The 45327-nt window shown below is 36.6% G+C and carries 55 protein-coding genes and 3 pseudogenes (1 of these 58 running past the window's edge); 14 read left to right on the forward strand and 44 right to left on the reverse strand.

What is annotated here, in order from left to right; translation table 11 throughout:
- From CMCT_RS08945 to CMCT_RS09000, 12 genes are all read right to left on the reverse strand, one after another.
- Positions 1-164: the 5' end (the start) of a hypothetical protein gene (locus CMCT_RS08945; RefSeq protein WP_176325117.1), read on the reverse strand. Its footprint begins 646 nt before the window's first position; the window shows 164 of its 810 coding nt (coding positions 1-164); its start codon is at positions 162-164; its stop codon lies beyond the left edge, outside the window.
- Positions 165-182: 18 nt separating this feature from the next.
- On the reverse strand, positions 183-503 hold the full coding sequence (locus tag CMCT_RS08950; protein ID WP_034970648.1) for a hypothetical protein: 321 nt from the start codon (positions 501-503) through the stop codon (positions 183-185).
- A 39-nt stretch (positions 504-542) separates the two neighbouring features.
- The gene (locus tag CMCT_RS08955) at positions 543-872 is read right to left on the reverse strand and encodes a hypothetical protein (protein WP_034970646.1); all 330 of its coding nucleotides are present in this window, start codon (positions 870-872) and stop codon (positions 543-545) included.
- Positions 869-1018: a hypothetical protein gene (locus CMCT_RS08960; protein ID WP_217903840.1), complete on the reverse strand. Its 150-nt coding sequence runs from the start codon at positions 1016-1018 to the stop codon at positions 869-871. Before CMCT_RS08960 ends, CMCT_RS08955 begins: the two co-directional genes overlap by 4 nt.
- A complete protein-coding gene (locus CMCT_RS08965; RefSeq protein ID WP_169753597.1) occupies positions 1000-1320 on the reverse strand; it encodes a hypothetical protein in 321 nt (106 codons plus the stop codon). Before CMCT_RS08965 ends, CMCT_RS08960 begins: the two co-directional genes overlap by 19 nt.
- Positions 1317-5633, reverse strand: a complete 4317-nt coding sequence (locus CMCT_RS08970) for a two-partner secretion domain-containing protein (protein ID WP_176325119.1) — start codon at positions 5631-5633, stop codon at positions 1317-1319. The genes CMCT_RS08965 and CMCT_RS08970 overlap by 4 nt, the downstream gene beginning before the upstream one ends.
- Before the next feature lie 10 nt (positions 5634-5643).
- The gene (locus CMCT_RS08975) at positions 5644-7314 is read right to left on the reverse strand and encodes a ShlB/FhaC/HecB family hemolysin secretion/activation protein (protein ID WP_051654951.1); all 1671 of its coding nucleotides are present in this window, start codon (positions 7312-7314) and stop codon (positions 5644-5646) included.
- Between the two features lie 107 nt (positions 7315-7421).
- Positions 7422-8180 carry a DUF4198 domain-containing protein gene (locus CMCT_RS08980; RefSeq protein ID WP_034970497.1) on the reverse strand — a complete coding sequence of 253 codons (759 nt, stop codon included), beginning with the start codon at positions 8178-8180 and terminating at the stop codon, positions 7422-7424.
- A 59-nt stretch (positions 8181-8239) separates the two neighbouring features.
- Positions 8240-8452 carry a hypothetical protein gene (locus CMCT_RS08985; protein WP_034970499.1) on the reverse strand — a complete coding sequence of 71 codons (213 nt, stop codon included), beginning with the start codon at positions 8450-8452 and terminating at the stop codon, positions 8240-8242.
- A 2-nt stretch (positions 8453-8454) separates the two neighbouring features.
- Positions 8455-9141 carry a purine nucleoside phosphorylase YfiH/LACC1 family protein gene (locus CMCT_RS08990; protein ID WP_169753388.1) on the reverse strand — a complete coding sequence of 229 codons (687 nt, stop codon included), beginning with the start codon at positions 9139-9141 and terminating at the stop codon, positions 8455-8457.
- Entirely contained in the window at positions 9105-9713 is a 609-nt protein-coding gene (ribE, locus tag CMCT_RS08995; RefSeq protein ID WP_034970502.1) for a riboflavin synthase, read from the reverse strand. The genes CMCT_RS08990 and ribE overlap by 37 nt, the downstream gene beginning before the upstream one ends.
- Before the next feature lie 92 nt (positions 9714-9805).
- Positions 9806-10261, reverse strand: coding sequence for a DUF411 domain-containing protein (locus CMCT_RS09000; RefSeq protein WP_034970503.1), 456 nt, complete (start codon positions 10259-10261; stop codon positions 9806-9808).
- A 105-nt stretch (positions 10262-10366) separates the two neighbouring features.
- Between CMCT_RS09000 and CMCT_RS09005 the strand changes: the two genes are divergently transcribed.
- Together CMCT_RS09005 and CMCT_RS09485 are read left to right on the forward strand one after the other, a co-directional pair.
- Positions 10367-11173, forward strand: a complete 807-nt coding sequence (locus tag CMCT_RS09005) for a M48 family metallopeptidase (RefSeq protein ID WP_034970506.1) — start codon at positions 10367-10369, stop codon at positions 11171-11173.
- A 175-nt stretch (positions 11174-11348) separates the two neighbouring features.
- Positions 11349-11927 (forward strand): prepilin-type N-terminal cleavage/methylation domain-containing protein, encoded by a 579-nt coding sequence (locus tag CMCT_RS09485; RefSeq protein WP_082198682.1) that lies wholly within the window; start codon positions 11349-11351, stop codon positions 11925-11927.
- 25 nt (positions 11928-11952) lie between these two features.
- Here CMCT_RS09485 and CMCT_RS09015 read toward each other — a convergent pair whose 3' ends face one another.
- The gene (locus tag CMCT_RS09015) at positions 11953-12747 is read right to left on the reverse strand and encodes an undecaprenyl-diphosphate phosphatase (protein ID WP_034970508.1); all 795 of its coding nucleotides are present in this window, start codon (positions 12745-12747) and stop codon (positions 11953-11955) included.
- A 180-nt stretch (positions 12748-12927) separates the two neighbouring features.
- Between CMCT_RS09015 and CMCT_RS09020 the strand changes: the two genes are divergently transcribed.
- From CMCT_RS09020 to CMCT_RS09040, 5 genes are all read left to right on the forward strand, one after another.
- Complete coding sequence (locus CMCT_RS09020) at positions 12928-13176, forward strand: hypothetical protein (RefSeq protein WP_169753385.1); 249 nt, start codon at positions 12928-12930, stop codon at positions 13174-13176.
- 176 nt (positions 13177-13352) lie between these two features.
- The gene (locus CMCT_RS09025; RefSeq protein ID WP_034970512.1) at positions 13353-13553 is read left to right on the forward strand and encodes a DNA methyltransferase; all 201 of its coding nucleotides are present in this window, start codon (positions 13353-13355) and stop codon (positions 13551-13553) included.
- A 15-nt stretch (positions 13554-13568) separates the two neighbouring features.
- Complete coding sequence (locus CMCT_RS09380) at positions 13569-13931, forward strand: Eco57I restriction-modification methylase domain-containing protein (RefSeq protein ID WP_425321206.1); 363 nt, start codon at positions 13569-13571, stop codon at positions 13929-13931.
- A 216-nt stretch (positions 13932-14147) separates the two neighbouring features.
- Positions 14148-14384 carry a hypothetical protein gene (locus CMCT_RS09035; RefSeq protein WP_176324944.1) on the forward strand — a complete coding sequence of 79 codons (237 nt, stop codon included), beginning with the start codon at positions 14148-14150 and terminating at the stop codon, positions 14382-14384.
- Between the two features lie 152 nt (positions 14385-14536).
- Positions 14537-14770 carry a hypothetical protein gene (locus CMCT_RS09040; RefSeq protein WP_034970519.1) on the forward strand — a complete coding sequence of 78 codons (234 nt, stop codon included), beginning with the start codon at positions 14537-14539 and terminating at the stop codon, positions 14768-14770.
- Between the two features lie 32 nt (positions 14771-14802).
- On the opposite strand, the gene CMCT_RS09635 is transcribed toward CMCT_RS09040, so the two are convergent.
- From CMCT_RS09635 to CMCT_RS09075, 7 genes and pseudogenes are all read right to left on the reverse strand, one after another.
- Complete coding sequence (locus CMCT_RS09635) at positions 14803-15726, reverse strand: methyl-accepting chemotaxis protein (RefSeq protein WP_425321207.1); 924 nt, start codon at positions 15724-15726, stop codon at positions 14803-14805.
- 297 nt (positions 15727-16023) lie between these two features.
- Positions 16024-16794, reverse strand: a pseudogene (locus CMCT_RS09640) (cache domain-containing protein); the annotation flags it as partial.
- Positions 16795-17063: 269 nt separating this feature from the next.
- Positions 17064-19019 carry a transketolase gene (tkt, locus tag CMCT_RS09055; RefSeq protein WP_034970483.1) on the reverse strand — a complete coding sequence of 652 codons (1956 nt, stop codon included), beginning with the start codon at positions 19017-19019 and terminating at the stop codon, positions 17064-17066.
- An 86-nt stretch (positions 19020-19105) separates the two neighbouring features.
- The gene (locus CMCT_RS09060) at positions 19106-19954 is read right to left on the reverse strand and encodes a polyprenyl synthetase family protein (RefSeq protein WP_034970481.1); all 849 of its coding nucleotides are present in this window, start codon (positions 19952-19954) and stop codon (positions 19106-19108) included.
- On the reverse strand, positions 19951-21078 hold the full coding sequence (locus tag CMCT_RS09065) for a DUF7488 domain-containing protein (RefSeq protein WP_034970478.1): 1128 nt from the start codon (positions 21076-21078) through the stop codon (positions 19951-19953). The genes CMCT_RS09060 and CMCT_RS09065 overlap by 4 nt, the downstream gene beginning before the upstream one ends.
- 12 nt (positions 21079-21090) lie before the next feature.
- Positions 21091-21411 (reverse strand): YbaB/EbfC family nucleoid-associated protein, encoded by a 321-nt coding sequence (locus CMCT_RS09070; protein WP_034970476.1) that lies wholly within the window; start codon positions 21409-21411, stop codon positions 21091-21093.
- A gap of 35 nt (positions 21412-21446) precedes the next feature.
- A complete protein-coding gene (locus CMCT_RS09075; protein ID WP_051654950.1) occupies positions 21447-24554 on the reverse strand; it encodes a S8 family serine peptidase in 3108 nt (1035 codons plus the stop codon).
- A gap of 132 nt (positions 24555-24686) precedes the next feature.
- Between CMCT_RS09075 and infA the strand changes: the two genes are divergently transcribed.
- The 7 genes from infA to rplQ all read left to right on the forward strand — a co-directional run bounded on the left by infA (position 24687) and on the right by rplQ (position 28149).
- The gene (gene infA / locus CMCT_RS09080) at positions 24687-24905 is read left to right on the forward strand and encodes a translation initiation factor IF-1 (RefSeq protein ID WP_005869854.1); all 219 of its coding nucleotides are present in this window, start codon (positions 24687-24689) and stop codon (positions 24903-24905) included.
- A 296-nt stretch (positions 24906-25201) separates the two neighbouring features.
- Positions 25202-25315, forward strand: coding sequence for a 50S ribosomal protein L36 (rpmJ, locus tag CMCT_RS09085; RefSeq protein WP_034970474.1), 114 nt, complete (start codon positions 25202-25204; stop codon positions 25313-25315).
- 3 nt (positions 25316-25318) lie between these two features.
- Positions 25319-25687: a 30S ribosomal protein S13 gene (rpsM, locus tag CMCT_RS09090; protein ID WP_034970471.1), complete on the forward strand. Its 369-nt coding sequence runs from the start codon at positions 25319-25321 to the stop codon at positions 25685-25687.
- Between the two features lie 13 nt (positions 25688-25700).
- Positions 25701-26093 (forward strand): 30S ribosomal protein S11, encoded by a 393-nt coding sequence (rpsK, locus tag CMCT_RS09095; protein ID WP_034970470.1) that lies wholly within the window; start codon positions 25701-25703, stop codon positions 26091-26093.
- A 26-nt stretch (positions 26094-26119) separates the two neighbouring features.
- Positions 26120-26746: a 30S ribosomal protein S4 gene (rpsD, locus tag CMCT_RS09100; RefSeq protein WP_169753375.1), complete on the forward strand. Its 627-nt coding sequence runs from the start codon at positions 26120-26122 to the stop codon at positions 26744-26746.
- A 14-nt stretch (positions 26747-26760) separates the two neighbouring features.
- Positions 26761-27777 carry a DNA-directed RNA polymerase subunit alpha gene (locus tag CMCT_RS09105; protein WP_034970465.1) on the forward strand — a complete coding sequence of 339 codons (1017 nt, stop codon included), beginning with the start codon at positions 26761-26763 and terminating at the stop codon, positions 27775-27777.
- A 15-nt stretch (positions 27778-27792) separates the two neighbouring features.
- Positions 27793-28149 (forward strand): 50S ribosomal protein L17, encoded by a 357-nt coding sequence (gene rplQ, locus CMCT_RS09110; RefSeq protein ID WP_034970464.1) that lies wholly within the window; start codon positions 27793-27795, stop codon positions 28147-28149.
- 37 nt (positions 28150-28186) lie between these two features.
- Here rplQ and CMCT_RS09115 read toward each other — a convergent pair whose 3' ends face one another.
- The 24 genes and pseudogenes from CMCT_RS09115 to ruvC form a co-directional block, all read right to left on the reverse strand.
- Positions 28187-28636, reverse strand: a complete 450-nt coding sequence (locus tag CMCT_RS09115) for a formate/nitrite transporter family protein (RefSeq protein WP_082198681.1) — start codon at positions 28634-28636, stop codon at positions 28187-28189.
- Positions 28635-28721, reverse strand: a pseudogene (locus CMCT_RS09500) (4Fe-4S binding protein); the annotation flags it as partial. The pseudogene CMCT_RS09500 and the gene CMCT_RS09115, both read right to left, overlap by 2 nt.
- A gap of 243 nt (positions 28722-28964) precedes the next feature.
- Positions 28965-31016, reverse strand: coding sequence for an MMPL family transporter (locus CMCT_RS09125; protein WP_034970461.1), 2052 nt, complete (start codon positions 31014-31016; stop codon positions 28965-28967).
- The gene (locus tag CMCT_RS09130; protein ID WP_034970459.1) at positions 31013-31528 is read right to left on the reverse strand and encodes a LolA family protein; all 516 of its coding nucleotides are present in this window, start codon (positions 31526-31528) and stop codon (positions 31013-31015) included. Before CMCT_RS09130 ends, CMCT_RS09125 begins: the two co-directional genes overlap by 4 nt.
- Entirely contained in the window at positions 31518-31925 is a 408-nt protein-coding gene (locus CMCT_RS09135; RefSeq protein WP_034970457.1) for an acyl-CoA thioesterase, read from the reverse strand. Before CMCT_RS09135 ends, CMCT_RS09130 begins: the two co-directional genes overlap by 11 nt.
- Entirely contained in the window at positions 31922-32812 is an 891-nt protein-coding gene (locus CMCT_RS09140) for a lysophospholipid acyltransferase family protein (protein ID WP_051654949.1), read from the reverse strand. Before CMCT_RS09140 ends, CMCT_RS09135 begins: the two co-directional genes overlap by 4 nt.
- The gene (locus tag CMCT_RS09145; protein ID WP_051654948.1) at positions 32805-33515 is read right to left on the reverse strand and encodes a glycosyltransferase family 2 protein; all 711 of its coding nucleotides are present in this window, start codon (positions 33513-33515) and stop codon (positions 32805-32807) included. The genes CMCT_RS09140 and CMCT_RS09145 overlap by 8 nt, the downstream gene beginning before the upstream one ends.
- Complete coding sequence (locus tag CMCT_RS09150) at positions 33503-35002, reverse strand: AMP-binding protein (protein WP_051654947.1); 1500 nt, start codon at positions 35000-35002, stop codon at positions 33503-33505. Before CMCT_RS09150 ends, CMCT_RS09145 begins: the two co-directional genes overlap by 13 nt.
- Positions 34999-35502: a COG4648 family protein gene (locus CMCT_RS09155; protein ID WP_217903841.1), complete on the reverse strand. Its 504-nt coding sequence runs from the start codon at positions 35500-35502 to the stop codon at positions 34999-35001. Before CMCT_RS09155 ends, CMCT_RS09150 begins: the two co-directional genes overlap by 4 nt.
- Positions 35492-35740, reverse strand: a complete 249-nt coding sequence (locus CMCT_RS09160; protein WP_034970451.1) for an acyl carrier protein — start codon at positions 35738-35740, stop codon at positions 35492-35494. The genes CMCT_RS09155 and CMCT_RS09160 overlap by 11 nt, the downstream gene beginning before the upstream one ends.
- On the reverse strand, positions 35727-35984 hold the full coding sequence (locus CMCT_RS09165; RefSeq protein WP_034970449.1) for a phosphopantetheine-binding protein: 258 nt from the start codon (positions 35982-35984) through the stop codon (positions 35727-35729). The genes CMCT_RS09160 and CMCT_RS09165 overlap by 14 nt, the downstream gene beginning before the upstream one ends.
- Positions 35981-36715, reverse strand: a complete 735-nt coding sequence (locus CMCT_RS09170; protein ID WP_176325122.1) for a lysophospholipid acyltransferase family protein — start codon at positions 36713-36715, stop codon at positions 35981-35983. Before CMCT_RS09170 ends, CMCT_RS09165 begins: the two co-directional genes overlap by 4 nt.
- Positions 36703-37320, reverse strand: a complete 618-nt coding sequence (locus CMCT_RS09175) for a beta-ketoacyl synthase chain length factor (protein ID WP_051654946.1) — start codon at positions 37318-37320, stop codon at positions 36703-36705. The genes CMCT_RS09170 and CMCT_RS09175 overlap by 13 nt, the downstream gene beginning before the upstream one ends.
- A complete protein-coding gene (locus CMCT_RS09180; protein WP_034970447.1) occupies positions 37317-37766 on the reverse strand; it encodes a hypothetical protein in 450 nt (149 codons plus the stop codon). The genes CMCT_RS09175 and CMCT_RS09180 overlap by 4 nt, the downstream gene beginning before the upstream one ends.
- 9 nt (positions 37767-37775) lie before the next feature.
- Positions 37776-38201 carry an ankyrin repeat domain-containing protein gene (locus CMCT_RS09185; RefSeq protein WP_034970445.1) on the reverse strand — a complete coding sequence of 142 codons (426 nt, stop codon included), beginning with the start codon at positions 38199-38201 and terminating at the stop codon, positions 37776-37778.
- Positions 38202-38211: 10 nt separating this feature from the next.
- Positions 38212-39423 (reverse strand): beta-ketoacyl-ACP synthase, encoded by a 1212-nt coding sequence (locus CMCT_RS09190; RefSeq protein WP_169753366.1) that lies wholly within the window; start codon positions 39421-39423, stop codon positions 38212-38214.
- On the reverse strand, positions 39417-40136 hold the full coding sequence (gene fabG / locus CMCT_RS09195) for a 3-oxoacyl-ACP reductase FabG (RefSeq protein ID WP_034970443.1): 720 nt from the start codon (positions 40134-40136) through the stop codon (positions 39417-39419). Before fabG ends, CMCT_RS09190 begins: the two co-directional genes overlap by 7 nt.
- Complete coding sequence (locus CMCT_RS09200) at positions 40126-40554, reverse strand: hotdog family protein (protein ID WP_051654945.1); 429 nt, start codon at positions 40552-40554, stop codon at positions 40126-40128. Before CMCT_RS09200 ends, fabG begins: the two co-directional genes overlap by 11 nt.
- A complete protein-coding gene (locus CMCT_RS09205) occupies positions 40544-41674 on the reverse strand; it encodes a beta-ketoacyl synthase N-terminal-like domain-containing protein (RefSeq protein WP_034970439.1) in 1131 nt (376 codons plus the stop codon). The genes CMCT_RS09200 and CMCT_RS09205 overlap by 11 nt, the downstream gene beginning before the upstream one ends.
- Positions 41664-42023 carry a hypothetical protein gene (locus CMCT_RS09210; protein ID WP_034970436.1) on the reverse strand — a complete coding sequence of 120 codons (360 nt, stop codon included), beginning with the start codon at positions 42021-42023 and terminating at the stop codon, positions 41664-41666. The genes CMCT_RS09205 and CMCT_RS09210 overlap by 11 nt, the downstream gene beginning before the upstream one ends.
- The gene (locus CMCT_RS09215) at positions 42023-42511 is read right to left on the reverse strand and encodes a 4'-phosphopantetheinyl transferase family protein (protein WP_051654944.1); all 489 of its coding nucleotides are present in this window, start codon (positions 42509-42511) and stop codon (positions 42023-42025) included. Before CMCT_RS09215 ends, CMCT_RS09210 begins: the two co-directional genes overlap by 1 nt.
- Positions 42512-42563: 52 nt before the next feature.
- On the reverse strand, positions 42564-43757 hold the full coding sequence (locus tag CMCT_RS09645; protein WP_418656695.1) for a methyl-accepting chemotaxis protein: 1194 nt from the start codon (positions 43755-43757) through the stop codon (positions 42564-42566).
- 24 nt (positions 43758-43781) lie between these two features.
- A pseudogene (locus tag CMCT_RS09650) lies at positions 43782-44630 on the reverse strand (PDC sensor domain-containing protein); the annotation flags it as partial.
- A 95-nt stretch (positions 44631-44725) separates the two neighbouring features.
- Positions 44726-45196 carry a crossover junction endodeoxyribonuclease RuvC gene (gene ruvC / locus CMCT_RS09230; RefSeq protein ID WP_034970204.1) on the reverse strand — a complete coding sequence of 157 codons (471 nt, stop codon included), beginning with the start codon at positions 45194-45196 and terminating at the stop codon, positions 44726-44728.
- Positions 45197-45327: the final 131 nt, after the last annotated feature.

A 45327-nucleotide genomic window follows, 5' to 3' on the forward strand; every position in this document is an offset into this window, starting at 1 on the left:
ATATTTTCTGTTAAGGCATTTGTTCCAAATGCAAAATTTGCATATGATAGCACACCTGCACTTATAGTATTTGTAGCTAACAAGCCTAGGTCTATGTTTGGTTTGTTACCTGTTATGACTGATGATATTAGTGCTGTTGATGTTTGCTGTGTTGGTTGTATCATAAATCTTAAACAAATTTCTTAGTGTGGCAATGACACATTTGGTCTTGACTGGCATTTTTCTTTACCTGAAAGTATAATCCATTCTTGCACAACTTCTTGTTTTTTATCCCTATTTGTTAAAAAGCCAAAATGACATCCAGCAGGACGTTCAAATTTGTATATGTATCTATTCTCATCATAAATTTCTCTTTTATAATAAAACATCCAAGGAATATCGGAAGTATTTAAAAACTTATCTTGATTTTTTTTGAAATTTTCATAATTATTTGACTGCATTAACAGGCAACCATTCAATCCCACTAAAACCGCTAAAAATAAAAAAATATTTATTTTTTTCATTTTATATCTCCTTTATACTGATGATTATTCTATTGTTTTTTACATCCAAGTTCCAACCCCTGGCGTTTCCTTACAATATTCTGCTCCTGACAATATAATCCACCCTATAACTCTTTCAAAGTCATCGTTTCTATTCGTTAAATAACCATAAACACACCTTGAGTCCTCTGCTTCAAATTTATATATATATCGGTTCTCATCATAAATTTCTCTACGACTACTATTAAATTTTGGAATTTTATAATTATTCCAAGGTAATAATTCACCATCTCTTCTAGATTTAAAATTTTCATAAGTAGCCGTTTTAAAATAACATCCACTTAATGCAAAAGCACATAATATCATAAGAGCAACATTTTCTTTTTTCACTCAATACTCCTTTTACTTATAGTTTTTTCTCTCATCTGTTTATTATCTCTCTTTAAATCCTTATAAATTCCAATACTTGTCATATTATCTTGTATGAATGGTGCTATTGCAAATGGTGTGGCTGGGATTAAAAACAACAAGCCCATTTTTGTCTATCTTTACAAAATTCTTTCCCTGATAGTATAATCCACTCCTGAACAACTTCCGGCTTATCGTCTCTGTTGGTTAAAAAGCCAACAACACATCCTTCTTTATTCCAATTTATTTTATAAATAAACCTATTTTCATCATAAATTTCCCTATTTTTCCACTTATGCACAATTGGAGAATTTATTTTTGCATTTAGATTCATATTTTTTGCAAAAACCTCATAACTTGGAGCACCTATGTAACAACCACTTAATCCAATTACAATCATTAAAAACGATACAATACTTCCAAATTTCATTTAAACTGCCTTTCGTATGATTTATTTATCGCATTTTCTCTCATCTGTTTATTATCTCTCTTTAAATCCTTATAAATTCCAATACTTGCCATATTATCTTGTATGAATGGTGCTATTGCAAATGGTGCAGAAGGTATTAAAAGCAATCCGCTTGCAATATCTATAAGAGTATTATTATTTTGTAGATATGTTTTTAATCCGATATTCTCATAATTCCAACTAGATAAAAAATCGTGTGGTCCTGCAAAGTATTCATTTACATAATCTGTAAAAGAACCTTTGCTATAACTACTACCAAATATAAGTCTTTCTCCTGTTTGAGAGCCACCAAATGGGGCGATTATTTCCTTGTTTATTAATTTGCCATTACTATAAGTTTGTTCATAATGACTTCCAGCCAGCTTAACTTCATCACCTCTAACGCCCTTACTTCGTGTGTTTTCAGGGACGAATTCTTTATTTTTCCCAGCATAATCATAATTATCCTTAACATACTTTCTCATCTGTAATGCACTATCACTTAGTATTGAAGTAATCGCTCCCATTGTAAATCCATCTTTAAAGCTTTCTCCTTTTATCTGTGATGTTATACCTTGACCTACTCCGTTTATAGTAGCGTTTTTAGCATAGTCTGATATATTCATATTTTCTGTTAAGGCATTTGTTCCAAATGCAAAATTTGCATATGATAGCACACCTGCACTTATAGTATTTGTAGCTAACAAGCCTAGGTCTATGTTTGGTTTGTTACCTGTTATGACTGATGATATTAGTGCTGTTGATGTTTGGGTTATCACAGCCGATGTCATAGCCGATACAGCAGTAGCACTAGCAGTGCTGCTAGCTAGACCTATACCTCCTGCAAAGGCAGCTCCTGCTCCTGCTGTTAGGTATGTAATTATAGCTGTTATAATAAGTGAGCCTATACCACTAAGAGTAGTTGTTTTATTCTCCCACTCTTTTGAGTTTAGAGTAGCTTTTATTTGATTTATGGTCTTTTCATCTATTGGGGTTGTTTGGTTTGAGGTAAGCTCTTTTATTATATTGTCTTTAAATTCTTGCGAATTTAGAGTTTGATTTATATTGTTTGCTAGATTTGTATCAAGCTTATCGGTTATATCTTTACCATTTAGTATAAACTTATCTTTTATCTTTATAACAGCTGGGATTTCTATCTCTTTTATCTTGCCTTTATCTGTTATGGTAGCTGTTAAAATTCCTGAGCCTTGTTTAAACTCTGTCTTTATATTTGTTTGCTTATCTGAGATTAGGTTTAGGATTTGGGTGTTTATGCTTGCTGTGTTGGCTTGTATGGTTGAGGCTAAGATATTTATGGTGTTTGCGTTTAAATTTATTTGATTAGAATTTAGATTTGAGCCTTGTTTGTTTGTAACTTGGTCTGTTTTGTTTAGAGAGGATTTTGAGATACCCCCAAAGCTTGATTTAGATGTTTGTGTTGTTTCTTGGGTTAGGTATGTAGCAGGAGTTAGATTAATATTATCTGCACTTATGTTTATCTCGTTTTGTGCTAATAAATTTGAACCTTGTATGGTTGTGTCTTGGTTTGAGGTTAGATTTATGTTTTTAGCGTTTAGGTTTGAGCTAATTACTTGCTCTTTTATGGTTTGTGTGGTTGTCTGCTTTTTAGATAAAAAGCCTTTGCTTGTTATTTTACTTGTTAAATCTATGGTGTCGTTTGTGGAGGTTATTAATAGGTTGTTGTTTGAGTTTAGGTTTATATTATCACTTGCGTTTAGGTTTGTGCTTACTAGTGTAATATCATTTGCTTTTAAATTTATGTTGTTTGCGTTTAGGCTTGAGATTTGATTGGTGGTTATAATGCCTTTAAAGGTTGTATCTTTACCGCTTATATTAAAGCTCTCTTTGGCTTGATTGGTTTTTATATTTAGGTCGTTTCTAGCTTGTAGGTTTATATTGTTTTTAGCACTTAAATTTGCTCCACTTATGTTTAGATTGTTATTAGCATTTATGTTTATATCTTTTTTAGCTATTAATTCTGACATAGCGCCTAGTGTGGTATTGGTAAAATTCCTACTGCTATAAGAGTTTGTTGTTTGGTCTATAAATATATCATTTGCGTTTAGGTTTATGTTTGAGGCAGTTATAGCTGATGATGTTAGGCTGATATTTTTATCTGCGTTTAGGTTTACACTGCTGTTTGCTATTAGTAGGCTATCTTTGTTTATAATGTTATTTGCATTAATGGCTATATCATTAGCTATTAATGCTCCATTATTAAACACATTTGCATCTGCGTCAATCTTAATATCATTTTTAGCTATTATTAGTGAGCTTTTATCTATTTGTGAATATGTTTTTTTATTTAATCTATCATTTAAAAGAGAGTTTGCGTTTTTATATAGGTTATCAAACTTATTTAGCATAAAAGGCATATTTGCACCGCTTGTGCTATATAGATAGCCAGTATCTATTGGGGTAAATTTTATATAAGGTATGTGGTTTGGTTTAAATAGTGGTATGTTTATGCTTTGGTTTGTTTTACTATTTATATCACCATTATTTAAATTTATCACACTTGCATAAAAGCCATTGTTTGCAGCTAGTATTGCTGGGTAGCCATCTTCTTGGTAAGTATAGTTCTTATGGGCACTATTGCCGCCTTTGGTAACCCATTTTTTTGTTCCCAGAACTTTATTTTTCCATTCTTCTTTTTCCCACTCATATTTTAAGCTAGAGCTTACCACTCTTTGAAGGTCTTTGCCTATATTATGCACATTAGCATTTATTATTTTAATATCATTATCTGCATAAATTTGACTTTTATCGTTTGTGATAGTGCCAACATTAAAGTTTATATCATTAGCAGAGTAAATTTTAGAAGGGATAAAATTTGCTAGACTATCAGGAGTTATAAATTCTTTGGTGATTGAATAATAAAGCGTTCTAGTCTTTTCATTATCTTCTGCATGCCTGGTTGTGATTATGATAGAATTTGAAGCTTCGTCTAGTCTGATATTGTTATAAGGGTGCGAACTAGTGCCGTGTAGATAGCTCTTTTTATGTAAATTTAGAGCATAAGCTACGCTATCTTGTGAAACTACTGCGTTATAAAGCTCTAAATTTAGTTCATTATCACTGTAAGCTTTACCCTCAAGCTGCCACTTGTTTATGATCTCATCTTTTATCTTTTTTATATCTACGCTTAGACTAAATGCCTTATCGCCACAACATCCAAGATTAAGAGTGGAGCTAAAATTTTGCCTAGCTATTTCAAGCTTGCTTAGTGAGTAGTTGTTTAGATTGTCTGCTTTTATAAATATATCATTAGCTAAGATATTTGATGATGCGTTGTTTATTTGGTTTGCAAATAGATTAATGGTGTCTACTGATATTATATTTGAGCTATTTGTGTTTGTTATCTCATTTGCATTTAAGCTTATATCTTCTTTGCTAATGATATTTGCTTTATCTTTGTTTATGATGGCTTGGTTTGAGTGTATATTAGTTTGCTTATCTGAGACTATGGTGTTTGAGTTTATAATATCCCCATTAGCATTTATCTTTATGTTTGTAGCTAGGATTATGCCTTTGTTATTTACACCTACTCCGTCATTAGTGGCTATTAGGTTTATCTTATTAGCATACATTCCACCAAGAGATGAGCTATCTATGGCTATTATGTTTTTATCATTGTTTGCATCTGCTTTTAAAGATAGATTGTTTGCGTGTATGTTTGAGGCTATGTTTATGGTGTTTGCTATTATGTTAGTGTAGTTAGAGCTATCATTTAGTCCTTTATCTATTATATTTATAGTGCCATTTTTATTTAGATATGAGCTATCTAAATTTTTAGCTATGCTATAAGCATTGTTTATATTTACATTTGAGGTGGTAAAGGTAGATGAGTTTGCATTTATTATATTTAAGCCATTTATGTTTATACCACTTGGATTAGCTATTAATAGATCAGCTCTCTTACCTGCTATTTCTAAATTTCCTTTTAAAAGTGATGGGTCGTTTGAATTTACTTGATTTACTATTAAATTAGCAGAGCCAGAGTTTAAAAAGGGATTAGCATTAACAAACCCAGCTATGTTTGTTTTATCTCCATTTACTGAGTTGTTTAATACTGTGCCAGTGTTTGGAGTGTTAAATTTAATATACTCATTCATAGATATACCATTCTTAGGTGTGGTTATATTTACTATTAGAGTTTCGTTTGTGGCTTTTAGGATAATAGGCTGGTTAGATTTAGGGGCGTTTGGGTCTGGGGTTATGGGGTTAGCTAGGGTTTGGATGATGGTTAGGATTACTAAGAGGTGGTGTTTCATTGGTTAGCCTTTAAATTTGATAACTTAGTGTGAAATTTATGGCTTTGGATTTGGTGGTAAAAAACTCTGGCTTTTTTAGCGGCTTAAAAGCAAGCAAATCATAGCTAAACGAGCCAACCTTACCACGAATGCCAACACCAGTGCCAATTAGTTTATTATCGCTTTTAAATTCCGATGCCACGCTATAAACAGCCCCTAAGTCAAGAGCGGTGTAGATTTCATTAAGCCCATAATAGCGATACGCAAGGGTGTTACGCAGATAAAAGCCCTTTTGTCCGCTTAAACTCATCTGTCCGTCAAATCCACGCACAGAGTAGATACCGCCGATACTTATGCGGTCTTGTAAGGTAAGTGGGGTTTTATTATACTGGGCGTAAAAGTTCATATCGTATGAGAAATTTTCATAATTTGTTTTAAAATTTACATCAACCAGCCATATTTTCATCCTGCTTGTGCCTTCGCCCAAATTTTGCTCTGGTGCGCTGATGGCGTCCAGCATACCAGTGCCTCTTTTGTAGGTTAGCTTGGCATTAAGCGATGAGTTTAGAAAATACCTTTCAAGTTTTGTGCCTACCTCGTAGCTAGAAGTTTTTCGGCGTTGGTTAGTAAGCTCAAAGTCCTCAATATAATTTTTGCTCTTACGATGAAAAAAGGCAAAAAATGGCGTTAATTTTGTCTTATCATCTCGGTATATTAGATAGCTAAAATTTAGGCGATCGCTATCGCTTGTGCCGCTATATTTATATAGATTATAAGCACCAGCTACAACTTGATGATAGCTGTAATGCGAGTGCGTGTAGTCAATAGCTAACGCACCAAACGGCACTTTAAAATTCGCATAAAAGTTATTTGAGCCACCATTTTTACTCTCGTCATTTAGCTTTGTTTTCTCTTTTTTAAAAACCGCTCCGCCGTAGTTTAGAGTGTAAATTTCATTAAAACCAAGCAAATTTAACGCACTTAGCCCAAACGAGCCTTGATATTTGCCAGTTGGTTTGCTACCAAAATTATCAAGCCCAAAGTAAGCTGTTATTGGCACTTTGCGTTGCTGTCTTGTGATAAGAATGTCGCTGCTATTTGGCTTAGCACTGGGCGAGAGTGAAATTTGAGTGTTACCAAAAGTAGCATTTTGGATATTTTCAAGTGCGGTTTCAACATCTCTTATGTTTAACGCTTTTTGATGATCAATCTCACCAAACGCACTAAACAGCGAGGCTCTGTTACGCTTTGTGTCTTCATTATTTATAGTGATTTTATCTATTTTGCCGAGGTTTAAGTCAAGGACGATTTTGCGAGATTTTAAATTTAGATTTTGTGGGATGACGCTACTAGTTATGTAACCAGCCCCTATAATTTCATTATTTACTGCTTTTATAATGGCATTTATACTTTGTTCTCCAAGGCAAACTCCGCTTTTAAATTTTAGCTTTTTTAGGACTTTGTCTAGGTTGATTTTTACTTGGCTGTTTAAAATAATCTCATCTATCTCAAAGCAAGGATTTTCGTTTAAAACGAGCGATATATCGCTATCTTGATTTAATGATTGCAAATTTATGTTTGATGAGGGGATGTTTGATTGTGATTTATTAAGCCTATCTTGTTCATTTTTAAACTCTCTTTGTTCTATGTTTGCGTATAAAAACGCAAAACTAAATACCAAAAAAGAGAGAATTTTAAACATAAAGTAACCTTAAAGTAAATAAAACAGTGGCGATTATACAAAACGGCTCATAAAAATATGCTGAAAATGAATGTTTGTAAATTTAGGCTAGAAAATCTAGCCTAAATTTATTTTATAGCGAATTTAAAAGTGCTTTCATACACGTTTTCATCGCATATTTTCTTATTTTCATAAGGCGTTTTATATAAAACACTCACAGCGTATTCACCCGCTTTAAAAAGCTTGATATTTATGCGTCCATTTTTATCCGTCTTGCCCCAAAATCCCCTTTGCTCGCTATCGTGAGTATTCTCAAGATACGGCGAAATCACGCCTACATCAACACCGGCTAAAGGTTTGCCCTTAAATAGCACCTGAACGCCAAAAAACTCATCCACCGCAAAATCAGCTGGATTTGATAATGGTACTATCTCAAGCGTCTGCCCGATTGGCTTTGTAACATCGATCTCATTAGCGTTTTCTACGTTTAATACCGCCTTTGCACTCATTTTAGCTAGCTCACAATACTTAATCTTTTTGCCATTTTTGCGGTCAGTGTGCATATGCCATTTACCCTCACTATCCTCACTCCAAAAGGTTGGCTTATACTCTCCAGCTACGATGTATGAGCCTTTTTCTAGCTTTTTGCCCTCAAAATTGTAATTTTGTCCAGATTGGTTTAGTTCAATCTTTTTACCATCTCTTAAAAGATAAGGCTTATCAAATAAGCCAACCCTCTTTTCAGATATGACCTCAACACCTGGAAACTCGTGTCCATAACCTATTTGCACGTTAAGCATCTCATTATTTTGGGCATTTAACCAAAAATCGTGTGCATTTAAAGAGCAGATAATGCCACCTAAAAGTAGAATTTTACTTGCCTTCATATTCTCTCCTATTTTGAAAATAAAAATCAAATAGTAGCAGAATTTTATTTAAATGCAACTTAGCTGCTTAGCTGAACGCTCTCTTCTATCTTTATAAGAGTTGTAAAAATATTAGCGATACTAGCTCTTTGTTCTTTGCTAAGCTCGTATTTTATGCTAAAAAGCGAATTTAGCACGGCTTCATTTGCAAGGCTATCAACGCCAAATTTTTTGGCATTTTCAACCACTTTTAACACACTTATATCTTTTACTCTGAAATTTTCGTAACCCAAAACTAGCCCCTTAAAGCTATCACACCGGCAAATCTGCCGGTATTTTTCTCTCGTCTATACGAGTAAAATCTCTCATCACAATGAGAACATCGCTTATCAAAGTGAAATTTTGTAACACCAAGCGACTCAAACTCATCTTTTAACGCCAAATTTATATCAAAATTTAGTCCATTTTTATATTTATTAAACTCGCCCAAATCCAAAGCTCCTATTTCGTAACAACTACCTTTGATATTTACTCCCGCAAATGCCTCAATATCGCTACTTTGTGAGCCAAACTCGCTTTGCATTAAAGCTATGGTTTTTGTTACGATTTTACTTACTACACCGGCACGACCAGCGTGGATAGCAGATATTACGCCACTTTTTCTATCATAAAGCAAAATCGGCGAACAATCAGCAACCATAACGCAAATTCCAATACCCCTTAAAGCCGTTATAGCTGCGTCACACTCGCCAAGTTCATCGTCTTTATTCTTTAAAATTTTAACGATACTTGAGTGGGTTTGAGTCATAAATTTAAGCTCATCTAGCCCTAAAAAATCGCACAAATTTTTGCGATTTTGCTCCACATTTTTTACTTCATCTCCCACGTGAAGTGCTAAATTTCCAGCCTCTTTTGTGCTAAATCCAGCTAAAATTTCACTCCCATTTAATACAAACTCAAAAATTTCTCTGCCATCTCCCAAGTAAGCTCCTTTTTAAACCCAAGCTGTCTAGCAACATAACGTGCCAAAAGATCGCTCTCGATATTTACGCGTCTGCCGATTTTAAATTCGCAAAAAAGACTCTCTCTTAGCGTAATAGGAATAATCGTAAGCCTTATGCCATCACTTAAAACCTCATTTATCGTAAGGCTAACGCCCTCGACGCAAACACTGCCCTTATTTGCCATTAGTGGCATAATCTCACTTGGCAATTTTATATAAAAATCTGTGCCATTTTCACGTTTTGAAATTTTATAAATTTCACCAATAGCGTCAATATGCCCCTGAACCAAATGCCCATCAACTCTCTCATCAAGCCTCATTGCTGGTTCTATATGCACTCTATCTTTTAAATTTTCAACCGCGATATGAGTTCTGCTTTCAAAACTAAGCTCAACGCTAAAGCCGTCATCAAAAAGCTCTATTACGCTAAGACAAGCACCATTTACTGCTATGCTGTCGCCTAGTTTTGGGCGAAATTTTGCCTTTAAACGCAAAACATTTTGCGAGTAGCTAACAACACTTGCTATCTCTCTAATAAGTCCATTAAACATCTTATCTCTTTGTAGTTTTTAGCAATTATATAAAAATTTTGAAATTTTTGGATTAAAAAAGAAGTGCGGGCTATCTAAACCCGCAAAATGAGCTATTTTATCTTTTTGCTGCCTATGTAAGTTGCAAAAACTTCGGCACTGCCGTCGTGTTTAAATATCACAACATCGTATTGCTCAGGCACGTTTCCTTGCTCCATACCAGGACTTTCTAGTGGCATACCTGGCGTGCTTATACCGATAACACCCTCTGGTTTAAGCGCTAAAAGACGCTTGACCTCATCCGCTGGAACGTGTCCTTCTACAACGTATCCGCCAACTAAAGCAGTATGACAACTAGCTAGCTCTAACGGCACTTTGTTTTTGGCTTTTACCTCTATAGTGGCATCTGTTAGATATTCTTTTGTGCTAAAGCCATTTGCACGCATATGTTCTTCCCATTTTGAGCAGCAACCACAAGTAGGAGATTTATAAACCTCTACAAGCTCTGAAGCAAAATTTGCACTTGCAAATAGACACAAAATACCTAATGCCAAACTCGTTTTTTTCATACTTTTCCCCTTGTATAAAATTTATATAATGATATCTGATACATTTAAACATAAATTTAATAAAATTTTGTGATAAAATCACGAAAATTAGCATAAGGATTTGCGATGAAATTAACAAAAATTTTAGCCATTATATTTGTGGGGATATTTTTCATAGGGTGTTTTGCTAGTACCACAAAAGCTGGTTTAGTGGGCGTAGATAGTCGTCAGCTTCTTTTGGTATCGGCTGAAAGCATGAACGAAAGTGCAAGATTATCGTATGCTAAAACAATAGGCAGTGCAAAATCAAAAAGCACACTAAATACCGATCCTGCTATGACAAAACGCGTTCAGAGCATATCTGCTAAGCTAATCTCGCAAGTTGGGGCATTTAGAGATGACGCTCTAAAATGGAACTGGCAAGTAAATGTCATCAACCAAGATACTCTAAACGCCTGGTGTATGCCTGGCGGTCGCATCGTGGTATATAGTGGTATCATAAAAAGGCTAAATTTGACAGACGGCGAACTAGCTGCTATCATCGGACACGAAATAGCACACGCTCTAAGAGAGCACAGCAGAGAACAAGCAAGTTCTGACCAACTGCAAGGCATAGGTATATTTGCGATATCAGCTGTTGCGGGACTTGATGCCTCTAGCACTCAGCTACTTGCCCAACTAGCACAATACGGCATATCTTTGCCATTTTCAAGATCACACGAAACAGAGGCTGACCGAATAGGCACCGAGCTAATGGCACGTGCTGGTTATAATCCAAATGAGGCCATAAATGTTTGGGTCAAGATGAATAAGCTAGGTGGCGACTCTGTTCCTGAAATTTTAAGCACACACCCATCAAACGAGAGCAGAATAGCAGATCTAAAAGAGGTAGCACAAAAGGTTATGCCGTTATACACGGCTAGTAGGAAGTAGCCCTTTTACACCAACTGCGTAGCCTGTGATTCGTAGTTGCTTTGCTGTCCGTCTTGCTCACTCCGCACATAAGCTATCATTATCACTAAAACAAATATTTTTCAATTTAAGAAAATTTATGATAGAATCGGCATTCTCCACATAAATGTATGTGAGTATTTTCAAAGGAGCTCTTATGAGAAGAGGTTTTACAATGATAGAACTTATCTTTGTCATCGTTATTTTAGGCATTTTAGCTGTTGTTGCTGTGCCTAGACTAGCTGCGGTTAGGGATGATGCAGAGGTAGCTAAGGTGGCAAATAACCTAACAACGCTGATAAAAGACATCAAGTCTTACTATCTGTTGCAAGGGAGTTTGGCTGATAACTTTTCAGGTATGACCGATGTTAAGCTAGAACTTGCTAGCAACAACCAAGCAGGAGCCGGAGGGAGTGATAGAGCATCAAACCCAAGCAATGCGCCTCAGCCTAGCAGAGGAAGCGCACAATCAACAACTCTAGAAGCAGAGATGAGTGCTGCTGGTAAAAAATGCCTGAAACTCACTCTAAATAATATAAACATAACTACACTAAAACCAGCTACATTGAAAGTGGAAGCTGGTACTGATGCCACGGATCCACTATGTGTTAAGATACTAGCAAGTGCGGTTGTTAAAAACATAACCGAATCATCTTTTTCTTACATAGGTAAAGATGGCAATCCTACTCCAGTAACAAGCGAAGTACTTATCAGCGGTTTAGGTATTAGACAATAAATTTAGCTCCACATCGGAGCTAAATTTACAAAAACCACCACAGCAAAAACACACCCAAAATCAAACGATAGATCACAAATGGCGTTAGGCTCATTTTTGAGATTAGGCTCATAAAGAGTTTTACGCAGATATACGCACTCAGTGCACTTACAGCCACACCAAGAGCAAGGTCGCCCCAAGCGATATGCGTATCCATTTTAACAAGCTTAATGGCTTCAAGCCCACCAGCAAGTAAGATGATAGGGATTGAGAGCAAAAACGAAAAATCAGCGCTTGTAACACGAGAAAACCCAAGCAACAAAGCCATACTCATCGTAACCCCAGAGCGTGAAACGCCCGGTATCAGCGCTAGTGCCTGAGCTAGTCCGATGATAAGGGCGATTTTTATCGTGATATCCGCCTCGCCCTTTGTGCCACCTTTGCGGTCAGCCACCCACAAAATCACGCCAAAAATAATAGTCATTAAAGCAATGACAACCGCTGAGCGAGCGTAAATTTCAATAAAATTATTTAGCAACAAGCCAAAAATTCCAGCCGGAATCGTCCCAAACCCTACAGCCCATACAAGTGTGCTTTCTCCGACTGCTTTTCGCGTCTTTATAGAGCTAAAAAAATCGCCTAAGAGCTTTAAAATTCTATCTTTAAAATAGAGCAAAATGGCAATTAAAGTGCCTAAATGCACGGCAACATCAAAGGCAAGACCTTGATCGCCCCAGCCTAAAATTTCAGGCACCAGCACCAAATGAGCCGAGCTTGAAACCGGCAAAAACTCGCTAATGCCCTGCACTAACGCCAAAACGATAATTTGCAAAGTATCCATTAAAATCCTTAAAATTTCTGGCTATTTTACTAAAAAAATACATATTTTAATTTAAAATCCGTTAAAATGCCAAACTAAAATTTCAAAGCCTATCAGGCAAAAAAGCCGACGCCGTCATCACGCTAAATGGGGGGGGGTAGACGCTAAAATCATTGGCGTCATTGAGCTAAAAGACCGCCTTTGAGAGCTTTGATCTTTTTAACCTTACAAAGCGTGATTTTATCAAGCTTCACACGAAACGGCGTTAGCTTTAAAATCTGCAAAAATAACCAAAACACCGACAAATCCTTGCTTTTAAGCCTAACATCAAAGCTTTGCGACCGCTTTATCTTTATCCTTTTTGCCGAGGATAGAGGGCTTTTACGGCTAAAAACGATAGCCGAGATAGAAAAGGAGTTTTTGGAGCAAAAATTTGCTTTAACGCCATAAACGAGGGCAGCCACAAACTAGAACTTTTTGCGAGCGATGAAAGGTTTGATAGCCTAAAAATAGATGATTGTGTTTTAAAGGCGCAGTTTTTAAGCGACATTAGCGAGATAAAGGGCAAAAAGCCAAACAAAGATGAACTAAAAACGCTTGAAAGCATAAACGCTTACAGGGAATTTTTGCCAAATCTTAAAATCCTTGACCCAGCTTGTGGGAGCGGTGCGTTTTTAAACAAGGCGTTGGAATTTTTAATCAACGAACACAGGATTATTAAAAACGCTTTGCATAATTTTAAAGACATAACCCTGCTAAATTTCACAGAAACGACTATTTTAGAGCATAACCTTTATGGCGTTGATATAAACGCCGATGCTGCCTAGATAGCCAAACTCTCAATTTGGCTAAAAACCGCAAAAAAGGGCAGGGCTTTAACCAATCTAAGCGATAAAATCATCACGGCAAACTCGCTTTTAAATTTCCCATTTGATTTTAAATTTGACGTGGTGATTGGTAATCCGCCCTACGTAAGGCAAGAGAGCATTAAAGATATAAAGCCAAAGCTTAGCGAAATTTACAGCGTCTATAACGGTACGGCGGATCTTTTTGTCTATTTTTACGAGCTTGGTATAAAATCGCTTAAAAATGGCGAAAATTTGCGTGAGTTTATATTAAACAACACTCAAATCACAGACAGAGTGGGATATAAATATCTATCTTGGAATTTTAACAGGGCTAAACGAAGCCTTTATCATAGATGAGAAGACAAAAGATGAAATTTTAAACTCCTGCCTTAGCATTGATGAGAAAAACCGCACAAAAGAGCTTATCAAGCCGATTTTAAGAGGGCGCGATATAAAAAGATATAGCTATGATTTAATAAATTTAAACCAGCCCTTTCAAAGCGAACTGATAAAGGCAAAACGCCTTATAATTTACGAAATTGCGCGTATTTGGCGGAATTTGATGTTGTTGCAATGTTTTTCAAACTTTATTATTTTGGTGGTGGACTTGGCGAAAGTGTGAGATATCTTAAAGAAAATATACAAAATTTACCTATCCCAAAAATATCCGCCGAGCAAGAAAAAGAGTTTGAAATTTTAGTAGATGAGATTATTGATTTAAAATCGCAAAATAAGAAATTTAAAAGGCATTTTGATAAATTAAACGCCGCTAACAAAATAGAGATAAGCGACAAAATAGAACAAAACTAAAAAAGAGTAGATGAAATTTCAAATGAAATTGACGCAAAAGTCTTTGAAATTTACAGCTTAACCGATGATGAAATAAAGCTGATTTTAAGCGATCTCAACAGCCAACAGCACAAATAGCTAAAATCCTACTTGCCCTAGCCACCGCTGGGGCAATGCAAGAAAAAATCATCACCGCCTTTAAAACCGAATTTGATAAAATCACAAATCAAAAAACGCAAAAATACGCCCATAAAATTTTCTTTCCAGCCATTATGGTTTCACAGCCTTGCTTTATCGTTACCGATAAGATTTTTTATGCAATGCGTGAGTGGTACATGGGTGGCAGGATTAGTGGGGAGTTAAATGATAATGAGATAGGGCTAATCACTTGCAAATTGTTTGCGTGAGTTTAGCAAAAAAAGGGGCTCTCACCCCTTTATTAAAATTTCTTTTTTCTTACGTCAGCGACGATTGCCTTTGCCATATCATCAACTTCGGCAGTTACTTCATTTGTGCGGTTTGCTACGCCGACATTTGCACGAGTTAGGTTATCAATTTGAGCCACGCTTTGATTTATCATATTTATGCCGTCAGCTTGTTCTTTGATTGATTCACTCATTTCGTTGATACTTTGTGCTAGGACGTTGGTATTTACCTCTATTTCGCCAAGGCTTTTTTGTGTGCGTTCAGCTAGTTTTCGCACCTCATCAGCTACGACTGCAAAGCCCCTGCCGTGCTCGCCAGCACGTGCTGCTTCAATAGCAGCATTTAGTGCAAGAAGATTTGTTTGGTCTGCTATATCACGGATTATTGTGATGATGTTTTTGATTTCTTCTGACTGGCGGATTACGTCTTGTGTTTTTTGGCTGATTGCACTCATTGAGCTTGACATTTGCTCCACAGCGGCTGCACTTTCTTGCAGGCTGTTTGCTTGTGAATTTGCGCCGTCGGTTAGCTCTTTCATAGAGTCACTTAGTATCTGAGCTTTTTGTTCTAGAATTTCAGCTTTGTCTAGGTTGTCACGGAGCATATTTGAAATTTCAATACCAAGTTGGTTTATACCACTTGCCATTGTGCCATTATCATCAAGTCTAGCTGTAAAGTCTGAACGTTTATAACTCTCAAGGAGTTTTAATACCTCTTGTCCATCTTTAGATATTGCTTTGCTTAGTCCCTCTTGAAGATCAATGAATGCAGATTTTAGTCTGTTTAGTGCAGGGTTTATCGTCTGTGCATTTAGGGTTGCTGTGAAATTTCCGTCTTTGATACTATTTACAAGAGTATTAGCGTCAGCTATGAAAGCATTTTGCTCGGATAGGTTTTGTTCGATTTGTTTGATGTTTTCATTGATTAGATTTGCCATTACACCAAATTCATCTTGTGAAGCTACATTTATTTTTACTGGCTCTTTTGTTTCGTAGTTTAGAAATTTAAAAAATGCGTTTAAGCCGTTTGTGATATTGCCAAGCGGTTTAAGAAAATAATTGATAGCAAAAATCAAAACACCAAGTATAACAACTATAAACACAATTGAAAACACGCTCTGTTCTGTTAAAAGGCTGTTTAATATAGGGTCATAATCAGATACGGAATTTGCCGAGCATATCAGCCAGTTTGGCAGTGGATAAAGCTCGCACGCACCTATCCTATCAACGCCGTTTTGGTTTTTAAAATAGTAGGCACTTTGGCTATCTCTTTTAAAATTTTCTATCATTGTTTGGGCGATATTTTTTATGGCTCTATCTTGGGACATAATGGTCGTTTTGTCGGTGTTATAAATCATATCTGCGTTATCTACGCCAACAATAAAAATAGAGCCAGTCTTTGAATCAATCATCTTTACAATGTTTTCATCAATGCTATCTAGCGAGATATTAACAGCGACAACGCCGATATTTTTGCCATTTATATTAACAGGTTTTGCGACACTTATGCTGTATTTACCAGTGGTTTTTGTAAGATATGGGTCGGTAAAAACCAAGCCATTTTTTGACATAGCCTTTTTAAACCAGCCATGAGTTCTAGCATCAAAGTCATCTTTTTGCGGGGTTAGATGAACGACTTCTATGCTTTTATCAGGTCTTTCTATGGCGTCATAAAATTCGCCATTATCTGCAAAACCTATGTAAAGCTCGGCGACATCAACAGCCAAGGCTGAGACTAAAAGCTCGTTTTTTAGTCTCTCTTTGTCATCTAGGATTTGTGGGTTTGATTCAATCCACTTTACAAAATTTTCAACAGCATACAACCTAGACCCAAAGACCTCTTGCGCGTAGATATTCACTGCAACAGACGATAATTGTTTGCCATTTTCAGATATATTCAAAATAGTATTTTTACTATTTGAATAGCTAAACATAGCAAACAGACCAAACGAAATCGTAAGCATAATTACGATGATTACGGCTATTTTGTTTGAAACCTTTCTCATTTTTCTCCTTTTTTTTGGTTCAAAAAAGCCATTATACCCCCCCCATTTTTAAAAAATGATTAAATTTCTGTTAAATATTTTTATGACTGAGGGTGTGAGGTGTGGCTGTGACTTTTTATATTTTACTGGATTGTTGAGTAAATTTTGGTATAAAATTGTCTAAATTGAACCTATATCATAAAGATGGCAACATCGATTTAACTCTAGATAATTTTTATTAATAAAGAGATCTTGAGATAGGGCTATTAACGCCCTAATCTCGTGCTAATTTAACTCAAATTAGCCTTTACAAAATCGGCAATTTTTTCTGCTGTAAAGCCAAAATGCTCAAACAACGCCTCCGCCTTGCCACTCTCGCCAAAGCTACTCATACCATAAACAATGTCGGCAAATTTATACCACTCAAAAGCACTTGCGGCTTCAACGGCGATTTTTAGGCTGTGTTTAGGCAAAATTTTGTGCGTGTAGCTCTCATCTTGCTTACACAAAAGCTCAAAGCAAGGGGCTGAAACTACGCTCACGCCGATATCTTCACGCTCTAAAATTTCTGCTGCTTTTAAGCAAACGCCGACCTCACTACCACTTGCGATTAGTGTTACGTGTGGGGCTTTTCCAGTGCTTGCAGCACGGCTTAAAATTTCAGTATCAACTTCGCTTTGTTTAATTAAATAAGCACCATTTTTAACATCGCCAAAAACGGCATTTGGCAGTGGCTCAAGCCCCTGACGAGACAATACAAAACCACTTGGAGCGTTTAAATTTAATGCTACTTGCCAACATTTTACATTTTCTACGCCGTCAGCTGGGCGAAACGTGTAGAAATTTGGCATAGCACGAAACTGCGATAGTTGCTCTATTGGCTGATGAGTTGGTCCATCCTCGCCAACGCCGATACTATCGTGCGTGAATATAAAAAAGTGCTTAACGCCCATAAGCGCAGCAACTCTTGCACTTGGCTTTAAATAGTCGCTAAAAATGAAAAATGTCGCACTAAACGGCAAGAAAAGTCCGTATCTAGCAAAGGCGTTGTTTATGGCTGCCATTGCGTGTTCTCTGATACCAAAGTGGATATTTCTGCCGTTTGGGAAGTCGCCCATATTTTTAAGCTCGGTTTTGTTTGACGGTGCAAGATCAGCTGAGCCTCCGATAAAGCCAGGAATCGCCGTTGCTATGGCGTTTATGATAGCTCCGTTACTATCGCGTGTGGCTACCTTTTTGCCGCTAAAATCAGGATACGAAATTTTGCTAAAATCTGGATTTAAGAGTGCGTTTAGAAGTTTTTTACCATCATCGTTTAAATTCTCAAGCTGTTTTTGCCACAACTTCTCGCTCAAATCGCCCTTTTCAACCGCCGCTCTAAAACGCAAAAGCACATCATCGCTAATGTGAAATTTCAGCTCAGAATCAAACCCAGCCTGAGCCTTAGCCTGTGCTATCACGTCCTCGCCAAGCGGTGCACCGTGGCTGTGATGAGAGCCTTCAAGCTTACCAGCACCCTTTGCAATGCTTGTTTTTGCGATGATTAGGTATGGTTTTTCTTTGTTTTTAACCTCGTTTAGGGCAAACTCAATCTGGTCATAATCGTGTCCGTCAATACGTGCAACCTCCCAGCCCTGAGCCTCAAACCTGGCCTTGACATCCTCGCTCCAAGCTATACTCGTATCGCCCTCAATCGTGATATTGTTTGAGTCATAAATTAGCACCAAGTTATCAAGCTTTAAATTTCCAGCGATTGAACATGCCTCGTAGCTTATACCCTCTTCTAAATCGCCGTCCCCACAAAGGCAATAAACCTTGTGATTTATCAGCTCATTTTCTGGCGTGTTTAGCAAATTTGCTGCAAATTTGGCTGCCATTGCAAAGCCAACAGCGTTTGCCACACCTTGTCCGAGCGGACCAGTTGCTATCTCAACGCCCGGTGTGTGAATTTCAGGATGTCCGGCTGTCTTTGAGCCTAGTTGGCGAAAATTTTTAAGTTCATCAAGGCTTAAATCATAACCGCTTAAATGCAAAAAGCTATATACCAAACTACTTGCGTGTCCGCCTGAAAATACGAGCCTATCGCGATTTAGCCAGTTTGGATTTTTTGGATTGTGGTTTAAAAACTGGCTTAAAACCACCATAATGTCGGCTAGTCCCATAGGAGCACCCGGATGTCCGCTGTTTGCCTTTTGTACCATATCGGCACACAAAAATCTAATGGTATCGGCTTGTTTTTTTAGCATTTTTTACCCTTTTAAAAATTTTACCGATTTTACTACAAAACGGCTTAAATTTAAAAAGCGTTGCAAATTCTAAAGATAAAATTTTGCTATTTTAAGTGTTTTTCAGTAAGCTCTAAAACTACGTTACTAACGCTATTTGGTAGCTGTTTTAGGCGGTTTTGTATGTTATGGATTAGCTCATTTTTCGCATTTATCGCACCGCTAATGCCTAGTAAATTTGTAAATGAGTTTTTAACGCCGTCATTATGCACTGGCTTTCCAGCTTCGCTCTCGTCGCTAGTCGCGTCAATTATGTCATCTTGAATCTGAAACGCTAGACCCAAATCAAGTCCAATCTCATAAATTTCATCGCACATTTTCTCATCACACTCAGCGATCACAGCACCCATTTTTAGACTTGCGGCGATTAGTTTTGCAGTTTTATGAGTGTGTAGGAATTTTAGCTCATCAAGCGTGAGTGGTTTTTTCTCAAAAAAGCAGTCAATGGCTTGACCCAGCACCATACCGCTAGCGCCGCCATTTTGGCTTAAAATTTCAACGCATTTAATGCGAATTTCACTACTTAAATTGGCACGAGAAATCTCATAAAAAGCGTGAGTGTTTAGTGCGTCGCCTACCAAAACCGCCGTGACCTCGTCGTATCTTACGTGAAGTGTCGGCACACCACGCCTAAGCGAAGCATTATCCATCACTGGCAAATCATCGTGGATTAGCGAGTATGTGTGAAGTAGCTCAACGCCAAGTGCCACACGCATTGAATCAGCTAAATTTTGCGGTTTTAAAGCATTAACAACGCCAAGTAAAAGCAAAGCGCGAAAGTGCTTACCACCGGCTTTTAGCATATCACTTAAAGCACTTTCATAATGCGGATGAAAACTAGGAGCAGTCGGTAAATTTTCGTTTAAAAATTTTACAAAATCCCCATACAAACTCACTTAACAACCTTTGCAAAAAAGTTAAAGTCGTTACGAGTAAAAAGTAGTATAAACGCCCCATTTTTAGGTAAATTCTCATATAAATTTTTACGATTTTTTACCACTTTTCTCTCTATTTGTAAAATTTTATCGCCAATTTGTATTCCAAACTCTTGAGCCGGTGTGTCATCAAGCACCTTTGTAACATACAAATTCTTATCAATCGTAATGCCATAATCCTTTAAAAGCTGTTCGCCATCATCAACCTCAACAGCCTCTTCAATCGCGTTAAACAAGCCCTTTATATCGACTTTTGTTTGATTGTGTTCAACTTGAGTCGCATTTTCATCTAAACTTCCGCTTTGTATCTTTGCTACCTCGCCTGAAACTGGCGTATAAACTTTCATCTCTTCGCCATCACGCCTTATCCTAAACTCGACAAATGAACCCTTTGGAGCAAATAAAATCGCCTCATTTATCTGCCTTAAACTATACGGAGTTTCCCCATTTACGGCTAGAATTTGATCTCCTGCCATCAAAATTTTACCCCGACCGATAGGGTCAGAGCTTTGTACGAAAAATCCCTTATCATTTTGTGTAAAAACAACGCCTATATCGCCATAATAAACATCATCATAAGCCGCAAAATGCTTTAGATAGCGGTTTGGTATGAACTTATCTGAGCCAATAACTATGCCAAGCATTCCACAACAAGCAGAGTTTAACTCGCCTGTAACGTTACTTTCAAAGCTAAGTGTATCAAAATCGCCCAAATTTACGCCAAGCGACTTTATATGCCCCATTACCGTGTTGTTTGAGTCGCTTATGACGCCAACCCACGTGCTTTTTTTAACTTGCATTTCATCTGTTTCATCCATTACTTTAACTGGTGGCTCTAGCGTCACGCTTGACTTTACCAGATAAAGCCCCAAATACGGGTCAAATTTCACATAATCATTTATCTTTGTTTTGGCATTTTTTGGGACAGCTATCAAATTAGGAGTGATAGCAACGCCAAAATTTCCATTTACTGACACTATTGAGGATTTGTTTTTCAGATAACAAGCGTAAAAATCATCTTGTGTGGGTCTAGGCTCTGCTACCAAAAAAACCGCTAAGCATACAAATAAAACTATCTTTTTCAAGTGATTTCCTTATTAAAATTTTAATCCGCCAAGTCCGCCCAAGCCACCAAGCATCTGTGACGCCATCGCCTTTTTATCATCCTCCACCATTTTTAAAACGTCATTAACCCCGCTAATTAATAAAATTTGCAAACTTTCCTTATCATCAAGCAAACTATCATCAATGTTAATATCTAAAATTTCGCCCTTGCCGTTTGCCTTAACGCTAATCAAACCACCACCGCTTTTAGCTCCAAATTCCTTGTTTTCACGCTCTTTTTCTATCTCAGCAGCTTTTTGCTGTGCTTGATTTAGCACTTCGCCCATTTTAGAAAAATCAAAATTTTCAAACATAAATTTACCCTTTAAATTTTCCAAATTATATTTAATTAAAATTTATACCTTGCTGATACATTCAAATTTTGTGATTTTGCGTCCTTGCTTGTGTTAAAGGCATAACTACTAAATACCCCAAAACTAGGCGTAAATGAGTAGCCCACGCCAAAATTTAGCCCCACTTGGTTTTTAGCGACATTTATGCCTTTTATCGTTATATCGCTGTTGCCACCAACGAATTTTGCCTTAAAGTCAAAGTCGGCATTTGGCGTGTAAATGTATGTAAGTGCGGCGTTAAAACTGAAATTTTGTGCGTTAAAATTTGCCCTAACTCCGCTTAAATATGAGCTAATGTCGTTTGAAGTTTTATCGCTTTTAATGCCAAAATTTTGCCCCTCATCAATGCTGTTTTGTCTAAACATATTTAGCTCGTAAGCTAAAAACGGCTTAAAAAAGCCAAATCTATATCCAGCCTCGGCGTAGATATTATAAATTTTGCCCTTTTGTTTTACGTTTATTTGCGAGCCGTTATCGGCGATGATTAGGTTTCGTTTGACACTGTTTTCTATCCAAGTAACGCCAGTGCCAAAAAGCGTGTAAAAGTCGCTAAAACCGGCTTTTGCATATAAATTTACGCCGTTTGTTGTGATTTTTGAGTTACCAGCAAGATTAGTAAATTCTGACTTGATCTCGCCACGATTTAAATTAACGCCAAATTTAAAATCATCAACACTTTTATCAACGCCAACGCTTGTTAAATGGCTCTTTGTATCGCCACTGGCAAAGCCCTGTTTTGAAATTTCATATCGGTTGTAGTCATAACTGCTATAAAATCCGCTCTCATCGCTAAACGCACGAGTTGCCATTTTTTGGCTTATTTGGTGGTTTTGATTTAGCAGGGCGTTTTGGCTTGAAGCGTAAATTTCAGCAGAGAGAGTTTGTAGGGTTTGAGTTAATGCAAATGGCGTCGCTGTGATGATAGAAAGGGCGTTTGTGGCTAATGGACTGCTGGAATTTGTGGCGACTTCGTTTAGAGCAGTATCAAGGTTATTTGCCGTATTTAGCGAACTTGTCGTGCTAAATGCTATCGCTCTTGCTACGTAATTTGTGCTGTTTCTTGTGAATTTTACCTTGACTTGGTTATTTTCAGATTTTAGTTCATCAATCTTAATATACGGATTTATATAGTCTGAAATGGTGTAATAATCGCTGTAATTTGTTAATTTTTGAGCTGTTAAAATCGTCTTTGTCTGTTCGCCCTGTGTTGGCACTTTTTGGACGTCGTTTATATGGGCTAAAATGCGAGAATTCCCCATATCTGCCGTGCCTGTTACTTCAAGCTGGGCGGTGTTTATGTCAATGGCTGTGCGTGAATTTGCTCCTGCTTTGTAGTTGCCATTTATCGTTAGCCCCTGTCCGAATACTTCAAGTGAGCCGTTGTTTGTGAGTGTGTAATTGTTGTTATCGCCGATTGTGACTTTTTTGCTCTCATTTTGTGCTGTGAGTGTGCCGTTTTGATTTATCGTGACCTTTGAGCTTGTGAGTGCATTTTCAATCTGCAAACGACCGCCTTCTATTATCGTATCGCCAGTGTAGGAATTTGAGCCAGTAAAGTATAAAATGCCAGTGCCTTTTTTCTTAAAGCCAGCGTCGCCAGTTATGTCGTTAGCAAAGGTTAAGCGATCTTTTTCTTTGTAGTTTCGGTAGTCAAAGTCGGCTACTACGAAATTTTTCTCATCATCAGTTAAAAGGCGTTTATCAAACCTAGCTGGACCTTTTAAAGCCCTTGTTTGATTTAAAACGCCCCAGCCGACATCATCTCGTGGCTCGGTCGTTACCTTATCGCCTTGCCCAAGCTGGTTTGCCGTTGAGAGTATGCTTTGAACGACTAAATGATTACTCATCCAAGGGAATTTCTCCCAAACATTTGCAGCTGCCGCCGATACTACCGGTGCGGCAAATGAGGTGCCTTGCGTATCAACTTGATGATTAAAAAGCGAGTGTTCGCCGTGAGAAGCTATACCCCAAAATTTAGCCAAAGGTCCAAGCTTATTTGCGTAAGGCATTTTAGACCTATCGCCCCAATTAACCGAAGTAACGGCGATAAAACCGCGTTTTGCCTTTGGGAAAACGACAGGATAATGCGACTGAGTTGAGGCATAATGTGCTCTTTTTGGGTGGTCTACACCCTCGTTACCAACAGCAAATACAAAAATGCTGTCACTTGCCGCCTTTTGCCCTACAAATTGGTCGGTTGGCGTAGCACCAAGCCTATTTCTCCAAACTTGCTCATTTGCATAATTATTCTCTTCAACGTTGCCACCCCAAGAGTTATTAAAAATTCTAGCCCCATTGTTGTAAGCGGCCTCAAAATGGATATTTTGTGCGATTACGTTGCTTTGAGTATTATCGGTCGTGTAGCCATAAATTGGCGAAGTTTTGTTGTAGCTTGCTATTACTCCTGCTGCCATTGTACCGTGAGATTTATTTGAGCCTTTTGCCTGATAATTTGTACCGACATTTAAGCGAAGTCTTGAAGTGCCGTCATCATAATTAAAGGCATTAAAAGTGTCGCCCTTATCTGAAAAATCGGTGTCAATAACCGAAATTTTCATAATTTTATTCTCATCATTTGCCGTGTCAGTTAAATTTGTGCGTAAATTTTCTACGTTTTTAGGCGTTGGTAAATTTTGCGGTGGTTGTGGTGTGATTTGATTGCTGTTTGGTGGAGTTTGGTTTGTGGTGCCACCACTTGGCGGAGTTATGGCACCACCTTGATTATTTGGTTGTGTCGTGTTACCCCCCCCCGTGCCTGAATTACTGCTATTTGTTGGTGGATTTATTGGCTGTGAGTTGCCACTTGAATTATTACTAGAACCGCCATTATTACTTGGTGGTTGTGTGTTGCCACCGGTATTATTTAATCCACCATTATTGCCATTATTTGGCGGTGTTGATTGATTATTATTTGGTGGTGGCGTGATTGGCTGTGATATTGGCTGGACTGGCCTACTTACACTACCAGGTAACACACCTGGGACGTTGGGAGTGGTGGTAACAGGCGCTGACGGACCCCCACCGCCTCCACCGCCTCCACCTCCGCAGGCAGTTAGACTTAGCGCGATTAACGCAACTTGAGAATATTTAAAAGCCCCTTTCATACTTTATCCTTGTTTGTAAATATCCTAATTAATAAAAATTATTAATGGATTGTATCAAATTTAATCTTTTTTAAATTTAAAATGACATATAATCAACGCTTTAAAAATTTATATACAATAAAGAGGTCTTTAATGGCTAAAGATGATGTAATCGAGATTGATGGAAACGTGATTGAAGCACTTCCTAACGCTACTTTTAAGGTTGAGCTTGACAATAAACACGTGATCTTATGTCACATTGCTGGTAAAATGAGAATGCACTACATAAAAATAATGCCAGGCGACAGAGTAAAGGTAGAGTTGACGCCTTATAGCCTTGATAAAGGTCGTATAACTTATCGCTACAAATAATCTTGCCTCTTTTTATACTTTGTTGGAATTTAAAAATTAATACTCACATACTCTGTGATGCTCCGTTTAATTTTTAAATTCCGCCTCGTCTAAACAAAGAAATACCACATAGACGCGTAAAATTTTAATTAAGCTACAAATAATAAATTTTTGGGTAAAATCCCTGCTTTGCAACAAAGCTGTATGAAGAACTATTTTTAAAATTTCTCACTTTATTTTAAAAATCGTTGGTTTGGGACTTTCGCCAAACCTGTATGCAGTTTGCTAAAAAGTGAAATAAATTTTTAGGAGACACAATGAAAGTTCGTCCTTCTGTAAAGAAGATGTGTGACAAGTGCAAAGTTGTCAAACGCCAAGGTGTTGTTCGTATTATCTGCGAAAATCCAAAACATAAGCAAAGACAAGGATAAGCGATGGCACGTATAGCAGGTGTAGATTTACCAAACAAAAAGAGAATAGAGTATGGCTTAACATACATCTATGGCATAGGTCTTTACAAATCACGTCAAATTCTTGACGCTGTTGGTATCTCTTATGACAAGAGAGTTCACGAATTAAGTGAAGACGAGGCTGCGGCTATCCGCAAAGAGATCCAAGAAAATCACGTAGTTGAAGGTGATCTAAGAAAACAAGTTGCTATGGATATAAAAGCACTTATGGACTTAGGTAGCTATCGTGGTCTTCGCCACAGAAAAGGTCTTCCTGTTCGCGGTCAAAAGACTAAGACAAACGCTAGAACTCGTAAGGGCAAGCGTAAAACAGTCGGTGCAGCGACTAAGTAATAAAGGATAGACAATGGCAAAAAGAAAAATCGTAAAGAAAAAAGTCGTTAGAAAAAGTATAGCCAAAGGTATCGTTTATATTAGTGCATCATTTAACAACACTATGGTAACCGTTACCGATGAGATGGGAAATGCGATAGCGTGGAGCAGTGCTGGTGGTCTTGGCTTTAAAGGTAGTAAAAAATCAACTCCTTATGCAGCACAACAAGCTGTTGAGGACGCATTAAGCAAGGCAAAAGAGCACGGCATAAAAGAGGTCGGCATTAAGGTTCAAGGTCCGGGCAGCGGACGTGAAACAGCGGTTAAGAGTGTAGGTGCAGTAGAGGGCATAAAGGTAACTTTCCTTAAAGATATAACTCCACTTGCTCACAATGGTTGCAGACCACCAAAACGCCGCCGCGTCTAATGAAGTAAGAATTTAGGAGAATTATTATGGCTAGATATAGAGGACCTGTTGAAAAATTAGAAAGACGTCTTGGTGTATCTCTTGCATTAAAGGGCGAGAGAAGATTAGCTGGTAAGAGTGCGCTTGATAAACGCCCATTTGCACCAGGTCAGCACGGACAAAGAAGAGCAAAAATAAGCGAATACGGCTTACAACTACGTGAAAAACAAAAAGCTAAATTTATGTATGGTGTAAGCGAGAAGCAGTTTAGCCGTCTATTTGCAGAGGCTGCACGTAGAGAGGGTAACACTGGTGCCTTGCTTGTTCAGCTATTAGAGCAAAGACTTGATAACGTAGTTTATAGAATGGGCTTTGCGACAACTCGTCGTTTTGCACGTCAGCTTGTAACTCACGGACACATTTTAGTAAATGGCAAAAGGGTTGATATCCCATCTTACAGAGTTGAGCCGGGTGCTAAAATTGAGATTATTGAGAAGTCAAAAAATAACCCACAAATCGTTCGTGCAGTTGATTTAACAGCACAAACTGGTATAGTTGGTTGGGTTGATGTTGAAAAAGATAAGAAATTTGGAATTTTCACAAGAAATCCAGAAAGAGAAGAGGTTATCATTCCAATCGAGGAAAGATTTATAGTAGAGCTTTACTCAAAATAATAAAGGATATAATGATGAGAAAAATTACTACATCAGCTTATATGCCTACCGAGATAAAAGTTGAAAGTATCAGCGAAAACGTAGCTAAGATAACAGCATATCCTTTTGAAACTGGCTATGCTGTGACTTTGGCTCACCCACTACGCCGTTTGCTTTATACAAGCACGGTTGGTTTTGCTCCAACTGGCGTAAAAATACAGGGTGTAAGCCACGAGTTTGATAGTATGCGCGGTATGCTTGAGGACGTAACTCTATTTATCATAAATCTTAAAAATATACGTTTTAAGCTAAAAAATGATAGCGAAAGTGAAATCGTTGAGTATAGCTTTAAAGGACCAAAAGAGATAAAAGGCTCTGATCTTAGCAACGATATAGTAGAGATAGTCAATCCCGACGCATATCTTGCTACTATAAATGAAGATGCTGAGCTAAATTTTAGCCTTATCATACAAAAAGGTATAGGTTATGTCTCTAGCGAGGATTTAAGAGATAGCGTAGATGAAAGCTATATAGCACTTGACGCATTTTTTACACCTGTTAAAAAAGCAGTTTACGAGATCGAAAATATCCTAGTAGAAGACAACCCAGACTTTGAAAAGATTGTATTTACAGTTACAACAGACGGCCAAGTTGGTCCAATAGAGGCTTTTAAGCACTCTTTGGAAGCCATGTATCAACAAATGTCAGTATTTAAAGGCGTTTTAGATATCGATGTAAACGCTCCACTCCCAAGCCAAAATTTAAGTGGCGAACACTCTAAGCTTTTTGCTAGTGTTGAGGATTTAAATTTGAGCGCTAGAAGCTTTAACTGCATCGATAAGGCTGAGATTAGATTTATAGGCGAACTTGCCTTAATGGACGAAAATGAGCTAAAAGATCTAAAAAATCTCGGTAAAAAATCTCTTGATGAGATAAAAGCTGTTATGGAAGAGATCGGATATCCTATTGGTTCTGATGTCTTAAAAGACAGCAAAGATCAGCTAAAAAAGAAGATAGCTGAGCTAAAGTCACAAATGAGTGCAAAAGAATAAAACAAGGATCAGCAAATGAGACATAAACACGGATATAGAAAACTTGGCAGAACCTCATCTCACCGCTCTGCTTTGCTTAAAAATTTAGCAATTGCAATCATAAAAAGCGGTAAGATAGAGACAACTTTGCCAAAAGCAAAAGAGTTAAGAAGCTATATTGAAAAGCTTATTACAAGGGCTAGAAAGGGCGATTTTAACGCTCATAGAGCTGTTTTTGCTAATTTACAAGATAAAGAGAGCACAAACAAGCTTGTAACAGAAGTAGCACCAAAATTTGCAAATCGCAATGGTGGTTATACTCGTATCATCAAAACTCGCATTCGCCGTGGCGACGCTGCCGAAATGGCTTATATAGAGCTAGTTAGCGAGTAAAATTTAGGGGCGATTGCCCCTTTTTTTTAGTATTAAATCAATCCTTTTTCATCTCAAATTTATTTGCCATAAAGCCGACAAGTCCTACAAAGAATAGACCGCCAACTATATTGCCAAGCGTTACTGGAATGAGATTTTTTACAAAAAAGCTTCCTACGTTTAGAGAATTTAGTCCATCAACACTACTGTGAACTAAGTGAGCAAGTGCATTCATATCGCCACCAACTTCAGCTAAATAGTGAGCTTTAGCGATAAGACCTGATGTGATGATGAACATATTTGCAACGCAGTGCTCCATAGAACAAGCCACAAACGCAGCTATCATCCACAAAATAGCAAAGAATTTGCCAGTTAAATTGCTCTCGCTAGTAGCCGTCCAAACAGCCATACAAACAAAAACGTTACAAAAAATTCCGCGTATAAAAAGCTCGTGAAATGGTGCTGTAACCTTGCCAACACTTGCTGATACAAAATTAGCTCCCGCCATAAGCACTCTTAAAACAGGCTGCCATACAAGTGGCACAGCCTATGCAACGCTTATGGTCAGCGATAACAAATTTATGCTGTTTCATAAATCCTCCTTGTTGCCTTTTTATGAAATTGTTTAGCGATTTTATGAAATTTTGAAAATTTTGTCTGTCAGATAGCTGACATTTTTGTATTTTTTTATATAATTTTTTTATTTTATATTTTTATAAGATATAATATTAATGGCTATATTTAGGGATTTTAAAATTTTAAATTTTATTTTATTGGGTAAATTTTTGAATTTTACTTTGTTTTTACCATATATTCTTAAGTTTTATAAGTAGTTTTTATTTATACTTAGAGCTAAGTATAAAAGCACATAGCATATTTAAAAAAATCGCCACACAAACACTAGCTCCAAAGCTAAAAACAGCGTGTGTTTGACTCATACAAAGCACACCAAAGCTAAAAATGCTAGTGATCCCAGCCACGCTAATGCCAAAAATTTTATCCTTACTAGACGCCTCTTTTAGGGCAAAAAGTAGATAATCAACCCCAACAGCACTTGCTAAAATCACGCCAAAAACCACAAAAATATTAATATCTAAAAAGAGCAAAAATATCGTAAGAGTAACGATGCTAACGCCAAAAATAAGCCCCGTTAAAACCAAAGCCCTTTTTAAATCAAATACAAAATAGAGCAAAATAAAGGCAAGTGCTATGCCAAGTAATTTTAAGCAAAGGGCGTTTATTTTAACGGCTGTGAGATTTTCATTTATCATCTGTGTTAAATCATAAAATTTAAGCCCATTTTGGGATAAAATTTCATCAAATTTTGCCCTATCTTTTATCTCGTTTACAACTATGTAATTTGGATTTTCAAAGAAAAAGCTAAAATTTTTTAAAATTTTAAGATTTTTTAACTCACTCTCATTTAAGATGACTAGTGTGTCTATCTCGCTTTTTATCTCGTCATTAAAGTCGCTAAAATGCAAGCTTTTAAGCTTTTGCTTTATTAACTCTTGTCTGTTTGGCTCGTTTATAAAACCATAAAGATAGCTGATGTTTGCTACCTTGCTAAGAGTGGTTAAATCTGGATTAACATTTTGTGTAAAAACCAGCCTTAAATCGCTTTTTACACCGCTAATTTTTGATAGCTTTTGTGCGTCGCTAATTAGCTCTTTTGGCGAACTAGCATAGTTTCTAACATCATCTTTAAAATCTGCAAAACCAAATAAAATAAGGCAAACCAGCACTAATAAAACCGCATAAAATGGGCTAAATTTTAACTTAACAAAGAAATTCTCACTTTTAAGTAGTAAATTTTCTATGAAATTTACATTTTTAAACTTGGTGCCGTCAAAAATTTTTGGGATTAAAAAATATGAGATTAAGAACGAACCAAAAAGCCCAAATACGCTAAAAATGGCAATTTGATGCAAAAAATTCATAGGCGAGAGTAAAAATAGCAAATAACCGCTAGTTGTGATTAAGAGTGCTAGTAAAAATAGCCTTTTTAGCTTAAAAACGCTACTTGCATTTATAGTTTTTTCACGCTCCAAACCAAGCCAACCACAGCTAAAATCAAGCATAAGCCCAACCAAGCTCGTGCTAATAACAATCACCAAAATATGGACATTTTCAAAAAATAAAAATGAACCGCTAAGCCCACAAACAAAGCCAAAAATTGGTGCTAAAAATATAAAAAATATCTTAAAACTACAAAACATTGTAAGCAAAAACGCAACGCACAAAATCACGCCGACAACGCCCATAACAGCACTCTCTTTTACGCCCTGCGTCTTACCAAATGCACTAAAAATAGCACCACCACTAACGATAGCGCCGTCGTTTTTTAGCACTTTATAAGCCTTTAAAAGCTCGTTTTGATCGTAGTTATCTTTTAGCGTGGCTTTTGCATAGATAAAATCATCAGCCCTTAAAAACCCTGTTTTTGTATCTATTTTGATATTTGAGCCCAAATTTAAAATACTAGCAAAATTTAAAAGCCCCAAAATATCATCTTTTAAACCCAAAAGCCCACCATTTATGGGCGAGTAGATATTTTTAATGACTAGATTTTTAAACTCATCATCTATCTCGCCCTTAAAAAGTGCTAGTTTTGCCAGTTTTAGCTCGTTTTGTAGCTCATCTAAATTCTCTATTTTGTAAAAAATTTCACTAAAAATTTTAAAATTTTCTAGTTTTTTTAAACTTGCTTCATCTTTAACAAGTATATTAATCTCATTTGCCAAATTATCGTTTAATGCCTTAAATACGGCATTTTGGCTAATGTTTAAGAAGCTAAAAATATCGTTATTTACCCTGTGAAAATTAAAACCCACATAAAAGCACAAAAGCAAAAAAATGAAACTAAAAATGGCTAATGTTTTTTTCATCTTATGCTAAATTCGTTTATTGTTTCATCACCATTTATTTCGGTTAAAACTATCTTTTTAACGTAGTTTGTGCCAAAAATTTCAATACTCTTAAAGATTTTTGATATTAGATAGCCTTTTGGTGTTAAGCTAACCTGCCAGTTCTCTTTTGTGCCGACTAAATTTATATCAAACTCGGGTTTTAACGCGTCTATATTTAAATTTATGATGTTTAATAAAAGCGTTATATCAGCACTTTTGCTCTCTTTTTGCCACTGGTTATTTTGCATAACAAACACGCCATTTTCATCTACTTTAACGCTACTAAAAACTGGTTTTAGCGTCGTCATAACAAACTGGCTCTTTTTAATACTAAACTCGCCACTGCTAAAAATCGCCCTTTTAAATCCAGTGATATTTTTTGTCTGATTAAAATCTCCGCTAACATCGTTTTTAACGATATTTTTAAGCTCATAAATATCAAAACAAAATGCGATTTTAATCATTAAAAATAGTAAAATTTTAACTCTCATATTTTGCCTTTAACGCCTCATAAAATCCGCTTGGTAGCTCAAACATCGTAAGGCGTTTTTTGATATCAACACAAGCTTGTGTGGTGTTTGCAATGCTTAAAATTTCATCATCTTTTCGCACTTCATACTCTAATTTTAACATAGTTGTAGCGTCTTTTAAGCGAACCAAAATGCTAATCTCATCGCCAAAAAATATCGGTTTAATGTATTTAACATCAAGTTTTACAACTGGCAAAACAAAGCCTTCGTCCCTAAAATTTGTATAATCATAGCCAATATGCCTTAAAAACGCACACCTAGCCGCTTCAAAAAATTTAATATAGTTGCCGTGCCAAACCACGTCCATACTATCAACGTCATAAAACTCAACTCTAATTTTATGCAAAAACTCTATCATTTAACACCCCAAAAATCAAAAAAATTAAACCATAAATGCGGATATTTTTTACACATAATTGCAAGTTTATCAGCATAAATTTGAGCGTATTTATCTGTGTTTTTGCTTCTATCAAGCACCACTTCATCGGCGATATGCTCAAATGTTAGCTCATAATTTTTGCCATTTTTTATCGCCCAAAACGTACTAAGTTTTGTCTTTAAAAGGTGTGCTAAAAAATACGCCCCAGCACCTATCTCGCACTCACGCCCTAAGAGTTTTACTCTTGCGTTTTTATCGCCATTTACCACCGCTCTATCGCCCATAATGCCGATATGTCCGCCACTATCAATAATCTCTTTGATTTTTAGCATTGTAGCCATATCAAGCTCACCAACTTCAAGCATTTTAACTGGCACTTTGCTAACTTCATTTAAAATTTTAAAAAACTCGCTTGAATGCTTTGTATACATTAAAATCGTGATATCTAAATTTGCAACTTCATTTGAGATAGCCCTTGCAATATCTATGTTTCCAAAGTGACTAACTAAAAGCACCCTGCCCTTTTTATCGTTTAAAAACTCGTTTCTTATCTCGTTTGGGTTTGTTAAAATTATCTCTTTTTTGCCTATCTTGCCTTGCCAAACGCGAAATTTATCGCAAATCGATATAGCAAAATGGTAAAAATTCCAAAACGCCCATTTTGGCTTTACACCATTTTGTGATATCAAATGAAGGTAAAATTTTATGTTCTCACGCTCATTTTTACACGTCAAATAATAGATAAAACTAACTAAAAAAACGATAGGCGTTAGCAAAATTTTAGGCGTAAAAGCTACTAAAAATAGCGTGATTTTAAGAAGCGTTCTACCTGCTTTTTCTCTTTGCAAATGCCAAGAATTAGCCACCTATTAGCCTTTTAAATATAAATTTTGGCAAAGCAAAAAAGTGCTTTGCGTGAGTTTTGCTAATTAAAATATTATCTTTAAACGCCCTAAAATGAGACACTCCGTCCTTTTCATATCTAACTGGCACATCAAACCATAAAATCTCAATCTCTGCCTTAAAAAGTAGATACAAAATATCTATATCAAAGTCCATTTTATCAGCTTTGCAGTGGTGTAAAATTTTACTTACAGCTTCTAGCGGATAGATACGAAGTCCGCACATAGCGTCTTTAATCCTTGCTCCAAGCGTGTTTATATAAACCCAAAAATTTGTGATTTTTCTGCCATAAAGCCTTGCTTTTGGAGCGTCTTTGCCGTAGATTGGATTGGCACAAATTAGTGCGTTTTGACGCTCTTTGCTAAGCGTTAAAAAACCACTTAAATACGAAACATCGTGCTGCATATCGGCATCTATTTGAAGTGCGTGCGTAAAGCCATTTTGTGCTAAAAATTTAAAGCCGTCCTTTACAGCAGCCCCCTTGCCCCCATTAGTTTTTCTATAAATTATCTTTGCATTTAGCGTCTTTAAAATCTCTTTATGCTCTTTATCTGAACCATCATCAACGATTAAAATTTCACACTCAAATTCGCTTAATCTCTTAATTAGTTTTGCCAAATTTTTGCTATGATTAAAATGCGGTATTAAAAAGGCTAATTTATACATATTCTACCACTTGCACTTGCCTTGTCATTTGCAAAAATATTAAAATAAAGCTTGTTATTTTTGATATTTAGCTCAAATTTTGCACTATCGCCGGGGCGTAAAAAGCCATTAAATTTCATAGCTTCAATTTTATTTGTGCTCGTTAAATCAAGTCTGAGTTCTTTTGCTAACTTATAAATACACTCAACTTGCACAAATCCAGGCACGAGTGGAAAATCCAAAAAATGTCCGTCAAAATAAAACAGCTCATAGCCAACAAACGCACTAAACACAGCGTTTGTCTCGCTTAAACTCTCTTGTTTAAACTCAAATTTATATCTTTTATTTAACAGCTCATCGGCTAAAATTTTAGGCAGTTTGCCCTGCTGATTTCGCTCTATTTTTGGGACTATTTTAAAATGCCTTATATTGTTTGCAAACTCAGCCCTTAAATCGCCTTTTAAAGCGTTGCTAACGGCTATTTTGCCGTCACTTCTAAATAGCTCTTTACCCTTGTTGCTTAGGCAAATTATCGCACTTATTCGCTCTTTTGTGTTGTTTGCTACGCACACGCAGTCATCTATAAGCTCGTTTGATAAAATAAGCCTCTCAACGCTATCAAGACTTATGCGTTTTTCATTTATCTTTACTATCCTATCGGCTCTGCCTAAAAGCGTGAGCTCATCGCCATTAACCAACGCCAAATCGCTTGTTTTAAAGCTCTCACACCAAGGCGAACTAACCACCAAAACATCATCTTTGGTGTTTAATTTAACACCGCTAATCGCCCTAAATCCGCTGTTTTTATCAAATGCTACAACGCCAGTTTCTGTGCTTCCATAGATATTTATGCAGGTTGTAAGGCTATTAATCTCATCTCTTAAATCATCATCAAGCCTTGCACCAGCACAAATTATGTTTTTAAGACCGCTTAAAAGCCCTTTTTTACTATTTTGTAAAAGTGCTTTTAAGATAGTTGGGGAGCTTATTAAAGTGCGGTTATTTAGCTCTTTTTCGTAGATAAACTCTGGATAATTTAGAAATTTTGGCTCTATTTTTGCACCTAAAATAAGCGGTAAGAAAATTTTAAACGTAAGTCCAAACATATGTTGGTGGCTAACACTTGCTAAAAACTCGCCACCAAACTCAAAGCTATCTTTAAGAGCCAAAGCCTCTGTTTTCATCTGATGAAGGGATTTTTCTATGAGCTTTGCCTCGCCACTGCTACCAGATGTTTTTAGATAAAATTTGGCGTCCTTGCTGATATTAAACTCACTTGGTTTATTTGATAAAATTTTGTTTAAATCATCAATAAAAAACCGATCATCATCACTGAAATTTGAGCTTAAAACAAGAGGCTTTAAATCAAGCGAAAGTGCCGCAAAAAACGCCACGATAAAGTCGCTACTATCTTCTAAATAAATTTTAACATCTTTAACGCCAAGTGCCTTTAAACCGCTAATTGCTAGGGCGATACGCTCTTTGTAATTTTCTAAAAACTCTATCATACCTTTAAAACAAATCTCCTATAAACTATCTCGCCAAAAAACAAAATTCCTATCAAAACATAGGATAAAAATCCGCTATAAAATGCCCACGCCTTATCGTTTAAAAATGCTAAAATAAGGCAGACTATAGCATTTATCGCAAAAAAACATATCCAAATTTTTGTAAGTTTGCGTGTATAAATACGCCCTTTTTCGTCTAAATTTGGCTCTTTTAAAAGTGCAAATTTTGTAATTATCGGCACATCTTTTAAACTTGCATAAAAAACGGCAAACATAAACATACTAATTATGATAGGATATGCAAATTTTAGCCCATCTAATGCAAAAATCAAAATAAAAAATACAGCCACAAAAAGCTCAAATTTCTCTTTTGAAAAGTAAAATTTCAAACCCCACAAAAAGGCTAAAATCAAAACAGTAATAGGCGTAAAATCCGCAAAAAATACAATCGTAAACGGGTAAAAAATCCCAAAAACGACAAGCAAAATTTTAACTATCACCAAGCTTTTTTGCTACCGCTTTTGCTATATCTTCAAGCGTTTTAACGTTTTTAAAATCCTCAGGCATTAAACGATATCCAGTCTGCTTTTTAACGTGATCAATCAGATCAACAGCGTCAATGCTATCAATGCCTAAATCCTCATAAATTAGGCTTTGTGGCGTTATCTTAGCCTCATCTATCTCAAAAAGTGTAATTAGTGCGTTTTTTAAAATTTCAAATATCTCATTTTGAGTCATTTTTGTTCTCCTTTATAAACTGGGCTAGGTTTGTAACGTTTGAAAATATCTGCTTTAAATTCTCATTTTTGCTATCAAGCACTATGCCATAACGCTTTGAGATGGCAAGTCCAAGCTCTAATGCATCAACGCTATCAAGCCCTAAGCCGTCATTAAAAAGCGGTGCGTTCTCGTCTATATCGCTTGGTCTAATGTCTGAAAGATTTAGGCTTTCAATTATAAACTCCTTAACCTCATCTATCATCTTAACTCCTTGTAAATTTTTAAAATCTCATCTTGTAAAAGTCTAACTCTAATCGGATCTGGTCTGTTTGCTAAAAAATCGCTCAAATTTAAGCTCGTTGTCGTTTTAAATTTGTAGCTAATGCACTCACTTGGCACACTAAACCAGCTCTCGTCTTTTCTAAGGCTTCGTGGCTTCATATCTATAACGACAGGCGTTAAAATTTTAGCCGCCTTAATCGCTATAAAAAATGGTGCTTTATGAAAAACAATCTCATCTTTTGTGCGAGTGCCCTCAGGAAATATCAGCAAACTTTCGCCGTTTTTTAAGGCATTTAGACTTTGCTCTAAGAGTTTTTCGTTATCCTCATTTGAGATATAACCACAAGCTTTTATAGCAAAGGCTAAAAAGATATTTTTACCAAGTTCGCCTTTTACAACGCAGTTTAAATTTTTAACACTACTTAAAAAGAATACAACATCAAGCAGTGACGGGTGGTTTGCGATGATGATCTCGCCACTTTTGCCTAAATTACTAGCGTTAAACTGGGCTTTTAAATAGCCACTAACCTTGCAAAGCCATATAAAAAAGCCCCAAGATAGTCTAACAAGCTCACGGCAAAATCTCTTCACAAGCTCAAATTTATTTAGCCCAAAAATCACAATCGGCATAAAAAGCAGATCACCAAAAAGACAGATAAGCCCAAAAGATGAGTATAAAAATGCCGCCCTTGTAATTCTTAATAGTTGCATTTATACTCCCATTTTAACGCTCCGTCAAAGCTATGCCACGCTCTGCTTTTGCCGTAATTTGATAAAAAGCAAACTTCGCTGTGATTTGGCGCTGTTTTATCAGGGCTAAATTTCAAACTAAAATCGCCCCCCTTTGTGATTAGCATACCAATAGCAACGGCAAATGGCTCTTCTTTGTAGTAATCTTTATTTGCGCCCTCAAAGTAGCTAATGACAAAAGCACGTTCAAATTTTAAAGCGTTTATTATCGCATACTCAACACTTGCCATTGCTGATATGGCAAATACTGGACTGGTATTTTTAGCATCAATGCTTAGCATAGCAGGTGTCGCATTTAAGACTGAGAGGCTAAAAGATGTGGGTGAAACCTCGCTTTTTAACGCACTAAGCAGATCAAGACAGCGGTTTGTTTCGCCAAGATACGAGCTAAAAATGATAGGCATATCTAGCTTAATCTGGCTTGTGATATCAACACAAAATTTAGCACACTGGCTTAATCTTCGGCGAGAGATAGGAGCGATACGCGAAATGTCAGGCTCACGCTCATACTCGCCACCGATATTAAAACTAATGGCTCTAAAATCTGAGATATTAAATCTTATCACTTTGCGATATCGCCTTTTAAGGCTACGCCACTCATTAGATTGCCAATGGCACACTCATACTCAGTCGTGCTTTTAAACTCTTGCTTTTTAAAGTAGCTTACTAAATTTACAACCTTGTTTGCACCCTCTTGCTTGGCACTATCAGCAAAGCTTACAAGTGCTAAGATAAAGGCTCTCTGGCAAGACTCTTCGTTGCTTTTGCCAACGCCATTTGTCTTTTTGTTTAAAACTAGACCTTTTTTGACAACCTTGCCTTGTGAAGCACCAAAGACAAATTTGACGTCGCTTGGTAGCTTCTCTTTTGCAAGTTGCGAGTTTAACGCGTCTGCGATAGAGTAGCGGGCAATAGCATTTGAGCCGTCTGATCTTACGACTTTTGACTTGTCAGACACACCACAACCTACAAAAAACACAACTGCCATAGCAGTAACTAAAACTTTTTTCATTTTTACTCCTTAGAATTTTAATGTTTCTAAATATGTTTGTACATCCAAAAAGCCTTTTTTACCAGCTATATCTTTTAAGTGTTGTAGCGAAATTTTTGACGTTGCACCTACTGAAACTAGGTATTTAAGCACATCAAGTCTGTTATAAATAACTGAGTAATAAATAGGGTCGTGAAGCTTTCTGTTTGCTTGATTTACGTCAGCCCCTTTGTTTACTAAGTCTTTTATGGTGTCTAAATTTACACCATTACGTATAGCAAACATTAGCGGAGTCATACCTTTGGCAACATATCTGTTTATATTTTCTGGTGTTATTCTCTCATCTAACACGGTTGTGTTGTTATCTTTTATAGCGTTTCTTATCGTACGATTTTTAGCGCCACACCCAGCAAATAAAAGTGCGAAAACCGCACCAATGACTAAAATTTTTCTCATTTTTTCTCCTTTAAAGTTTTTTAAATATAAGACTTGTATTTACTCCGCCAAAGGCAAAGTTGTTACTCATTACAAACTGCGTATCTATCGCGGTTTTTACTCTTAGATAGTTAAGCTTCGCACACTCACTATCAACTCTATTTAAATTTCTAGTTGGATAAAAGCAGTTTTCATTCATCATCATGATGCTAACAATCGCTTCAATAGCACCACACGCACCAAGTGTGTGTCCGATATGCCCTTTTAGTGAGCTTATTGCTATATTTTGCCCAAAAAGCTCGTTTGTAGCGATACTTTCGGCTATATCTCCGTGTTTTGTAGCTGTGGCGTGGGCGTTTATGTAGCCGATATCTTGAGGCAAAATTTTAGCGTCCTTAAGTGCAAATTCCATAGCCTCTTTCATCGTTGGCGAGTTTGGGCGAGTGATATGAGTGCCATCACAAGTTGAGCCAAAGCCTACAACTTCGGCAATTGCTTTGCCACCACGCCTTTTTAAACTAGCTTCGCTCTCAAGCACAACGTAAGCACCACCTTCACCAAGCACCAAGCCATCTCTGCTCTCATCAAATGGGGCTGGAGTTAAATTTGGTCTGTCATTTTTCGTGCTTGTGGCATAAAGTGTGTCAAATACGTATGCTTCGCTAGGGCAAAGCTCTTCTGCTCCTCCTGCTATCATCGCTTCACACATTCCGTATTTTATGCTCTCATACGCATAGCCAATGGCGTGAGATGCACTCGTGCAAGCACTTGAAGTTGGGATAATGCGTCCTGTTAATTTGTAAAAAAGTGCTATATTTGCAGCCGTCGTATGTGGCATCATTTTTATGTAGGTATTTGCGTTGCAATCACTCTGCCCATTTAATAAAAGTTTTGCCATCAAAGCTATTGCGTCAGTGCTTCCTGTGCTACTACCACTAGCAACGCCAAATTTTAAAATTTCACTCTCATTTAAACCAGCGTCTTTTATAGCAAGTCCAGCAGCCTCTACTGCATACTGCGAAACCCTGCCAAGTGAGCGAAGTTGCTTTCTATCCCACTCTTTTGGTGGTGTGTAGCCGTCAATGGGTGCTGCGATTTTTGTCATTAAATCTTTATATTTATCCCACTCACTCATATATCTGACGGCACTTTTATTCTCATCAAGTGCAGTTTTAAACTCTGCCCAGCTCTTGCCAAAGGCACTTACAAAGCCGTATCCGCTTATAAAAACTCTATTTAGCATAATCCGCCATTTACCCCTATAACCTGTCTTGTGATATAACTTGCGTCCTTGCTAAGCAAAAATTCAACCACGCCACTTACCTCATCAACGCTACCAGCACGTTTTGCAGGGACTGCAAATTTTATAAAATCCTCATTTATATTTTCTGTCATATCAGTTTGTATCACTCCACAAGCGACTGAATTTACCGTTATATTGCGACTTGCAAGTTCAATGGCTAGGCTTTTAATCGCTCCGTCAACACCAGCCTTGCTTGCAGCGTAGTTGCTTTGCCCTCTGTTGCCTATGACACCACTTACTGAGGTTATGGCAACTACGCGTCCGGGCTTTTTAGTGCGGATTAGTGGCATTAGGCTTGGGTTTAAAACGTTATAAAAACTATGCAAATTTACATCAATCACACCCTTCCACTCATCTTCGCTTAAAGCTACAAAGGTATTATCAGCCGTAATTCCGGCATTTAAGATAATAGCGTAATATGCTCCATTTTGCTCAATGTCATCCGTTATGGCTTCACGCGATTTTTGCGTGTCGCTAACATCAAATATGAGTTTGCTACTAAAATTTTCGCCAAGCTCGTTTTGCAGACTTTTTAACTCATCGCTATCTTTTCTTGCGTTTATTGTGACCTTATATCCAGCCTTTGCAAGACGCAAGGCTATGGCTCTACCAATACCTCTTGAACTGCCTGTTATTAAAACTCTATTTTGCATTTTTTAACTCCAAAAATTGCTCTTTGCTGGGGCTTAGAACGCTTAAAGTTGCTTTTGCAATAAGCTCATCTTTAAGCAAAATTTCACTATACCAAACCCCAAAACCACTCTCATCTTGCATTGAAACATTTGACTTTATCGTCAGTTCATCGTCGATATTTAGGGTGTTTTTGTAAATTTCAAAATCCCTAGCACCAAGCAAAAATCCGATTGAAAAATTATCTTTATTATAAAGCCCCTTGTAAGCTCCAAGGCTTTGTGCCATCATCTCAATGCACTTATATGTGTAAAATTTCTCATTTTCTAAAAAGGCATTTTGCGGTTTTATCTTGCTTTTAACACTTATAAAACCCTCGCCAAATTCAAGCACTTCATCAATTAAAACCATATCGCCACTATGTGGTAAATTAACTCTCATCATCTACTCCAACCACCATACCCGCATTATCTCCGCCAAATGCAAATGATAAATTTAGGCAGTTTTTTACTTCACTTTTAACACTTTTTGTAGCTAAATTTATGGGCGAAAGCGTGCTGTCAAACTCATCTAAAATCTGCATAGGTATCATTTTTTGTTTTATTGCCATTAGGCAAATTCCAGCTTCAACCGCACCAGCAGCCCCTAGTGTGTGTCCGATATTTGCCTTTATACCGCTAGTTGTGGCGTTTGGCAAGGTGCTAAAAATCGCCTTTGTCTCCATTATCTCATTTGCCTGTGTGCCAGTTGCGTGAGCGTTGATGTAGTCGATTTTGTGGTTTAAAGTTAGCTCATTTATGAGTTTTATCTGCTCACTCGCCTCTGGATTTGGCTGTGTGATATGAAAGGCGTCGCAATTTGTAGCAACCGCTTTTAGTTTGTAGTCTGAAATTTTATCACGACACATTAAAAACACAGCTGCTGCTTCGCCGATATTTATGCCGTCTCTATCCTTGCAAAATGGCTTTGATGGGCTGTTTGATAGCACTCCAAGCGAGTTAAATCCGTGTATTGTGAGTGAATTTAGACTATCAACACCGCCAACTATAACGGCGTCACAAAGATTTAGATTTATGAAATTTCTAGCACTTTCAAACGCTTTAATCCCCGAGGTACAAGCGGTTGAAACACCGATACAAAGTGAGTTTAGTCCAAAAAACTCACGTACAAAATTTGCTGGATTTGATAGCGAGTTTCTATCCATTAAAAACTCACTTTTATTAAAATTTTCGCCCTTAAAAGCTTCATAATTTTCTTCAACACCAGCAGTAGTTGTGCCAATAACCACGCCAACTCGGTCTTTGCCGTATTTTTTAATTGCGTTTTTTACCTCATTTTCTAACTCTAAAATAGTAGCTAGTAAAATTTGATTGGTTCTAGTTTTATAAATTTTATCCGTCTTGTGACTAAAATTTGGCAAAGCTAAATCTATACTGCCAACAAGAAAATTTTTGTCCAAAATTTGCCTTGTTTTTAACGCTCTTTTGCCACTGCAACACGCGTCAAAAAGTGCGTTTTCATCGCCAAATGGACTAAAAATTCGTGGCAAACTAAGATACATTTTTAACCTTATAAATTTTCTTATCTGTCTTTATCGTCGCCTCTTTTGCATTTTTGCTTAAAACCTCTAAAATTCCTAAAAAAAGCTCGTTAAAATCAGCGTTTGGTGGTAGAAATTTCAGGCTTTTAAATTTAGAATCTTTTAACTCTTTATCAGCTAGTGGCACACCAAAAGGGTTAAACATAACAAATCTATAAATTCCGTCTTGACTACTTACAAAAAGCCTATTTGCCGTGTTTTCATCGCTTATGATAAACTCTTTTTGGCTAAAATTGCTAAGCTTTGGCACGTTAATTTTATGAACGCAACCAGCTAAAAAAATAGCTATAAAAACTAGCCAAAATTTCATCATTTTCCTTTATAAACTATAGTTATTAAAAAATTTTTATATGTTATGTGTTTGGTTTTCATTCTATTTAAAATTGCATTAAAATTCACTGATTGCAAATGAGAAAAGCCTAAATTTTGTAACTTGATAAAAGCCTCTTTGGTTGTGTAAATTTGATAAAAAGCTAAAAGTTTGTCATCTGCATTTTTAACCAAATTTTTCTCATCATCGCTAAAACAAAAATCCATAACAGCACCAAAATTTCGCTCTTTTAGCTCCTCTATATCAATGCCGATTTTACGCTTAGAACGTGCTATAACGCAGATATCTTTCTTATGTGATATACAAATTTTATCTTTTAGTTTAAACTGCCATTTTAAAGAGCGAGAGAGTAAAAATCCGCTTTGATATTTCAAATTTGGATACTTTTTTAGCCGTCTTTTATCGCTTTTGTAAAGATTAAAGCTGTGTAGAGCTTTTGTAGTTATAAAAAGGGCAAATTTTGGCACTTTTCTCCTTATAAAATTAAGTCTGATTATGCCAAAATTTGTCTAAAATTACCTAAAATTTCTTCTTCCTAACCTCACTAACAATATCTTTAGCCATATTATCTACCTCAGCTGTTACTTCATTAGTTCTATTAGCTACTGATACATTTGCACGTGTAAGGTTATCTATCTGAGCTACTGATTGATTTATCATATTTATACCTTCAGCTTGCTCTTTTATTGATTCACTCATCTCATTGATTGATTGAGCTAGTACATTTGTATTTGCTTCTATCTCTCCAAGTGACTTTTGAGTTCTCTCAGCTAGTTTTCTTACTTCATCAGCAACAACAGCAAATCCACGTCCGTGTTCTCCTGCTCTGGCTGCTTCAATAGCAGCATTTAGTGCTAGTAGGTTTGTTTGGTCTGCTATATCTCTTATTATTGTTATTATGTTTTTAATCTCTTCAGATTGTCTTATAACATCTTGTGTCTTTTGAGATATGGCACTCATTGATGAGCTCATCTGTTCTACTGCTGCAGCACTCTCTTGCAAGCTATTTGCTTGGCTATTTGCTCCATCTGTTAGCTCTTTCATAGAATCACTTAGTATCTGAGCTTTTTGCTCTAGAATTTCAGCTTTGTCTAGGTTGTCACGGAGCATATTTGAAATTTCAATACCAAGTTGGTTTATACCACTTGCCATTGTGCCATTATCATCAAGTCTAGCTGTAAAGTCTGAACGTTTATAACTCTCAAGGAGTTTTAATACCTCTTGTCCATCTTTAGATATTGCTTTGCTTAGCCCCTCTTGAAGATCAATAAATGCAGATTTTAGTCTGTTTAGTGCAGGGTTTATCGTCTGTGCATTTAGGGTTGCTGTGAAATTTCCGTCTTTGATACTATTTACAAGAGTATTAGCGTCAGCTATGAAAGCATTTTGTTCGGATAGGTTTTGTTCGATTTGTTTGATGTTTTCGTTAATAAGCATACCCATTTTCCCGATCTCATCGTTTGCACGTATTTTTATGAGATCTGCTTTTTGGGTCTTGTAGTTTAAAAAGTCAAAGAAATTTGCAAGTGCTTTGCCGATATTTTCTATCCTAGAACCAAATGTTTTTGAATAAATCCACATTATAACCATTAAAACGATTATCGATACCACCGCTATACTTATCATAAAATTTCTAAGATTTGTAGTCTCTTCCATAGCTTCATCATGATCAACCACCAAAACTACACCCCAACTTTTATCAAAATTTGGCATATCAACACTAGCATAAACAACCTTTGATAGCTTTTTTGTTACAGCTGAGATAGCACTCATCTCGTATGGTTCTAGCTTGCTTAGAGCATTCATTATCGGCTGCAAGTCTGGATTTACATCAGTCATTTTTTTACCAATCAAATCTAGTTTTACATGCGATAAGAGCTTACCAGTATGAGAAATTAAAAAACTACTATCTGTTTTAAATAACTTGATGTTATTTACCAAATTTTGAATTTTTTCTAACTTCATCGCAATGCCCATAGTACCTACAAATTTTCCGTGTGCATAAACAGGCGTAGTAAATGAAGTTACAAGTAAATTTTGCTCACCAAATTTGTAAAAATACGGATCAAGTATGGCTGGTTTTCCGCTGTTTTTTGAAGTTGTGTAATACTCACCATTTCGGTATTCGTTTGTTCGTTTTGTAATTTTTGAAGAGCCAGAAGTATTTGTCACCCAAGGTGCAAAAAGTCCATTTGAAGCGTAAAATGCGTCATTTCCACCGTCTATTTCGCGGTTATAAAACTCATCGCTATCACTCATAAACCAAATACTCATAAAATCTGGATTTTCCTTTTGAACGTGTAAAAATATATCTCCAATAATTTGCGGCGTAAGTTTATGACCAGCCTCTAAAGAACCAGAAATAGTCTCTGCAAGTACTCTTGAGCTTTGCAATGCATTTGAGAAAAATGCTGATATAGCATTAGCGTTTGACTGCATAGCATTACTCATATATCTACTATTTTCCTCGTTTGTTATTTTTAGCGTTTTATACGCAACTATACTAATTACAAGCACAAGTGCAAGTAGTGACAACCCACAGCTAACAAGCGTCAGCTTCGTCGATATTTTCATATTCTTAAACATCAAAATCTCCTATTATAATCGGTGTATTTAAACACTCCAAATAATTATTGTATAAAATTTGTTAAAATTTCCTTTAAATTTAAAAAAGTTATTATTTAATTCTTAATTTTATTTGCGTGTGTTAAAGCCACAGCAATGGCGTCAGTTATATCAAGCGGTTTTATCTCTTTTGTGATGCCTAAAATTTTCTTTACCATAAATGCCACCTGCTCCTTTTGTGCCTTTGCCTTGCCTGTTACGGCTTTTTTTACTTGAAGTGGAGTGTATTCGGCAAAATCGCCGTGAAGTTGTAAAATTTTAAGACTTAAAGCACCACGAAATTGAGCAAGTTTTAAAACAGTTTTAGGGTTGTAAGCAAAAAATATATCCTCAATCGCAACCTCATCAAAGCTATGATTTTTAAAAATCACATCAAGTCCCTCACAAAGCTCAGTGATTTGATACTGCAAACGATCCTGCTTTATCTTTATAAGTCCAGCCTCAATAAGTGTCGTTTTTCTAAGGCTTTTCTCAACTATCGCATAGCCACAATTTCGCGATCCTGGGTCGATTCCAAGAATTTTCATTTTTACCTTTTTAAAAGTTATTCACATATTTTTTCACAATGTGAATAAATACTTATTCACACTTTAACTACAATTTATCAAACTTAAGATAAAATATCAAATACCCATTTTAATATAAAAAAGGTTTGGTT

Source organism: Campylobacter mucosalis (assembly GCF_013372205.1).
GTDB classification, from domain to species: Bacteria; Campylobacterota; Campylobacteria; order Campylobacterales; family Campylobacteraceae; genus Campylobacter_A; species Campylobacter_A mucosalis.

Coding starts and splice junctions, on each gene's coding strand:
- CMCT_RS08950 (WP_034970648.1), bottom strand. CDS start 503: ATGAAAAAAATAAATATTTTTTTATTTTTAGCGGTTTTAGTGGGATTG.
- CMCT_RS08960 (WP_217903840.1), bottom strand. CDS start 1,018: ATGGGCTTGTTGTTTTTAATCCCAGCCACACCATTTGCAATAGCACCA.
- CMCT_RS08965 (WP_169753597.1), bottom strand. CDS start 1,320: ATGAAATTTGGAAGTATTGTATCGTTTTTAATGATTGTAATTGGATTA.
- CMCT_RS08970 (WP_176325119.1), bottom strand. CDS start 5,633: ATGAAACACCACCTCTTAGTAATCCTAACCATCATCCAAACCCTAGCT.
- CMCT_RS08975 (WP_051654951.1), bottom strand. CDS start 7,314: ATGTTTAAAATTCTCTCTTTTTTGGTATTTAGTTTTGCGTTTTTATAC.
- CMCT_RS08980 (WP_034970497.1), bottom strand. CDS start 8,180: ATGAAGGCAAGTAAAATTCTACTTTTAGGTGGCATTATCTGCTCTTTA.
- ribE (WP_034970502.1), bottom strand. CDS start 9,713: ATGTTTAATGGACTTATTAGAGAGATAGCAAGTGTTGTTAGCTACTCG.
- CMCT_RS09000 (WP_034970503.1), bottom strand. CDS start 10,261: ATGAAAAAAACGAGTTTGGCATTAGGTATTTTGTGTCTATTTGCAAGT.
- CMCT_RS09005 (WP_034970506.1), top strand. CDS start 10,367: ATGAAATTAACAAAAATTTTAGCCATTATATTTGTGGGGATATTTTTC.
- CMCT_RS09485 (WP_082198682.1), top strand. CDS start 11,349: ATGAGAAGAGGTTTTACAATGATAGAACTTATCTTTGTCATCGTTATT.
- CMCT_RS09015 (WP_034970508.1), bottom strand. CDS start 12,747: ATGGATACTTTGCAAATTATCGTTTTGGCGTTAGTGCAGGGCATTAGC.
- CMCT_RS09035 (WP_176324944.1), top strand. CDS start 14,148: ATGTTTTTCAAACTTTATTATTTTGGTGGTGGACTTGGCGAAAGTGTG.
- CMCT_RS09040 (WP_034970519.1), top strand. CDS start 14,537: ATGCAAGAAAAAATCATCACCGCCTTTAAAACCGAATTTGATAAAATC.
- CMCT_RS09635 (WP_425321207.1), bottom strand. CDS start 15,726: ATGGCAAATCTAATCAATGAAAACATCAAACAAATCGAACAAAACCTA.
- tkt (WP_034970483.1), bottom strand. CDS start 19,019: ATGCTAAAAAAACAAGCCGATACCATTAGATTTTTGTGTGCCGATATG.
- CMCT_RS09070 (WP_034970476.1), bottom strand. CDS start 21,411: ATGTTTGAAAATTTTGATTTTTCTAAAATGGGCGAAGTGCTAAATCAA.
- CMCT_RS09075 (WP_051654950.1), bottom strand. CDS start 24,554: ATGAAAGGGGCTTTTAAATATTCTCAAGTTGCGTTAATCGCGCTAAGT.
- infA (WP_005869854.1), top strand. CDS start 24,687: ATGGCTAAAGATGATGTAATCGAGATTGATGGAAACGTGATTGAAGCA.
- rpmJ (WP_034970474.1), top strand. CDS start 25,202: ATGAAAGTTCGTCCTTCTGTAAAGAAGATGTGTGACAAGTGCAAAGTT.
- rpsM (WP_034970471.1), top strand. CDS start 25,319: ATGGCACGTATAGCAGGTGTAGATTTACCAAACAAAAAGAGAATAGAG.
- rpsK (WP_034970470.1), top strand. CDS start 25,701: ATGGCAAAAAGAAAAATCGTAAAGAAAAAAGTCGTTAGAAAAAGTATA.
- rpsD (WP_169753375.1), top strand. CDS start 26,120: ATGGCTAGATATAGAGGACCTGTTGAAAAATTAGAAAGACGTCTTGGT.
- CMCT_RS09105 (WP_034970465.1), top strand. CDS start 26,761: ATGAGAAAAATTACTACATCAGCTTATATGCCTACCGAGATAAAAGTT.
- rplQ (WP_034970464.1), top strand. CDS start 27,793: ATGAGACATAAACACGGATATAGAAAACTTGGCAGAACCTCATCTCAC.
- CMCT_RS09115 (WP_082198681.1), bottom strand. CDS start 28,636: ATGGCGGGAGCTAATTTTGTATCAGCAAGTGTTGGCAAGGTTACAGCA.
- CMCT_RS09125 (WP_034970461.1), bottom strand. CDS start 31,016: ATGAAAAAAACATTAGCCATTTTTAGTTTCATTTTTTTGCTTTTGTGC.
- CMCT_RS09130 (WP_034970459.1), bottom strand. CDS start 31,528: ATGAGAGTTAAAATTTTACTATTTTTAATGATTAAAATCGCATTTTGT.
- CMCT_RS09135 (WP_034970457.1), bottom strand. CDS start 31,925: ATGATAGAGTTTTTGCATAAAATTAGAGTTGAGTTTTATGACGTTGAT.
- CMCT_RS09145 (WP_051654948.1), bottom strand. CDS start 33,515: ATGTATAAATTAGCCTTTTTAATACCGCATTTTAATCATAGCAAAAAT.
- CMCT_RS09150 (WP_051654947.1), bottom strand. CDS start 35,002: ATGATAGAGTTTTTAGAAAATTACAAAGAGCGTATCGCCCTAGCAATT.
- CMCT_RS09160 (WP_034970451.1), bottom strand. CDS start 35,740: ATGACTCAAAATGAGATATTTGAAATTTTAAAAAACGCACTAATTACA.
- CMCT_RS09165 (WP_034970449.1), bottom strand. CDS start 35,984: ATGATAGATGAGGTTAAGGAGTTTATAATTGAAAGCCTAAATCTTTCA.
- CMCT_RS09170 (WP_176325122.1), bottom strand. CDS start 36,715: ATGCAACTATTAAGAATTACAAGGGCGGCATTTTTATACTCATCTTTT.
- CMCT_RS09180 (WP_034970447.1), bottom strand. CDS start 37,766: ATGAAAAAAGTTTTAGTTACTGCTATGGCAGTTGTGTTTTTTGTAGGT.
- CMCT_RS09185 (WP_034970445.1), bottom strand. CDS start 38,201: ATGAGAAAAATTTTAGTCATTGGTGCGGTTTTCGCACTTTTATTTGCT.
- CMCT_RS09190 (WP_169753366.1), bottom strand. CDS start 39,423: ATGCTAAATAGAGTTTTTATAAGCGGATACGGCTTTGTAAGTGCCTTT.
- fabG (WP_034970443.1), bottom strand. CDS start 40,136: ATGCAAAATAGAGTTTTAATAACAGGCAGTTCAAGAGGTATTGGTAGA.
- CMCT_RS09200 (WP_051654945.1), bottom strand. CDS start 40,554: ATGAGAGTTAATTTACCACATAGTGGCGATATGGTTTTAATTGATGAA.
- CMCT_RS09205 (WP_034970439.1), bottom strand. CDS start 41,674: ATGTATCTTAGTTTGCCACGAATTTTTAGTCCATTTGGCGATGAAAAC.
- CMCT_RS09210 (WP_034970436.1), bottom strand. CDS start 42,023: ATGAAATTTTGGCTAGTTTTTATAGCTATTTTTTTAGCTGGTTGCGTT.
- CMCT_RS09645 (WP_418656695.1), bottom strand. CDS start 43,757: ATGCCAAATTTTGATAAAAGTTGGGGTGTAGTTTTGGTGGTTGATCAT.
- ruvC (WP_034970204.1), bottom strand. CDS start 45,196: ATGAAAATTCTTGGAATCGACCCAGGATCGCGAAATTGTGGCTATGCG.